Below are 57,671 nucleotides of genomic sequence, written 5' to 3'. Positions count from 1 at the left end.
GGTACGTGCGTACGTAGACAATGAGTTGATTAGACCGATGTTTGGACCTTCAGGCGTTTCGATTGGACATACGCGACCGTAGTGCGTTACGTGTACGTCACGTACTTCGAAGCCTGCACGCTCACGCGTAAGACCACCCGGACCTAATGCAGAAATACGACGCTTGTGCGTTACTTCTGATAGCGGGTTGTTTTGGTCCATAAACTGTGAAAGCTGTGATGAGCCAAAGAACTCTTTCACCGCCGCCGAGATAGGCTTAGCGTTGATAAGGTCTTGCGGCATGATCGCGTCAAGGTCACCTAAGCTCAAACGCTCACGTACAGCACGTTCAACACGTACTAGACCAACGCGGAATTGGTTTTCAGCCATTTCACCAACAGAACGAATACGACGGTTACCTAGGTGGTCGATGTCATCTACATCGCCTTTACCGTTACGGATGTCGATAAGCACTTTCATTACAGACACGATGTCTTCTTTAGAAAGTGTACCTGGACCTTCGTCTGAATCGTAACCTACACGGCTGTTGAACTTCATACGACCCACTGTTGATAGGTCATAACGCTCTTCGCTGAAGAATAGGTTTTCGAATAAAGCTTCTGCAGCTTCTTTCGTTGGTGGCTCACCAGGGCGCATCATACGGTAGATTTCAACTAACGCTTCTAGGCGGTTAGACGTTGAATCAATACGTACTGTGTCTGACATGTACGCACCGCTGTCTACATCGTTGATGTACAGAGTAGCAATTTGTGTGTGACCCGCTTTTACAAGCTCAGCCATAAGCTCAAGTGAAAGCTCATCGTTCGCGTTTGCGATCACTTCACCTGTCGACTCATCGAAGTAGTTCTTAGCTAGTACGCGGCCAATGATGTACTCGTGTGGTACTTCAAGTTGGTCGATACCTTGTTTTTCGATAGTCTTGATGTGACGTGCTGTTACACGACGACCTTTTTCAACAAGTACTTCACCGTCTTCGCTCTTGATATCAAAAACGGCAGTCTCACCACGTAGACGTGAAGGAACAAGCTCCATAAGAACTTTACCATCAGCCACTTCAAACGTAGTTGTTTCAAAGAATAGGTTTAAGATTTCTTCAGTTGAGAAATCAAGTGCACGTAGGATGATCGACGCAGGAAGTTTACGACGACGGTCAATACGTACATAAAGGTTATCTTTAGCGTCAAACTCAAAGTCGAGCCAAGAACCACGGTAAGGGATAACACGTGCATTATAAAGCACTTTACCCGACGAGTGGGTTTTACCACGGTCGTTATCAAAGAATACACCAGGTGAACGGTGTAGCTGAGAAACAATAACACGCTCAGTACCATTGATTACAAAAGTACCTGTGTCTGTCATGAGCGGAATTTCGCCCATGTAAACTTCTTGCTCTTTGATGTCTTTAACAGTGCCAGGTGCTTCTTTGTCCATAAGCACTAGACGAAGTTTCACGCGAAGTGGAGCAGAATATGTCACGCCGCGAATTTGACATTCTTTAACGTCGAATACTGGCTCACCAATACGATAACTTACGTATTGAAGCTCAGAATTGCCCGAGTAGCTTTTAATCGGGAAAACGGAACGGAAAGCAGCTTCCAAACCGAAATCACCGTCAGCGTCCGGCGTTAAGAATTTTTTAAACGATTCTAACTGCATTTGCAGTAAGAAAGGCACATCCAAAACCTGTGGACGTTTACCAAAATCCTTACGGATACGTTTCTTTTCAGAATAAGAGTAAGCCATGGGGTTCCTCAGCTTGCTGATCTTTGACCCTACCTGATCTAATGAGAACAGGACTTAGATTGACACTAATGCCAATTTATACAACATTTAGAGTTGTGCCTAAATGTCACTGCTATTGCCAATAAAAATCTATAAATCATTGATAATAATAGTGAAATTTAGAAATAGAATGCACTAAAGTGAATTTTCTCTCTATAGCGCAAAAGGGCCGGTGATTAAATAATCACCAGCCCTTGCCTGATTTCTCAGGCAGCGAACCTAGCGTATGCTAGATTACTTGATCTCAACTTCAGCACCAGCTTCTTCAAGATCTTTCTTAAGTGCTTCAGCTTCTTCCTTAGATACACCTTCTTTGATAGGTGCAGGAGCTGACTCAACAAGAGCCTTAGCTTCTTTAAGGCCAAGACCAGTTGCGCCACGTACAGCTTTGATTGCAGCAACTTTGTTACCGCCAGCAGCAGCTAGGATTACGTCGAACTCAGTCTTTTCTTCAGCAGCTTCAGCTGGACCAGCAGCAACAACAGCAGCAGCTGCAGTTACGCCGAATTTTTCTTCCATTGCTTCAACTAGTTCAACAACTTCCATTACTGACATTTCAGCAATAGCGTCAAGGATTTGGTCTTTAGTTACAGACATTGTAAATTTCCTAATATTCTCGAACCCTGAGGTTCATTAAATTCAATACACCGATAAAGAACAATAGCTTATAAATAAAAATTAAGCAGCTTGTTCTTGTTTCTGGTCGCGAACTGCAGCAAGAGTTTTTGCCAGCTTGCCCGCAGAAGCTTCTTTCATAGCGCTCATTAGACGTGCAACAGCTTCGTCGTATGTAGGTAGCTTAGCAAGCATATCTACATCAACTAGTGAACCGTCAAAAGCGGCCGTTTTAAGCTCAAACGCTTCGTGCTTCTTGGCGAAATCTTTGAAGATACGCGCAGCAGCACCAGGGTGCTCTGAAGAGAAAGCGATTAGGCTTGGGCCTACTAGTGATTCGGTTAGACACTCGTATTCAGTACCTTCAACAGCACGGCGAGCTAGCGTGTTACGAACAACTTTCATCCATACACCAGCTGCACGAGCTTCTTTACGAAGGCCTGTGATAGCGTCTACTGTTACACCACGAGAATCTGCAACAACTGCAGATAGAGCACCTTTGGCAGCTTCGTTGACTTCAGCAACAATTGCTTTTTTGTCTTGAAGGTTTAAAGCCATGGGTGTTACTCCTGGTTGTGAGGAACTTACATCCCTCAGTTTTACTCTACTCCACTTAACATTAAGCGGAGCTGCTTGTTACGGCGAGAGCCAGAAGATTAGGAAAATCTAGCTGGGATTCACACCGTCTACGTAGGAAATTAAGCCGTGAATCACTGCACCTACGGTCTTGGACGGAAGCTAAATTCGAAAATTTAGCTTCAACCCGAATTTTTTGCTTTGTTGAGATAATTTCTCAACAAAATGGCGCGAAATTATAGTACAAAAATCGCGCCACGTAAACTCCTAAATTACGCTACTTGCGTGCTTAGTGAGTTTTGGTCTACAGCAACACCTGCGCCCATTGTAGTAGAGATGCTTACTTTCTTGATGTAAGTACCTTTTGCTTGAGAAGGCTTAGCTTTCTTAAGCGCTACAATTAGAGACTCAAGGTTTTCTTGTAGTTGCTCAGCTGTGAAGTCCACTTTACCGATAGTAGTGTGGATGATGCCGTTCTTGTCGTTACGGTAACGAACCTGGCCAGCTTTTGCATTTTTAACTGCTTCTGCAACGTTAGGTGTTACAGTACCAGTTTTAGGGTTAGGCATAAGACCACGTGGACCTAGGATTTGACCTAGTTGACCAACAACGCGCATTGCATCTGGAGAAGCAACAACAACGTCAAAGTTCATTTCGCCTTTCTTAACTAGCTCAGCAAGGTCTTCCATACCAACGATGTCAGCACCCGCTTCTTTCGCTGCTTCTGCATTTGCACCAGCAGTGAATACAGCTACGCGAACGTCACGGCCAGTACCGTGAGGAAGCACAGTTGCGCCACGAACGTTTTGGTCTGATTTACGTGCGTCGATACCAAGGTTAACAGCAACGTCAACACTTTCAACGAACTTTGCAGTTGCAAGTTCTTTAAGAAGAGCAACAGCTTCGTTGATTTCGTAATCTTTAGTTACATCCACTTTCTCGCGGATAGTACGCATACGTTTAGTTAGTTTTGCCATTATCTTAGTCCTCTACGTTCAAGCCCATTGCACGCGCAGAACCTGCGATTGTGCGTACTGCAGCGTCCAAATCAGCTGCTGTAAGGTCTGGTTTCTTCATCTCAACGATTTCTTCTAGTTGAGCACGAGTAACAGTACCTACTTTCTCAGTGTTAGGACGGCCTGAACCAGACTTGATGCCCGCAGCTTTCTTAAGAAGGAAAGAAGCAGGAGGAGTCTTCATTTCAAACGTGAATGAACGATCGCTGTAAACAGAGATGATTACAGGAACAGGTGCACCTTTCTCTAGAGACTCTGTACGTGCGTTGAACGCTTTACAGAATTCCATGATGTTAACACCGTGTTGACCTAGAGCAGGACCTACTGGTGGACTAGGGTTAGCCATACCAGCAGCAACTTGTAGCTTGATTAAAGCTTCAACTTTTTTAGCCATGATTATACCTCGTTAGGTGGGTCTTAGCCTCGTGCGCGCGAGGACGCGTACTCAAACGGCTTCCCAATTAAAAATTTAATACTCTTTTCGCTCTCAAAGCACAGTGTAAACACCACGCCGAATGCAAAAAGGCCGCTGATTATAAGTTAATCAGCGGCCTTTTTCAATATAGTTTGTCGTTTAAATAGACAAATTATTTATCTTGTTCTACTTGGCCAAATTCTAGCTCAACTGGTGTTGAACGACCGAAGATAAGAACAGATACTTTTACGCGGCTTTTCTCGTAATCCACTTCTTCAACAACACCGTTGAAATCAGCGAATGGACCATCAACAACGCGAACCACTTCACCCGGCTCAAACAAGGTTGCTGGCTTAGGCGCTTCAGCATTTTCTTCAAGACGGTTAAGAATACGGTCAGCTTCTTTTTTGCTGATAGGTGCAGGGCGGTCAGATGTACCACCGATGAAGCCCATTACACGTGGCGTGCTGTTTACTAAGTGCCAGCTCGCATCATTCATGTCCATTTGCACAAGCACGTAACCAGGGAAGAATTTACGCTCTGATTTACGTTTTTGACCTGCGCGCATTTCAACTACTTCTTCAGTAGGCACTAGCACTTCACCGAAACTGTCTTCTAGACCTTGGATTTGAATGTGCTCTTTGATGGTTTGTGCTACACGCTTCTCAAAACCTGAGAATGCTTGAATCACATACCAACGTAATTTCTTTTCTTTGTTCTCTTCCGTCATGGGACTAGATCTCCAATCCAGTTAAAAAGCCTACTACTCGGAATAAAATTCCGTCTAATCCCCAAAGGATCAGCGCCATAATAACTGTAGCAATCATTACGATGAACGTCGTGTGCGTTGTTTCTTGGCGTGTTGGCCATACAACTTTACGAACTTCGATACGCGCTTCTTTAGCAAACGTGATAAAAGTACGACCTTTTTCCGTTGTCGCTAATACACCTAAAGCGATTGCGACTGCCGCAACTACGCCGATTGCTCGGATTAATACCGATTGTTCACCGTACATGGTGTTACCCACAACTGCTGCTGCTAGTAACGCAATGGCAAAGACCCACTTAACCATATCCATCGAGCTTGACGAGTTTTCTACATTTGCACTCATAATTCCTGACACCCTAAATACAGACACAACAACCCCGTCACTCGACAGGGTAAATCTATCCAAATCTAACCTTAAAAACGTGCTTTTAAAACAGATTTTTAGACTTAGACTTGCTAAATGAAAAGTGGCAGGGGCGGAGAGATTCGAACTCCCAACCGTCGGTTTTGGAGACCGCTGTTCTACCAATTGGAACTACGCCCCTGCAAAGTGGATGCCCATTATACTGACCAAACGCGCTAAAACAAGAGCAAAAGCTAGGCACAAACAAAATTAATTAGGCCATTTCACCCGTGTGAGGACCAAAGCTGAATGGGGGCTTCTTGCCCGAGCCAATCACTGAGCAACCAAATTTGCTCGAATTCATGGCCTTTAGGCACTGGCAGATGCGCACCTAGGTGAACAAAATCGTCATGCTGCCACAAGGTACTGGCGTTTCTGATCAGCAACCACACCCGATTACTGTCATATGTTTTCTTCGCTTTAGCTTCAAGTAAGCGCGATAAGGCTTGCTCGAGTTGTTCGCAGCTCGGATTTAACGCCAACTGCGCTAACTGACGCTGAATATCTAAACTCAATGGCCTGCCTAGCACTGCCATGGCTTCATGCTCATTGGCATACAAATGCGCTATTTCGATATCTAGGCGCTCATCATTCATATAACAACTAACATCGGGCTTTGCAGGTTCATTATGCCAAATGTGCCGCATGGGAATATGGTATTCACGCTCGTAGGCGCGCAGAAATAGCCGCGCAGCTTCGTGCTCAAGGCGTAACTTTTCTAGCTCGCTTTCACTCATATCGCTGCGTACAACTCGTCAAGCAAAGCAGAGGCGCCAAAACGGAAATTTACTGGTGTTACCCACGCGCCACCCATTTTTGCAACAGCAAGTTGCAGGTATTGCTGCGCTTGCGCAAGCGTTTTTACGCCGCCAGAGACCTTCACCCCCACCGCCTTACCGCTGAGCTGAATTTCATCGAGGATCACCTCAACAGCTTCTAAGGTAGCATTTACTGGTACTTTGCCGGTGCTTGTTTTGACAAAATCCGCGCCGCCTTTAATCGCAATACGGGCTGCTTTGGCAACCAAATCTAATGGCAATTCCCCACTTTCGATAATCACTTTGAGTTTTGCGTTATTTGCACACAGGGCTTTACTCTCTTGAACGTAACGTAGCGCTAGTGCTTCATCACCGTCTATCAAGGCCTTATACGGCAAGACTAAATCGACTTCATTCGCACCTTGTGATAGCGCCTCTTGCGTCTGTGCAAGCACCTGTTCTAAAGGTTGGGAGCCTGAGGGGAAGTTAGTCACCGTTGCCAGCGCAAGTGGCCAGTTAAAATGCGTATCCACGTATTTTCTCACGTATTCAAGCCACTGCGGGTACACACATATCGCAGCAGGGCGCGGCTGTGAGGCTGACAATTGCGCTAAAAAAGCATGGATATCTTGTTCACTATCTAGCTCATTTAAACGGGTATAATCTAAACAGGCCAATGCCAATTGAGCATCGTGGGACGCACTCATTAATCACTCTCCTTTACCGTGGTAAACCTATACTAACATCGTCACCATGCAGTTGAATGAGATTTAGATCAAGTACGCTTCTAACAACTAAATTTCATCTCAAGTTTTATAACCGGCTCGGTAAACCTATGCTTAAGACGCTATTTTTATTGGCTTAAGCCATTTTAAAAGTCAGCATATAACTTTTAGCTATATAAGCTTGGAACAAATTATTTTTTAACCGCTATTTTGCGCTTTATTCTTACCTCCTCTTAACGTAGTAATAGTCTTTACGCCTTTAACAAGGTCTAACAGGTGGTGACAGGTGCAATATTTACCCATATTCACAAAACTCGATAACAAGCCGGTACTGATTGTCGGTGGTGGCGATGTTGCGCTTCGCAAAGCCTCTGCTGTGCTCAAAGCACGCGCTAAATTGACGCTTGTTGCCCCCTCTTTTTGTGAGCAACTGCAAACGTTGCAACAACAAGGCGCAGTAACCTTAGTTGAGGCACCGTTTAGCGACAACCATGTTGAAGGCTTTATGCTCGTTATTGCTGCGACCGACAACGATGAGGTGAATGCGCAAGTTCATCAAGCGGCAGAACAACGCAATATTTTTGTAAATGTTGTCGATGACCAGCCAAAGTGCAGCTTTATTTTTCCGTCAATTGTTGACCGAAATCCGGTAACCATTGCGATATCAAGTGCGGGAACAGCGCCTGTACTTGCGAGGCGTTTACGCGAGAAACTAGAAACATTGATCCCTCACCACATAGGTCCATTGGCGGATCTGGTTGGTCGTTTTCGCAGCCAAGTAAAGTCTCGCTTTGCGCACTTTGCCGACCGCCGTCAATTTTGGGAGCGTGTGTTTGACTCGAATGTAGTCAGTGAAGTGCAAAAAGGTAACGAAGATGAGGCTTACCAGCAATTGCAGCAGATGCTCACAGACACACCGGCACCACAAGGCGAAGTATACGTGGTAGGCGCAGGCCCAGGCGACCCGGAACTATTAACACTAAAGGCATTGCAGTTGATGCAACAAGCAGACGTTGTAGTGTATGACTACCTAGTGTCTAATGAGATTATGGAATTAGTGCGCCGCGATGCCGACTTAATTTGTGTGGGTAAACGCGCAGGGGATCACAGTGTGGCACAAGAGCGCACCAATGAAATTCTAGTAGAACTTGCACAGCAAGGTAAAAAAGTGTGTCGTATCAAAGGTGGCGACCCGTTTATTTATGGCCGTGGCGGTGAAGAGGTTCAGGTACTTGCTGAGCATGGCGTGAGATATCAGATTGTGCCTGGTATTACAGCTGCTGCTGGCTGCAGTGCATACGCAGGTATACCTCTAACACACAGAGACCACGCGCAAAGTATTCAGTTTGTGACTGGCCACTGTAAAAAAGACGGCCAAGAGCTTGATTGGCAATCTTTAGCAAAACCAAATCAGACTTTGGCTATTTATATGGGTGTGGTAAAGTCACCTGATATAAAAGCGCAGCTAATAAAACATGGCCGCGCAACATCGACTCCAGTAGCCATTATCGAGAATGGTACGCGTAAGGAACAGCGCGTATTTACTGGAACGCTGCAACACCTTGATGAATTGATCCACCAACATAAAGTGCAATCACCGGCGTTGTTAATCGTTGGTGAGGTGGCATCTCTTCATCAGCAATTAGCTTGGTTCAGTACACAGCACCAAGTCAGTAGTTTTGCACAACCTATTACCGATGTTGCGTAGCGCCCTACGGAATTTATAAATTAAGAGTTTAGGCAGGAACAAGGCAATGGCTTTAACCCATCTTCAGCAACTTGAAGCTGAAAGTATCAAAATCATCCGTGAAGTAGCGGCTGAGTTTGACAATCCCGTGATGCTTTACTCCATTGGTAAAGACTCATCAGTATTACTTCACTTAGCGCGAAAAGCGTTTTTCCCAGCAAAGATACCTTTCCCTTTGCTGCACGTTGACACCAACTGGAAATTCCGCGAAATGATCGAATTTCGTGACCGCTTAGCTAAAGAGTATGGCTTTGACCTCATTGTGCATAAAAACCCTGAAGGGTTAGCGATGAATATCAGTCCATTCGTGCATGGTTCATCAAAGCATACAGATATCATGAAAACGCAAGGCTTGAAACAAGCGCTAAACCAATATGGTTTTGACGCTGCTTTTGGTGGCGCTCGTCGTGACGAAGAGAAATCGCGTGCAAAAGAACGCGTTTACTCGTTCCGTGACAAGCACCACAGATGGGATCCCAAAAACCAGCGCCCTGAACTTTGGAACACTTACAACAGTGAAGTAAACCAGGGTGAGAGCATTCGCGTGTTCCCGCTTTCAAACTGGACTGAGTTGGATATTTGGCAATATATCTATCAAGAAAATATTGAGATCGTTCCTTTGTATTTAGCAGAGAAGCGTCCTGTGGTTGAGCGTGATGGCACCTTAATCATGGTAGACGATGAGCGTATGCCGCTCAACGAAGGTGAGCAACCACAAATGAAGTCAGTACGCTTCCGTACTTTAGGTTGTTACCCGCTAACGGGTGCGGTTGAATCTACCGCAAACACACTGACAGGTATTATTGAAGAGATGTTGCTATCTACATCATCAGAGCGTGAAGGTCGAGTAATTGACCATGACTCATCAGGGTCAATGGAGAAGAAAAAACGTGAGGGGTATTTCTAAATGTCAGCTACAGCGAATGAAGTTAAAGAGTTAGGCATTGAAGCCTATCTATCGCGCCAACAAGACAAGAGCCTTCTGCGTTTATTAACCTGCGGTAGTGTTGATGACGGTAAGTCGACCCTCATCGGTCGTTTGTTGCATGACAGTCATCAGATTTATGAAGATCAGCTTGCAGCTTTACACAAAGACAACGAGAAAGTAGGTAATGCAGGCGAAGAGCTTGACCTAGCCCTTCTCGTTGATGGCTTACAGGCAGAGCGCGAGCAAGGCATCACTATTGATGTAGCCTATCGTTATTTCTCTACAGCGAAACGTAAATTTATTATCGCCGACACCCCTGGACACGAGCAGTACACTCGTAACATGGTTACTGGTGCGTCGACGAGCGATTTAGCTATCATACTGGTTGATGCTCGTTACGGTGTGCAAACGCAAACTAAGCGCCACAGTTTCATTTGTGATTCGCTAGGTATCGAACAATTTGTAGTTGCTATCAACAAAATGGACATCGTCGATTTTGATGAATCTGTGTACGAGAAGATTAAAGCGGACTATCTGAAGTTTGCTGAACAACTTAACGTACAAAATATCAAATTCGTACCTATGTCTGCGCTTAAAGGCGACAATGTAGTGTCTCGCTCAGAGCACACCCCCTATTACACTGACAAACCACTTCTAGAGTTACTTGAAGACTCACCAGCGGCGGCAACAAATAACGGTTTTGAACCTCGTCTGCCTGTGCAATATGTAGTGCGTCCAAACTTAGATTTCCGTGGTTTCCAAGGCACCATCACTTCAGGTGAATTTAAAGTGGGTGATGCAGTGAAGGTCCTACCTTCAGGCAAGACTTCTAGTATCAAAGAGTTGGTTACTTTTGACGGCAATCTAGATACCGCTGAAGCGGGCCAAGCAATCACCATGACATTAAACGATGAAATCGATATCAGTCGTGGTGATGTCATTGTGCCAAGCAACTCGAAGTCAGTATCAACAAATCAATTACAAGCAAAATTGGTTTGGATGCACGAAGAGCCATTAATTGTAGGTAAGACCTATAATTTGAAACTAGGCGCGAAGAAAACAGCAGCAGTCGTATCACGCATCGATCACACAATTGATGTGAATACACTTGAGCAAGGTCAAGCAGACAATCTACAGCTCAACGAAATTGCTATTGTTACTGTTGATCTCACAGAGCCAATGCTCGCTGATGTATATCGCGATAACAAAGAAACCGGTGCATTTATTTTGATCGACCGCCTATCCAACCTGACAGTTGGTGCTGGTATGGTTGAAGAAGTATTGGCGCAACGAGAAAATCAACAACATAGCCAGTTCAGTGACTTCGAGGTTGAGTTTAATGCACTAGTGCGTAAGCATTTCCCACACTGGCAGGCAATTGATATTAGTAAGTTAAAATAAGTACATGGATGTCGCATTATATGCAGCAATCATATTAGCGTTGTTTGCTGGTCTTGTGTTTACACACATACGTCCAGCAACGCTATTTTTTACTGCATTATTAGTGTGTTATGTTCTGGGGTATCTTGATACTCCAGAACTATTACACAATTTCACAAACACTGGACTCGTTGCTCTAGTGTTACTAATGCTGGTGTCACTCGCATTAGAAAGAACATCGATATTGCAAAGGTTAGCTAAAAGTATAGTCAGTCCTTCACTCACAAAAAGTATTGTCCGAGTAAGTACCGTTACTGCTGCAGCCTCTGCTTTTTTGAACAACACAGCCGTTGTTGCGGCTTTAGTTGGCCCGCTCACTCGCAATAAATACCACACCCCTTCCAAGCTGCTTATTCCACTGTCTTATGCGGCGATTTTAGGCGGTACGACGACACTCGTAGGCACGTCAACAAATTTAATTGTAAACAGTTTTACTCAAGAAGCTGCTGACTTGAGCTTGTCTATGTTTAGCTTCTTGCCAATAGGCATTGCCGTAACGCTCGCTGGTATTGTTGTATTAATCCTCAGCAATAAACTACTGCCAAACTACTCACGCTCTGCGAGTGAACATAAACAGTACCTACTAGAAGCAAAAGTAAACGACAATTCTCCATTGATCGGTAAAACGATTGAGAAGAATGGCCTGCGTGATCTGGATGACTTGTTTCTTGTTGAAATCGTTCGCGATAAGCGCTTAATTACACCTGTTCGCCCAGAAAACAAAATTCGCGCAGGCGACAAGCTTATTTTCACCGGCAATGTACAAAGCGTCAGTGCGCTGCAGAGGATTCCCGGACTCACACTATTTGCTGACAGCAATGGGCTTCTAAGTTCCAACTTACAAGAAGTTATCGTCACTCATACCTCAACACTTGTTGGGCGAACACTGAAAAGTACCGGCTTTCGCGCGAAATTTGATGCCGCGGTCGTTGCGATCCATCGCAATGGTGAACGCCTCTCGGGCAAGCTCGGAGAAGTCACCATTCGTCCAGGCGACCGCTTTATGCTTGCTGTCGGTCACGACTTTAATAACCGCAGCAATCTAGATAAAAACTTTTATTTCGTCAGTGAACATCAAGTAGACAAGGCGTATAACTTTCGTAATGAGCTCGCGCTTATTTCGGGTTTCGCTAGTGTTATAGCTTTAGCTGCAGCTAATATTATACCCTTGGTACAAGGTCTATTGATTTTTATCGCCTTGTTATTAGCGACGAACCTGCTTGATGGTCAAGAGCTAAAAAGACGCTTTCCATTTGAACTAGTTATTATCATTGCTTCAGCTTTGGGCCTCGCGAATGCTTTTGCAGGTTCTGGTGCAGAAATGCAATTGCAAACTTGGCTCGCAGACCAAAGTGCATTAACCCCGTTAACTGCACTCATCATCGTGTATATATTCACTGTGATCATGACTGAATTAATTACCAATAACGCGGCGGCAGCACTCATGTTTCCGCTCGCGTATGGCCTATCCAACTCGCTCAATGTTGATTTAATGCCTTTTGCAATGGCTGTTGCATATGGCGCAAGCGCTGCATTCATCAGCCCTTATAGCTATCAAACCAACATGATCGTAATGAACGCGGGTCAATATCGATTTTCCGACTTCGCACGCGTAGGTGTGCTGATGTCAGCCGTATATGCATGTGTGGTTATTAGTTTAATCACGTATGTTTTCCCATTTTAATCAGGGCTTCTGTAATGGACGAAAATATTGTTTGGCACCAACACGGTGTTAATAAGCAAAAAAGACAAACAGCAAACGGCCACAAGAGTTGTATTTTATGGTTCACGGGTTTTTCCGGCTCTGGCAAAAGTACTATCGCAGGCGCACTGGAAAACAAACTCCATGAGCTTGGACACAAAACCTACTTGCTAGACGGTGACAATGTACGTCATGGCTTGTGTGGTGACCTGAGTTTCTCAGACGAAGACCGTAAAGAAAACATCCGCCGAGTGGGCGAGGCTTCGAAGCTAATGGTGGATGCCGGTTTGTTAGTACTTACTGCCTTTATTTCCCCTTTTCAAGCTGAACGAACCATGGTCCGTAACTTGGTGGAAGAAGGTGAGTTTATTGAAGTGTATTTAGATACCCCTCTGGCCACATGTGAACAACGAGACCCTAAAGGCTTGTATAAGAAAGCTCGTGCTGGGGAAATTGCCCACTTCACAGGTATCGACTCTGACTATGAAGTACCTGTAAATCCAGAAATCATCATTAATACAGGTGAATTGAGTATCGAAGCATGTGTCGCTCAATTACTTGATTACCTAAAAGAAAAAGAAATCATAGGCTAACTCATGACATCAATTGAATTATTAGAACACGTGTTGACCCTCTCTCGCGATGCGGGGCAAGCAGCTATGACCATCTACAACAAGGATTTTGGTATCGAGTACAAGGACGATAAAAGTCCTGTTACCGACGCTGACTTAGCTGCTCATAAAGTCATCGTTGCAGGTCTAATGGAGTTAACACCTGATCTACCTATTCTGAGTGAAGAGAGCGCATCTATTAGCTGGGAAGAGCGTCAAAACTGGCAAAAGTACTGGTTAGTCGACCCGATTGACGGCACCAAAGAGTTCATCAAGAAAAACGGTGAGTTCACTATTAATATCGCTTTAATTGAAGACGGAGAGCCCGTGCTCGGTGTAGTCGATGCACCTGCGTTAGGTGTGAGTTATTTAGCCGCTAAAGACATCGGTGCTTTCAAACAAGAGGGCGAAGCACGTATTGAACTAAAAGTCACTGAGAAAGAGAACAAAGGTGTTATCCGCGTTGTAGGCAGCCGCTCTCACCCTTCTGAGCAGCTGGCAAGTTTCCTTGAACAATTTGACGAAGTCGACATGGTGCCCAAAGGCAGTTCGCTGAAACTATGCTTGGTGGCCGAAGGTGCCGCGGATATTTATCCACGTTTGGGCCCAACAAGTGAATGGGATACAGGTGCTGGCCACGCGGTTGCGACCATCGCTGGTGCGAAAGTCACCACGATTGACGGCGCCCCTTTGAAGTACAATCAAAAGGAAAGTTACCTCAATCCATTTTTTATCGTCAGTGCGCTAAGCTCATAACGCACTGACAAACAAAAAAAGCAGCTCTGGCTGCTTTTTTTGTACTTATTACTTAGATTTTAGATTGTCAGTGATATGCCTCGGCTTTTTGCCCAGTCCATCACACTTTGCTTTTCATAAGTGACTTCCTTAAACAACTTATGATGACAGTAACTCAAGCCCGGCTCGGCACTGCGATTGTGGTATAAAATTCGGCTGTGATTGTCATTAAACCGAGAAAGTAACTCGAAGTAGGCATCACGATTTTCTTGGTATTTCTTAATCGCTTCAGCGATAGCTACACGCACTTGCTCGGCACTGCAGTGATCTGCAAATTTATGGCTCAGAAGCTCTTCGAAAACAGCTTGTCTCGCACCCATGGTATCCCCCCGCTAAAATTTACAACTCGTGTTTTTAGCTTTGAATAGCAATTTCCACGCCAAACAACCTATGGCGCTGTATTGCTTGTTATACTTATTATTGTCCGATTTAGACTACCAGCAGACAAAAAAGTTTGCATTACAATGGCGCAAATTGACACATTTTAGTGCAATACCAATCCCTCAATGCATGTTTGAGTGGTTTGGGTATATAATGGCGCCCCATTACCGATGAGAGCTTACACACCATGCATGACGATTTTATTGAAGTTCAATTAGAGGAAGAGCCAATAGAGCTGTGCAAGCTATTAAAAGTGCTCGATCTCGCCGAAGGTGGTGGTCATGCAAAATTACTCATCGCGGATGGCTATATCGGCGTTAATGGCGAAGTATGCACGCAAAAGCGTAAGAAGCTTTATGCTGGCGACTCAGTCTATATTGATGGTGAAACCTTTCTGCTAAGCGCTGCTGACAACATGGTGCAACGTGAACAACGTAAGACCTCAAAACCAAGCAGCGACAAAGCCAAAGCACCAAAACCAGCGAATAAGCGAGCTGCTAAGCCAGCAAAAGCAGCTGCGCCTGCCGTGAAAAAGCCTAAAAAGAAAACCCCAACGCGAGATGAAAACACCGGTCGCAAACCGATTTCCTTTGGTTAATTATCCTTATTATTCATCCCACTAAACACAACCAAACACCTCACTGAATAAAATTTATCCGCGCTACAGGTTGAAAAAAGCGCCGTTCTCCCCAAGCTCTTATTAGTGGCTAAACGTTAGCCACTAGGATTGATGTGTTGGCCAAAGTCATGTTGGTATGGCGAATTGGCTGGCACGGATAATAAAAGGGGTTCGGAATGAAAAACAGCTTTAATACGCTAGAGCAATTAACCGTCAACGCTAAGCAATACCACATTCACTCGTTAGCCAGTTTAGGCGACAAAGCCAAACGGCTGCCTTTCTCATTAAAAATCTTATTAGAAAACTTATTGCGCCATGAAGACGGTGAAAACATCACCGTTGATGATATTCAGGCATTGCTGGACTGGGATCCAAAGGCAAAACCCAGTCAAGAAGTCGCCTTTACTCCGGCCCGAGTAGTGATGCAAGATTTTACCGGCGTACCTGCTATTGTTGATTTAGCCGCCATGCGCGACGCCATGGAAAAGCTCGGTGGCGATCCCAGTAAGATTAACCCACTGTCACCAGCTGAGTTGGTTATTGATCACTCCGTCCAAGTAGATAGCTATGGCCAAGACGGTGCCTTCGATCTCAATGCTAAGTTGGAATATGAGCGCAATAAAGAACGTTATGAATTCTTACGTTGGGGACAAACCGCCTTCGATAATTTAAAGGTTGTACCGCCTGCAACAGGCATTGTGCACCAAGTAAACTTGGAATACCTAGCCCGAGTTGTTTTTGAAAACGACGTCAACGGCCATACCTTTGCCTACCCAGATAGCCTAGTGGGCACGGACTCTCACACTACCATGATCAATGGCCTTGGTATTTTAGGCTGGGGTGTAGGTGGGATTGAAGCCGAAGCCGCCATGCTCGGCCAACCCATTAGTTTGCTGATTCCACAAGTGATCGGCTTTAAGCTCAAAGGCGCGCTACCTGAAGGTACGACGGCGACGGACCTAGTGTTAACCGTCACCCAAATGCTGCGTGAAAAAGGTGTCGTAGGTAAGTTCGTGGAATTTTATGGCGATGGTCTTGCTGACCTCCCCCTTGCTGATCGTGCCACCATTGCCAATATGGCACCGGAATATGGCGCGACCTGTGGCATCTTCCCAATTGATCAAGAAACGCTTGAATATTTGAAGCTCACAAACCGCAGTGACGAGCAAATCAAATTAATCGAGATGTATGCCAAACATCAAGGCATGTGGCGTGAGCAAGGTGATGAGCCGATGTACACGGACACGCTGGAGTTAGATTTAAGCCAAGTGGTCCCGAGTCTTGCTGGTCCTAAGCGTCCACAAGACCGTATTGCTCTTGATGAGGCGGGCAAAGTGATCAGTGATCATTTAACTCAATTCCAAGACGAGCGAGCCAAGCAAAAAGAAGCTGCTTCACAGCAAGAGTCACGCATTGTTTCAGAGGGCGGCCAAGCCGAACCTTCAGCCAATGAGCCACAAGTTACGGGTGTTGCTAAAGTTAATTTTAAAGGCGAAGAGTTTGAGCTCAATGATGGTGCTTGCGTTATTGCCGCAATCACAAGCTGCACCAATACGTCAAACCCCAGCGTTATTCTCGCAGCGGGGTTAGTCGCGAAAAAAGCGAACGAACTGGGTCTCAATGTTAAACCTTGGGTGAAAACATCCTTAGCGCCGGGCTCGCAAGTGGTTACCGATTACCTGCAAAAAGCCGAGCTGATGGATGATCTTGAAGCCCTTGGTTTTAATTTGGTGGGGTATGGCTGCACCACTTGCATCGGTAACTCCGGCCCACTACCCGATGAGATTCAAAAAGCCATCACCGATCATAAGTTGATTGTCAGCTCAATTCTCTCAGGTAACCGAAACTTCGAAGGCCGAATTCACCAAGATGTGAAAATGAACTTTCTAGCGTCTCCGCCTCTGGTGGTGGCCTATGCACTCGCAGGTCGAACTGACATTGACGTGTACAATGAACCACTCACTCAAGATAAAAATGGCAACGACGTTTTCCTCAAAGACATTTGGCCGAGTGTGAGCGAAGTCGCGGAACTGGTGAAATCAACCGTAACCAAGGAAATGTTCGCCAAGAGCTATGCGGATGTCTACAAGGGTGACGAACGCTGGCGTGGTATCGCCATTCCGCAAGCCAAGCGCTATGAATGGAACGACGACTCCACCTATATTCGCAAAGCGCCATTCTTTGATGACATGAGCAAGGAGCCGCCGGGTATCCCAACTATTTCTGGTGCTCGTTGCTTAGCGAAGCTTGGAGATTCTGTTACCACTGACCACATTTCTCCTGCGGGCTCGATCAAAGCGGATGCGCCAGCAGGCGAGTACTTGCTGTCACATGGTGTTTCCAAAGGCGAATTTAACTCCTACGGCTCTCGTCGTGGCAACCACGAGGTAATGATGCGCGGTACCTTTGCCAACGTGCGCCTGCGTAACCAACTGGCCCCTGGCACCGAGGGAGGCATTACTCGCACCCAGCCAGATGATGAGCTCGCTAGCATCTACGACGCAGCCATGCAGTATCAGCAACATAGTACTCCTTTAGTTGTTTTGGCGGGTGCTGAGTACGGGACTGGTTCTTCGCGTGACTGGGCGGCAAAAGGCTCGCTCTTATTGGGGATTAAAGCTGTTATCGCCAAAAGCTATGAGCGTATTCACCGCTCCAATCTCATTGGCATGGGCGTATTGCCACTGCAATTCAAAGAGGGTGAAGGCCATGAAGAGTTAGGGCTAACAGGCAAAGAAACCTTTGATATCAATGGTCTTGTGGATAAAGCATCTGAATTGGAAATCGTAGCCACTGACGAAGAAGGAAAGACCACCACCTTCAAGGTCGATGTACGTATCGATACCCCGAAAGAGTGGGACTACTACAAGCACGGCGGAATTTTACAATACGTTCTTCGTCAAATGATTGCCTGATTTGGCATTGATGCACCCACACCATACAAGCCACGGTTAACGTGGCTTTTTATTGTCCTTGATGCGCTTGTTCATGCTTCAATAGTTCATCATAGGTTAGCCAGTACTTAGGATCTTGCAGGGGGGTTTCTGGGGGCAACAATGGGTTGTGTAGTTCGATCACTTCACGGCCATGAAAGCGCACAAGCTTCAAAGCTTCTTGGTGAATTTCGTGACTTAGTAACATCTGTTTAAGCTCCCCTGAGCTCGCCATCTCCTTGAGTCCCTGTTCCAATCGCTCTGCCAGCAATTTGTTTTCTCGACCCACAAAAAAATAGGTAGCGGCGGGATAGTAAAGCAGCCATTTACCCTCCACCACTAAATTGTCGTCTTTGTTTACCCGTTCTAACTCACGCCCTACCTCTGTCACGCCTCTTGGAAAGTAATCAAAATTACTGCCTCCGAGAAGTGCATACATTTTGTCTCGCCAACTCACGCCATGCACTTGAAAGCCATTGGCCCTCAATATTTTAATATCAGGCCAATCATGCCCTTGTATCGCAAGTAGCTTTTTCAATTCGTAAGGATCGTCAATCTGAGCAAAACGTTGTTGTTCAGCTTTTCTAATCACAAAGACACGATAGCCAATAAGCCCCATCACGATTGGCACCCTCACTGGAAGAGCTCTATTTTCACGCTCGGTGGACGTCATTGCCCACATGACATCAATTTCTTTACTCGCCAACGCCCTGAGCTGACGACCTTGTAACATCGGCGTATGCAACGGCTGGAGCTCAAATGGCCCATATCTTTCTTCTGTTAATTCCAACACCCGCTCTAGCAAAGCAACAACATAGCTCTCATTGTCTGCATCGGTCGCATAAAATGGATCGATGTAACGCACTATCGTAGTTGCATGTGCAACATTGATAAAAAGACAGCTAAAAAGCACTAAGCAGCAGCGAATCATGGACTTATTTCTTTAATTTATGTGTATCAAGTGTAGGCTGCGCTACCCTATTCAGCCACTCAAATTTCGTCGCTGAAATAGGTAATTATCCAATTTAAATAAAGACTTAGACAGTGAGGCAGGAGAGGAACCTGTAAGTTCGGCGACCATCATACTTGGCGCTAGAACGGTCTCGTTTAATATGTATTTTGCAACAAGTCGTCTAACGACAGCCAATAGTTTGGAATGAGTGTGGGGGTTTGATCTGGCAACAATGGATTATCCAAATTAACCATAGTGCGGCTTTGCAAGTTGAGTATTTGCAATCCTTGATGATGGGAGGGGTGCGTTAACAGCATGCTTCTCAGCTCTCCTGACTCGAGCATTTTTGTCAGCCCAGCCTCCAAGCGCTGTGCAAGCTTCTCATTGTCCTTATGGACGAAAAAGTACATTGCAGCCGGATACTTTAGCAGCCACTTATCTTCTAAAATAAAGTGACCACCTTGGTTGAAAAAAGACAACTCTTGGCCGATTTCCAATATCCCTCTTGGAAAGTAATCGAACTGCTTCCCCCCCAACAACGAATACATACTGTTATGCCAGCTTACAGCTTCAACTAAAAAACCATTGGCCTTCATAATTTCAATGTCAGGCCAGTCATGACCTAATAAGGCTGTTTCTTTTTTTAGTTGCTCGGATGTACTGAGTGCGGCGAATTTGCTCTTATCTGATTCCTTGATCACCAACACGCGGTAACCAATTAGCCCCATTGTGAGAGGGATTCTTATTGCTCTGGCGCGATTTTCCCGCTCCCGCGAAGTCATCGACCACATCACATCTATTTGGTCATTCTCAAGTGACCGAAATTGCCGACCTTGCAACATGGGCACGTTAATAGGCTCTAGTTCAACTACTCCAAATTCAGCTTCAGCGAGCGCCAAAGAGCGTTTAAAAACTTGCAGATAATAGCTATTTTCAGGATCTTCATTACCAAAAAAGGGAGCAACATAACGCACGCTCTGGGCATGACAGAGGGAACAGCAGAACGCGAAAAGAAATAGATAGACTGGCTTCATGGACTATTTTACGGCTACGTTATTAGCTCTAAGTGTAGTGAGTAAACTAAGGGATTACCAATGACGCTAAAATCAGCGTTCTTATAGGTAACTTAAGTGACCTTGTAGCGATAGTTGTTCAACATACAATTTTTCTAATTCCCACGGGTGGCGTTTCCAGCCCTCAAAGCCAAACCCAACAATGTGAACGTGGTAACCCATAGACACAAAATGATTGATAGCAAGCGCACCCGAGCTAGGCCAGCGCGGCGTATGCTCCGGCTTGCCTAAACCTAAGAGATAGATGAGAAGGTTTTCTCGGCTACACCGTGATATACGCGATTTTGATTGCGCTTGAGCATATTTAACCAGCAAGCTGGCGCCATAATCTAGGTTGCTTTGTCGTCTGATAGCTTTATAGAACCCCTGACTGAATCGATTAGGTACAGGGTCAGTAATCATCACATGTTCTAACAGACAGGGGGCTATAACTGCAGCCTGATTCGCTAAGCGCTGAGCTTGCTTGCCCCGCCCTGTTAACCACAAGTCTGTGCATTTTGTACCGAGGTGTTTGGGCAATCCCGCGCAATGATTAAAACGAACAACTCGGTCAAAGCTGTCGACTTGCTCGGCGAGTTCTTTTTCAATGGGCGCGTTGCCAATGATCAAAACACGAGATGAAGAATGGCGCATGCAGGAAGGCAAGAGGACACTATCATAGTGCCAATGTTAAACGGTGTTGTTTATGAAAGGCAGATGACAAAAAGCCCCAGCAAGTGCCGGGGCTTTTTAGGTCCGAATAGACTTAATTAAAAATTAAGCTTTCTTTGGACGCTCAACAACGTCTACTAAAGTCCAAGACTTAGTCTTAGAGATAGGAGCACACTCACGAATAGTAACTGTGTCGCCTTCTAAAGCAGTGTTGTTTTCATCATGTACGTGCAACTTAGTAGTACGCTTCATGAATTTACCGTATACCGGGTGCTTCACGTAACGTGCCACAGCAACAGTGAAAGACTTGTCCATCTTGTCGCTGATTACACGGCCTTGTAGAGTACGGATCTTATCGCTCATTATGCACCTGCCTTCTGGTTAATAACCGTTTTAACACGCGCGATATCGCGACGTACTTTACGTAGCAAATGAGATTGAGCTAGCTGACCAGTGCTTGCTTGCATGCGCAGGTTAAACTGCTCACGAAGAAGCTCAATAAGTTCAGCGTTAAGCTCTTCTACGCTTTTATCTTTAAGTTCGCTAGCTTTCATTACATCACCGTCCGAGTTACAAAAGTGGTTTTGAATGGTAATTTACGAGACGCTAGGTTGAATGCTTCACGAGCAAGCTCTTCTGAAACACCTTCCATTTCGTAAAGTACTTTACCAGGCTGAATTTCAGCAACCCAGTATTCAACAGAACCTTTACCTTTACCCATACGAACTTCAAGCGGCTTGTTTGTGATTGGCTTGTCTGGGAATACACGGATCCAGATTTTACCTTGACGCTTGATGTGACGTGTCATAGCACGACGAGCTGCTTCGATTTGACGAGCTGTCATACGGCCACGGCCAGTAGCCTTAAGACCGAAAGCACCGAAGCTTACTTTGTTACCGTTTTGCGCAAGACCACGGTTGCGGCCTTTGTGCATCTTACGGAATTTTGTACGTTTTGGCTGTAACATTACTCGCTACTCCTACTTAGCACTTTTCTTGGCTTTCTTCGGGCCACGTTTAGCAGGCTTCTCTTGCTCTTGTACTAGTGGAAGACCACCAATAACTTCGCCTTTGAAGATCCATACTTTAACACCGATGATGCCGTAAGTGGTTGAAGCTTCAGAAGTTGCGTAATCGATATCAGCACGTAGAGTGTGTAGAGGTACACGACCTTCACGGTACCACTCAGAACGTGCGATTTCTGCGCCGCCTAGACGACCGCTTACTTCAACTTTGATACCTTTTGCACCAAGGCGCATTGCATTTTGTACCGAACGCTTCATAGCGCGACGGAACATAACACGACGCTCTAGCTGTGACGCAATACCGTCAGCTACTAGTTGTGCATCAAGTTCTGGCTTACGTACTTCCGCAATATTGATTTGCGCAGGTACACCAGCGATCTTTGTTACAGCTTGACGTAGCTTTTCAACGTCTTCGCCTTTTTTACCGATAACAACACCAGGACGAGCTGTGTGAATTGTTACACGGATAGATTTTGCTGGGCGCTCGATAACGATTTTAGCCACAGAAGCGTTCTTAAGTTCCTTAGTAAGGTAAGAACGTACTTTGTGATCGCCAAAAAGCTGCTCAGAGTAATCTTTTGTATTCGCGTACCAGGTAGAAACCCAAGGTTTAGAGATACCTAGGCGAATACCAGTAGGATGAACTTTTTGTCCCATTACTTATATCTCCTAGTTATCCGAAACCACAACAGTGATGTGGCTTGTACGCTTAAGGATGCGATCAGCGCGTCCTTTAGCACGAGGCATGATGCGTTTCATTGTAGGACCTTCGTCTACAAATACTTTCGCTACTACAAGCTCATCAATGTCAGCACCTTCGTTGTGCTCCGCATTCGCGATAGCAGACTCAAGTACTTTCTTAACTAATGCAGCCGCTTTCTTAGGGCTGTACGCCAGGATTTCTAGGGCGCGATCTACCGGTAGTCCACGGATTTGGTCTGCAACTAGACGTGCTTTTTGCGCCGAACCAGAGGCGAATTTGTGTTTAGCTAATGCTTCCATCATAACCTCCGATTAACGTTTCTTAGCTTTCTTATCAGCAGCGTGGCCGCGATAAGTACGTGTAGGTGCGAATTCACCCAGTTTGTGACCGATCATTTCGTCTGTGACAAACACAGGAACGTGCTGACGACCATTATGGACAGCGATGGTCAATCCGATCATGTTAGGTATGATCATTGAACGACGGCTCCAAGTTTTAATTGGCTTCTTGTCACCGCTTTCCAACGCTTTCTCTACCTTCTTCAGCAAGTGCAGGTCAATAAAAGGACCTTTCTTGAGAGAACGTGGCATGGCTATTCCTCAACTATTATTTAGTACGACGACGTACGATGAACTTATCAGTACGCTTGTTCTTACGAGTCTTGTAACCTTTGGTTGGTACGCCCCATGGAGATACAGGGTGACGACCACCAGAAGTACGACCTTCACCACCACCGTGCGGGTGATCTACCGGGTTCATGGCAACACCACGAACTGTCGGACGGATACCACGCCAGCGGTTTGCACCAGCTTTACCTAGTGAACGTAGCATGTGCTCAGCATTACCTACTTCACCTAGTGTTGCGCGACAGTCAGCTAGTACTTTACGAACTTCGCCTGAACGAAGACGTAGAGTCACGTATTGACCTTCACGTGCTAGGATTTGTACGTAAGCGCCTGCAGAACGTGCAATCTGTGCACCTTTGCCAGGCTTAAGCTCTACGTTGTGTACAGTCGAACCTACAGGCATATTGCGCATAGGTAAGGTGTTACCAGCTTTGATTGGTGCATCAACACCAGACTGGATTTGATCACCTGCTTTAAGACCCTTTGGAGCGATGATGTAACGACGCTCACCGTCTGCATAACAAACCAACGCGATGTTCGCGCTACGGTTTGGATCATACTCTAGACGCTCTACTTTAGCTGGAATGCCATCTTTAGTGCGTTTAAAGTCAATTACACGGTAATGATGCTTGTGACCACCACCGATATGACGAACCGTGATACGACCTTTGTTGTTACGACCACCGGTTTTAGAGTTCTTCTCTAGAAGCGGAGCGTATGGCTTACCCTTGTGTAGATCAGGGTTAACCACTTTAACGACGTGACGACGACCCGCAGAAGTTGGTTTACACTTTTGAAGTGCCATAATTCTAACTCCCCTTATTACTCGGCGCCGCCGACAAAGTCTAGCTCGCTACCTTCTTTAAGAGTAACGTAGGCTTTCTTCCAGTCGCTACGACGACCGAAACGCATACCAGTACGCTTTGTTTTACCCTTAACATTTAGTGTGCGAACACCAGTTACTTCTACTTCGAAAAGCTTTTCTACAGCTGCTTTAACGTCAGCTTTAGTTGCATCTTTAAGTACTTTGAAAACAATCGTGTTGTTATCTTCAGCAGATACAGTGCTCTTCTCAGAGATGTGTGGAGCAAGGATTACTTTTAAAAGACGTTCTTCACGGATCATGCTAGCGCCTCCTCAAGTTGCTTTACAGCACCCTTAGTCATAACAACCTTATCGAAAGCGATTAGGCTTACTGGGTCGATGCCAGCTACGTCACGTACGTCAACCTTGTATAGGTTGCGAGCAGCAAGGAATAGATTCTCTTCTACTTCTTCTGTCACGATTAGTACGTCTTTAAGCTCAAGCTCTTTAAGCTTAGCTACAAGTGCTTTAGTCTTAGGAGCTTCGATACCGAAGTTCTCAACTACAACTAAACGCTCTTGACGAACAAGCTCAGATAAGATGCTCTTGATCGCACCGCGATACATCTTACGGTTAACTTTTTGGCTGTGATCTTGCGGCTTAGCTGCAAAAGTCACACCACCGCTGCGCCAGATTGGGCTACGGATTGTACCAGCACGTGCACGGCCAGTACCTTTTTGACGCCATGGCTTCTTACCGCCACCGCTTACTTCAGAACGTGTCTTCTGAGCTTTAGTACCTTGACGAGCACCTGCTGCGTAAGCAACAACTACTTGGTGTACTAATGCTTCGTTAAACTCACGTCCAAAAGTAGCTTCGGAAACTTCAAGAGCGCCTGAAGCGTCTTTAATTGCTAATTCCATCACTAAATCTCCAGGACTTATGCTTTAACAGCTGGTTTAACGATAACGTCACCGCCGATAGCGCCAGGTACTGCACCTTTAACTAGAAGCAGGTTTCGCTCAGCGTCAACACGAACTAGTTCAAGGTTTTGAGTCGTTACACGCTCAGCACCCATGTGACCGGCCATTTTCTTACCTTTAAACACCTTACCAGGTGATTGGTTTTGACCGATTGAACCAGGAGCACGGTGAGACAATGAGTTACCGTGAGTCGCGTCTTGCATGCTGAAATTCCAGCGCTTAACACCACCTTGGAAACCTTTACCTTTAGAAGTACCAGTAACGTCAACTTTGCTCACTTCGTTGAATACTTCAACAGTGATTTCGTTACCAACTTCGAAGTCGCCTTCACCGCCATTTAGACGGAATTCCCACAGACCGCGACCCGCTTCAACGCCAGCTTTAGCGAAGTGACCCGCTGCTGGTTTGTTTACACGGCTAGCTTTTTTCTCGCCTGCGGTTACTTGAAGCGCGTTATAACCGTCTGTTGCGTCAGATTTGATCTGCGTAACACGGTTAGGAGTCGCTTCGATAACTGTCACAGGGATAGATACGCCATCTTCAGTGAAGATGCGAGTCATACCCACTTTACGACCGACTAGACCTAATGCCATTTTCCTAAAACCTCTCTAATCTTCCGATTAACCCAGGCTGATTTGAACATCAACACCAGCAGCAAGGTCTAGGCGCATAAGAGCGTCTACAGTCTTGTCTGTTGGTTCTACGATGTCGATCAGACGTTTGTGGGTGCGGATCTCGTATTGATCACGCGCGTCTTTGTTAACGTGCGGAGAAATCAATATCGTGAAACGTTCTTTGCGTGTAGGAAGTGGGATTGGACCACGAACCTGAGCACCTGTGCGTTTCGCTGTTTCCACAATTTCCGCCGTTGATTGGTCAATCAAACGGTGGTCAAAAGCTTTTAGGCGAATGCGAATGCGTTGATTTGACATTCTAAAACCTCAATAAAAAGAGCATTTAAAAAGAGCATAAAAAAACACCCGAAACTTACTTACTACTAAGAAGTCGGTTGTCCTTTCATTTTCTACCATTGAACTCCAAATCGGAGTTCCTGTTTATGCTTGAAATCCAAGCTATATCTATCTTTCAGAGTCCTTGGTGAGACACCTAAGGCAAAGAAAGTCTGCGTATTATAGAGATATTGGTGATAAATGCAACAGTTTTTTACGGAAGGACTTACAAAGTAAGGGGATACACTGAGCGAGGTACAACGGACAAGGGAGATGCATCAACAGTGTAAATCCTATTTACTCACCACCCTTGTCCACTGCAGCAGGGTGCCTAGTCCCAGGGATACGACTAAATACCGAGCTCGGTGCTGTTGTGACAGACTATGGTCGTAATTATCCAGACACATAACTGACATAACGCTTAAAGCTAGGTTACTTTATGAGCGCTCAAATTTTAACCCCCGAAATACGGGTTCTGCATGAGAGTTTTTAAAGTTGCTTTGGCTTCACACATAAAGAGTCAATGGTCAGTCCAGTTATAAGTTGGTATCATTTACGACCCTTTTTGTGTTTTCTTATCCATTACCAGCAAGGTAAATACACCTTGGTAATGTGCTTAAGTGAGTGATTCTGAATGAGAATAGTAAATCGCGGCATCGACTTTTTAGCGCGATGTTTAAATGCCATTTGTGTTAAATCCAAGGTATTGCCACACCAGCCCGTTGCTGACTTCCAACTTGATGTCACGGTGCCTACCTTTTATATCGGCCGTTTGAATTCGCGAACAGATATCGCCGCGCTGGCGAAAGTGTGCAGAAAGCTGGGCTTACCAGACCCAACACAAGAGCAAGAACTAGAGGGTGCTGAGCTACCTCGCTTTATTGGTATTCAAAATCCACCGCCTTTATTTGGTAATAAAAGCCGCCCAAGTTGTGCACTGAGCCAAGGTAAAGAAATCTTTGACTCTTTAGCACGTGCGCCAGAGCAAAAAATCCAAGTGGTGCCAGTGACCATCTTGTGGGGGCGTAATCCAGGTAAAGAAAAGCCGGGTTTGAGCACGCTTATTTCTCATTCACTCACGCCAAGCTGGTTCCGCAAGATTTTCGTGGTCCTGTTTTCTGGGCGCGATAACCTCATTCGCTTTAGCCAGCCGTTGGATTTAGCCAAGCTGGTTGAAGGACGCACAGATAAAGAAGAACTCCCGCATAAGCTAGTACGCGTTGCCCGCGTGCACTTCCGTCGTCAAAAACTGGCGGCAACGGGCCCGAAATTGCCATCACGCGAAGCGTTGTTCAATTCGCTATTGGCGTCGCCAACCATTAAAAAAGCCATTGCGGATGAAGCAAAATCGAAGGGATTAAGCCACGAAGAGGCGCGCCAAAATGCGCTCGACCTGCTAGATGAAATCGCCGCCAACTACTCCGACGCCATGGTGCGCGTTGCTGACCGCATTCTTACATGGCTGTGGAACAAACTGTATAACGGCATTGATGTGCGCTATGCCGACCAAGTGCGCGAGCTTACCGACAAAGGTCATGAGATCATTTATGTACCGTGTCACCGCAGCCACATGGACTACTTATTACTCACCTATGTGATTTACCATCAAGGTTTAGTGCCGCCCCACATTGCTGCAGGCATTAATCTCGATTTCTTCCCTGCTGGGCCGATATTCCGTCGCAGCGGCGCCTTCTTTATTCGTCGCTCCTTTAGTGGCAATAAACTATATTCAGCGGTATTCAAAGAGTACTTAAGCCAGTTATTCATCAAAGGCTATTCCGTGAAGTTCTACACGGAAGGCGGCCGCAGCCGCACAGGGCACTTGCTGCCGCCTAAGACAGGTATGCTGGCAATGACTTTACAAGCCATGCTGCGTGGTATCGACCGCCCTATTTCCATCGTCCCCGTGTACATTGGTTATGAGCATGTGATGGAAATTAACACCTACCTCAAAGAACTGGCGGGTGATAATAAGAAGAACGAATCTGTATTCGGTGTATTCAAAGCCATTAAAAACTTGAAGAACTATGGCCGCGGTAACCTCAACTTCGGCACACCTATTAATGTTAACCAGTTCCTCAATGAACATCAGCCTGATTGGCGTGACGCCATTCACCCAACCGACGCGCAAAAACCAGCATGGCTAGGCTCACAAGTGAGCAAGTTAGCTGATGAAATCATGGTCAACATTAACAGCGCGGCCGCGGTTAACTCGGTTAACCTATTAGCGACTATTTTACTTACCAATGATCAGTTTGCGCTAAGTAAAGTGCAGCTGCTTGAGCAAATGCGCTTTTACCTACGCATGCTAGAAGATGCGCCATTAAGTGAGCACGTGACCTTGCCAGAGCAAAGCGCAGAAGAACTGCTTGAGCATGCGCTAACACTGAACAAGTTCGATGTAATGAACGACCAGTTCGGCGACATCATCGCCATCACCGAAAAAGAGCGCACCTTGTTCAACTATTATCGCAATAACGTGCTGCACCTGTTTGCGGTGCCAAGCGTCGTTGCCCAGCAGCTGTTCAAAAACCACCGCATCACACGCAGCGAGTGTAAGGCGCAGATTAAACGCCTTTACCCATTGTTTGCCAAAGAGTGGTTTTTGCTGGAATTAAGCGATGACTACATCGACAACATTCTTGCTAGCTTTGCCGAACAAGGCCTGATCCGTGCAGACGGCGAACAGCTTGAGGTGCTCAAAGAAGGCGACAACCAAGCTACGCTAGAAATGTTGGGTAAAGTGGTGCACCACACCTTGCTACGCTACGCCCTGGTCATTGGTTTGCTGAGTGAAGACAAAAAGCTCAGCCCATCAGAGCTGGAGAAAGAAAGTACCGCAGTGGCCCAGCGCCTAGGCACCTTACATGGCATTAAGAGCCCAGAGTTCTTCGACAAGAAAGTACTCGCCGCGTTTATCGCTAACCTCCGTGAAGAGAAACTGATTGAGAAATGTGATGACAACACGCTAGTGCACAGCGAGGCGCTGCATATTGTTAATGAGGATTTGCATCAGTTGCTGCCAGCACGTATTTGGCAGTCTATTAGTGATACAGTGGCGGCCACGCGATAAGTCGCGTTTGCCTTTGAAGGTTGTCGGGCCGCCGACTATGGTGGTTTGTAGGTCGGTGCTTTGCGCCGACTGCGATGTTAGTTTTGAAACAGCTTGTCGGTCCGCCGACTTCGGGTCAGAGGAAATGCGCGCCCATTTCCTCTAACAACTCCTAGGGCGCCCCAACATTGCATTCATTCCTCAACGCGATACTCGAAATGAACGTAACCAACATGCACAGCACATCCATATACTGGGCATGTTTTCGCCCGCAATCCCAGCGGGCGATTACTCTTCTCGCATCACGTTTCGGATGCAATGTAAGGGGAATTATTACCGCAACAGCTGAGCCTAAATTTCCTCTTGGCTTGTATTTACAGCTTTACGAATACGCTTAGCGATTAAAATCGGAATGGTTTGATACACCATAAAAAAGCCAAAGCCAATAAAGAATGCACTAACTGCGATCCAGTTGATGAGACTATATAGGCTAGTGCCACCGAGATTTAATGGAATAGAAAATACAACGAACCCGAATATCGAAACGATTACACCAAAAAACATATTGTAGTAAAACGCAATGTTATCAAATGCGCTAATTTCTACGCGGAGTTTTCCATCTTTAACAACGAGTTGATCATTCGCTCTTTTGAATTGTTTGAATGTAATTTCACCTCTCAACTTATCGTGATATTCAAATAAAAGATTGCGCTTAAATTTATCGATACGGATTTTATGAGTTTGGTAGAAATATTCAGATTGAAGTTCATCTTCAAGATGGGATTTTAGATTGTCGCTCAGGCAATCGTCAGAAATTGCATCTTTCAAAAACGCTAATCGTTTTTTCTTTTGTGTATCAATAACTGAAATAATTTTCTCTATGTTAACGATAATAGCGAAAACAACAACTATCGAGGCTAGCCAATATTGCCCACTAGCTATGTAATTCAGAGCCTTATCAATCACGAGTCATCTCCATGTTTACTTCCGCAGAATCTATGGGGTCAAGTCTTGAAGTGTGCATTTGCACAAAGTAATACCTGACCCCATTTTGCATTTCGCTAAGTTAACTATTACGAATTTCTCGAAGCGCTCGCCGAACATCCGTTTCTGCGTCATCTAGCTCTCGTAACGCACGATCTATGTCATGTTGCGTATAACCCGCGCTCCGCCTAGCACTCTGTAGAGAAGAAGCAGCATCTTCTATTGCATTTAACACACGTTTCAAACGTCGCTCTAAATCCATTATTATCTCCGAGTTCCACACTTAATTACTTAATTTGTATATCCATGAGTCCTTCATATATATCACGCCACCTTTCAGGAATATCGTCATATGTACTCCCCCACTTGTTAGTCTCTATAAATGCACGATATGGCTTATCAGACGAAGGTGGTGGATAATCAAGAATATCCTCCATACACCTTTCCAGAACAAATAAGTTACTATCATTATCCAAAGCAGCACGAATGGGCTCATTGTGAACAACTGCACCTTTAACTCCTGAATCAGAGTCATGCATTACCACAGGTTCAATTCCTACAGCCTTAAGGTAAAGAATTAGAGATTTTAACACTGGCTTCCCACGCCCTTTAATTACCTCGCAGTTTCCAATGACCTTGTCATGTATAGGTTTAGGCAAGCGCTTTGTTGTTTCTCTAATGACGATATCTTCAGTATCTCCCTCAACTAAAATCGTCCGGTTACTAAAAAATGCTCTTGCTACATAATCATCAATCTTCAATATCATTTTTACATATGATTTATCATCACCTTGTAACTGATTAAATGCTTTAGAAACTGAAAAATTAGTTGTTGTACTGCCAACTCGCTCTTTAGTAAACCTAATTAGATTTTGCCTAGGCTTTTTCGACAAATCGATCATGTAAGGTGAATGAGTTGAAGCCACAATCTGCGAGTTCGAGCTAACTAAATCATAAATAGTATTACGCATTTGATTTGCAGCAGAGGGGTGGAGAAAAATTTCAGGTTCCTCGAAGCCAATAATTAATCCTCGCTCATTTTCAATTCCTCTTTGCTCTTCCCATATTTTTCTGAAGCGCAGTAGGCTAAAAACGGCTGAGCGAATCATCCCTGTACCCTGGCTCTCTACAGGTGTTTTTATATTACTTTCCATCTCAATAGTAAATTGAGGTACGAGGACATCATCAGGGTTAGTTAAATTCGCATTGACATGTACACTAGATTCAGGGAACACAGTACACATAACATCATTGAGCTGTTCTAGCATTTGCCCAAAGTCTGAATCTTTATCTTGGGGATCAAGCTCTGTAGCTAAACTATTAAGATAAATTTGAGCTTGCTCATAATTTTGCGAATTATCTCGAACTTCTTTGAATAGTTCTTTGAGGGTTTTTTGTAAAGTGCCGCTAGGTTTAGATAGCTCATACTCTCCAGCTTCTGCAGGAATCAATAAATATCTGGGTAAACGACTAAGGACATTGCCTGGTATACCACCAGGGTTTTTAAAAAACGTTTCGTTCTCAGTTAGATCCCAAATTTCATCAATGTAATCTAATTTTTCTTTTAGCTTAGATGAAATAGTACCTGAACTTTTATCAAATGCCTCCAAAACTATATTCTCTGAAATACCAAGTTGAATGAGATCTTCTATCTTTTTAACTGATGAAAAATCTTCTTTTAGAACGCGCTCATAAGCTTTTAGAAATTGAACAGGTGGCTTTCCAGGCTCCCACTCTTTCTTATATATTATTGAAACCCCTGACTCATCAACACTTTCATCAATTGCATAGGTATATGTTCTCCCTTTAAATCCTCGCCATTGTTTAGACTCTTCACTAACATTTCTGAACTCAGCCGTCATTACGACCTTTTCCGTAGCTATTGTGCTACCTCCTGAATCTTCGTCCTTTTCAGAGTAAAAATCTTCGATGGCAATTTGTTTGTTACTTAAAAGGTGAGCGATTGCTTTCAGCAGCGAGCTTTTACCACAGTTGTTTTGACCAATTAAAAAAGTTGCCTCATTAAACTCAACGTCTACATCAACTAGCCTTTTAAACCCTTGAACCCTTAATTTATGAAGGTACATACACCATCCTTGTTGGTTTGCAGTGAAGATCAAGAAAAATCTATCAATTATTGGGGCGCGTTTTTAGTTAAGGAAGTTACCTATGAACTAAAAACCAGATCTAATTTTATTAAGAAACAACAATAAGTTATCAAGTTTTTTGATTACAAGCTATTACAGCAAAGTTTAGCCAAATCAAGTCACACCAATCTGGCAGGTTTCCCCTTCCCCGTTTTGATTCGCGCAGGAGAAATCGGCTTTTGTTGTGGAGTGTGTTGTTGATAGCGAGGCACGACGCCGAGCTAGATTTACCAGTACATGGATGTGCTGTTAAATCGCATCAACGACTAAGCGGAGCGTTTAACAAAAACCTGAGTTCGGAAGCAATTGCGAGTCACGGGCGCCCTAGGAGTTGTTAGAGGAAATGGGCGCGCATTTCCTCTGACCCGAGGTCGGCGGTCCGACATTAATTTACTTTGAAGACCTGAGTTAGAGGAGTGCAAGCAATTCGTCCCTGAAGCTGTATTCCTGTTCGTGACGAAGTTACGGCATTCATGCCTCCACCTCCTCGCGCTGCGAAGCGGTGCTTCGGTCCCTCGTCGCCCACCGCGACAAGATCTATCATACTAGCGCTATTGTCGGCGCAGAGCACCGACCTACAAAAACCGCCACAGTCGGCGGCTCGACTAGAGCCATTACCTTTCGCGCATGACACCTTCTTGAATGGTGGAAGCGACCAACTCCCCTGCACGGTTAAAGAACTGTCCGCGCACTAGGCCACGGCCGCCGCTGGCACTTGGACTGTCCACACTATAGAGCATCCATTCATCCATGCGGAATGGGCGATGGAACCACATGGCGTGGTCGATAGTAGCGACCTGCATTTTCGGGTGCATAAACGATTTGCCGTGCGGCTGCAGTGCGGTTGGTAAAAACTCAAAGTCAGACGCGTAGGCCAACAGGTAATTGTGAATGCGTTGGTCATCAGGCATCTCACCATTAGCCTTAAACCAGATGTGCTTTACTGGCTCTGCAACTTGCGGATTAAATGGATTTTGAAAGTTCACAGGGCGCATATCAATGGGCTTTTCGCTAATAAATTTATTACGAATTGGCTCGGGAATTTGGTGCGCATGCTCTTGGTAGAACTCCAATGCTGAGCGTAACCCCTCGGGTGCAGGCACATCCGGCATTGGTGTTTGGTGCTCCAACCCTTGGGACTCGCCCGAGAATGACGCTGTCATGTAGAAAATCGGTTTACCGTATTGAATTGCACTGACGCGACGCGTGCTGAGGCTTTTGCCATCGCGAATATTTTCAACATCATACACAATCGGTCTTGAGGCATCGCCCGGGCGTAAAAAGTACGAGTGCAATGAGTGAACGACACGCCCTTCAGGCAAGGTTTCCTTTGCGGCTGAAAGCGCTTGACCCATTACTTGGCCACCAAATACGGCTTTAAAGCCGAGGTCTTGGCTGGCACCACGATACAAACCGAGTTCGATTTCTTCTAACTTTAAAAGCGACAGTAAATTATCTAATGCTTGGCTCATTGTGTCCTCATTACCACATTGCAGCTAATACAATGATAATACTATACAATAGCCTTGTTCACATAGTTCAGAGCAGGATAGACAATGGCTTATTGGTTATTAAAAACAGAACCCGACGCGTTTTCATTGGCCGACTTGCAAGCAGCGCCAAACAGCACCACAGTGTGGGACGGCGTGCGTAATTATCAAGCGCGTAATTTTATTCGCGATGGTATGCAGGTGGGCGACAAAGCCTTTATCTATCACTCCAGTTGTAAAGTGCCTGCGATCGTTGGTGTTGCTACGATTTCTAAAGGGCCTTTTGCAGATCCTGCACAATACGATGCCAGCAGCGATTACTATGATCCAAAAGCAACAGCTGATGCGCCGCGTTGGTTTAGTGTGGATGTAAAATACGCCGAGACATTTGCCAAGCCTATTACCTTGCAGCAGATAAAGGCTGACCCAGCAATTGTCGAGCTTGCACTGAAAAAGTCTGGTCGACTCTCGGTGATGCCTGTCACCAATGAAGAGTGGCAATACCTGTACGGCATTGCCAGCAAGTAAGAAAATACGACGGAAATTAATCGCCGTCGATGAAATCGCCTATGCCGCCAAGGATAGAACCTTCACCTTGGCGTGAACCACCTGCTCGGGGCGCATGTTCAAGTACACGGTCCGCTAAGCGCGAGAATGGTAAGCTTTGGATCCACACGGTGCCGTGGCCACGAAGCGTGGTCAGGAATAAACCTTCACCGCCAAAGAACATAGAACGCAGCCCTTTGACCCGTTCAATATCAAACTCGATACCGCCAGTGAAGCCCACCACACAACCTGTGTCTAAGCGCAGTGTTTCACCGTTGAGCTGCTTCTCTACCACAGTGCCGCCTGCATGTGCGAACGCCATGCCGTCACCTTCCAAGCGCTGTAAAATAAATCCTTCACCGCCGAAGAAGCCCGCGCCTAATTTACGTTGAAAAGCAATATTAACTTCCGTTCCCAAAGCTGCACACAAAAACGAGTCTTTTTGTAGGAATACTTGCTCGCCCAATTGCGCCATGTTTAACGGCACTATGGTACCGGGGAAAGGTGCCGCAAAGGCAACGCGTTTCTTACCCATGCCCTGATTGGTAAAGTGCGTCATAAACAGTGATTCACCCGTAATCATGCGCTTACCTGCACTGAATAGCTTACTCATAAAGCCTTGATTAACCTGTGAACCATCTCCCATTTTGGCTTCAAATTGAATGCCATCTTCTAGGTAGTTCATTGCCCCAGCTTCGGCTATCACCGCTTCACCTGGGTCTAATTCCACTTCCACCATCTGCATTGAATGGCCGATAATTTCATAATCCACTTCATGACATCGCATTGTGCTGTCTCCTTTTTCTTGATGTTCCTAGCATGACGCAAATTCGATTTCAACGCACCGCATAAAATGTAAGCAGCTTTTTCAGGATAAAAATGTGCCACTTAGTGGCAGCACTTACCGTCTCGTTGAATGGGTGGGCACTTTACTGTGCCAAAAGAGCAGTAAACACAACAGTCGCCGGGCAGCGGCTTTAACAAAGTGTGGCACGATATGCATTCGTAATAGTACTGACAAGCATCGGTAGGCATGGTTTCTTGCTTTTCAGCCCCACATTCAGGGCAAGTAAGAATAGATTCGAGTATAACCTTATTCATTGATACCTCTAACTCACATTTATTCGCTTATGTCATAGCATGATGGCGTCTAGCTCTTCAATCTTAGTCACGACCGTGGGCTGACGTTTGGATGAGTATAAATCGATCATCTGATAATAAAAAAACACCCAGCTATGCCTTGGACTAGCTGGGTGTTTGGTTGTGCAATTTAGGAAAAGGCGTAAGCCAAATTGGAACTAAAACTGCATTTCAGGAACCTGATCGGGGCATACAAGTTTGCCCTGTGTTTTTTCTTTGATTTCTTCCACACTCACACCCGGCGCACGCTCAAGTAGGTGGAAGGCACCGTCTTTTATTTCTAGCAATGCGAGATCGGTGATCACCTTGTTTATACAACCTACGCCCGTCAGTGGTAGTGAGCATTGGGTCAGCAATTTTGAGTCACCGTGCTTACTCGCATGAGTCATGGTGCAAATAATGTTCTTCGCACCTGCCACCAAATCCATGGCGCCGCCCATGCCTTTGACGAGCTTACCGGGGATCATCCAGCTGGCGATATTGCCGTTTTGGTCCACTTCAAAGGCGCCTAATACGGTAAGGTCAACGTGACCACCACGGATCATGGCAAAGCTCTCTGCTGAGCTAAAAATCGCTGCACCTGTGCGTGCTGTCACGGTTTCTTTGCCTGCGTTAATCATGTCAGCGTCTACTTCTGCCTCGGTTGGGTATTCACCCATTCCCAGCAAACCGTTTTCAGATTGCAACATCACATCGATGCCTTGCGGCACATAGTTAGCTACCAAAGTAGGAATACCAATGCCTAGGTTAACGTAGTAACCATCATGTAATTCTTGCGCTACGCGCTGAGCCATTTGCTCTCGTGTAAGTGCCATGATTTATGCTCCTCGCACTGTGCGTTTTTCAATGCGCTTTTCAAATTGCCCTTTGATGACGCGCTGCACATAAATACCCGGGGTATGAATTTGGCTGGGCTCAAGCTCACCCGGTTCAACAATCTCTTCCGCTTCAACCACGGTGATCTTGCCTGCCGTAGCCGCCATGGGGTTGAAGTTCATCGCTGTGTGGCGATACACACAATTTCCAAAGCGGTCAGCTTTCCATGCTTTAACAATGGCAAAGTCACCAACAATGCTTGGCTCAAGCACATAATCACGACCGTCAAATTGCTTAATGTCTTTACCTTCGGCAACCACAGTACCCACACCTGTCGCGGTGTAAAACGCAGGAATACCCGCGCCACCAGCACGCATTTTTTCCGCCAAGGTGCCTTGTGGGGTGAGTTCCACTTCCAACTCACCATTCAACAACTGCTGTTCAAATAGCGCGTTCTCACCCACGTAAGACGCCACCATTTTTTTGATTTGCTTGTCTTCAAGCAAGATACCCAAACCAAAGCCATCTACGCCACAGTTGTTTGACACTACTGTGAGACCTGTGGTGCCTTTGTGTTTAATTTCTTTGATCAGGCCCTCAGGGATGCCACATAGACCAAACCCACCGGCAATCACGGTCATGTTATCCTCTAACCCCGCCAGCGCCTCTTCGTAGCTGCTTACTACTTTATTAAAACCTGCCATGTTCTCTCCTATTGCGCAGTCCAACCGCCATCAAGGGCGATGGCTTGAGCGGTGATGTTGCGCGCGGCATCCGCCATTAAAAAGTCAACAGTGTGTGCGATTTCATCCAAACCAATAAAGGCTTTTTTCGGCATCGGGGCGAGCATAATGGTGTCGATAACTTGCTGCTCAGAAATACCATGTTGCTTAGCTTGGCTGGCAATTTGCGCCTCCACCAAGGGAGTTTTCACGTACGCTGGACAAATAGTGTTTACGGTAATATCAACATCACCGGTTTCTAACGCCAACACTTTGCCAAGACCAATCAAGCCATGCTTGGCTGACACGTAAGCCGACTTATATTTCGAAGCCACCTGCGCATGAATAGAACCAATATTGATGATGCGGCCAAAGTTCTGCTCGCGCATCGCAGGAAGTACCGCTTTGGTGAGCATGGCAGGGCCATTGAGCAGCACGTCTTGCAGTAGCTGCCATTTATCCAAAGGGTACTCATCCAAACGCTCAACGTGTTGAATACCCGCATTGTTAATAAGCACATCAATGGTTGGTTGGCTTGCCACAAATTCGCCTAGCGAGGCTAGGTCGGCCACATTCAATGCGAACCCTTGAGCACGAATGCCTTGCTCTTTAAGGATGGCGGCTTCGCTGGCTGCACGCTCGCCATCAAGATCGGTTAATAAGATCTCATGACCTTGCTTGCCAAGGTGCTCAGCCACGTAGCGACCAATGCCACTGGCTGCGCCGGTAATTAAAATACGCTTACTCATGTTTACTCCGCTAAAAACTCTGCAATGACGGGCGCTTTAGTTTGAATTGAGAAGATGCCGTCAAGATGACCCCAAATACCTTGGATTTCCTCGATTTTTACGTTCTTTCCTTGCTCTTTAAGTAGCTTTGCAAACTCGTGAACTGGACCAGGACGAAGCAGTAAATCATTACTTGCTGGCATCAATAGAATGTCCGCTTTAATTTTTTGTGCCGCATCGGCTAAATCTTCTTGCATGCCTGCGCTGTATAGCTGAGATGCACGCACAAGATATAAGATGTGGTTAGCGTCTTGTGTTTGTGCACGAGCTAGCGCGCGCTGCTTAAGCACTTGGTTAATTGCAGGAAGCGTACGAATGTCTTTCTTCGCGCCTTCATCCTGTACTTTGAAGTCCGGGAAACTGGCCTTGTAGATTTCAGGGTGCATCGCGTCTTGGGTGATGTTCAACATGGTAGCAGTCACACCTGCTAGTGGGCGCTCACCTTCGTAGTAGTTACCATTGTTCCAGTTTGCGTCTAAACGAATCGGCATCGCCCATTTTTCTAGTGCTGGCACTGTCCACGCATCCATTTTCGCTGCGCCAATTACATGCACTAAGCGCTCAACCATATCTGGGTAACGCACTGACCACTCCAATGCTTGGAATGAGCCCATTGACGCACCAATCACCGCATGCAGCTTGTCGATACCAAGGCTATCAAGTAAACGTTTTTGCACTTCAACGAAGTCGCCAATGGTCACTACAGGAAAGTCCAATCCGTATGGCTTGCCCGTTTTAGGGTTAATAGATGCAGGACCTGTGGTGATCACGTTTTTGTCATGCCAGTTAGCGTTCACTAAGGTGTCTGAACTGATCACATAATACTTATTGGTATCAATGGCTTTGCCCGGGCCAATGATTGCATCCCAGTAACCAGGCTGGGCATCATCCGCGCTGTACTTACCTGCTGCGTGCGACGTGCCTGAGAAGAAATGCGTAATTAAAATCACGTTGTCTTTGGCGTCGTTAAGTTTGCCATAGCTCTCCCACCCCACTTGCACTTGGGGCAAGGTCACACCGGATTCTGTGGTGTAGTTTTCAAAAGCAAAACGTTGTTTTTCCACCAGCATGGGCTCGCTTTGAGCACACGCCCACTGGCTAACAACAATTAAGACAACACTAAAAACTCGTAACATAGACATGTTGTTCATTCCTTAAAATAAGATAAATAGGGCTAGCGCTAGCGCCACACCAATAAGCGGCACGACAGCGGTTAATGCAGCCATTGACCAATAAGCACGCTGGTGTGTTTCTTTACAGATTGCACGAATCGTGGTGACCACGTAACCGTTATGCGGCAAGGTGTCTAATGCGCCGGAGCTGATTGCCACTACACGGTGTAATTGTTCTGGATTCACACCCGCATCAAGGTAGTGTGGTGCAACCAATGGCAGGGCAATTGCTTGGCCGCCTGAAGCCGAACCAGTTAAACCGGCTATCACACTTACTGCAACCGCAGCACCGAGTAATTCGTTGCCCGGCATATTAGTCATCACTTGCACAGCCACTTGGAATGCTTCGGTATTCTTGGCGACCGCACCAAAGCCGACCACCGCACTGGTATTACCGATAGCCACCAACGCGCCAGTTGTGCCTTCGTTAATAGCGCCAGCTAGATTATGGAAATGCTTGAAGTTGATGACCAATAGCGTAAGAACGCCACCTAATAGCGCCACAATCAACGCACTTTGCTGAAATACATCATGCAAAGTGAAAGATAAAAGCAGTACCACCAACAATGGAATAACACCGGTAATTGGGTGCGGGTAATCACGCTCTGGAATTTCTGGGTCGTCTTCACGTGCTTCGAAACACTCGCCGTTAGCAACCGCTTTGGTGATCATCTTCTTCAGCCACCAGTAACCTGCAATCGCCATAAACACTGCAACAAACAAACTCACTTCCCACGCTGCGTAAGGTGAAGTGCCTAAGTATTTAATCGGGATCCAGTTTTGAATTTCTGGTGAACCTGCAGAGGTCATGGTGAAGGTTACAGAGCCAAAGGCCAGCGTTGCAGGAATAAAGCGACGCGGTAAGTTGGCATCTTTAAACAAGCTCAGCGCCATGGGATATACAGAAAACGCGACGATAAACACGCTTACACCGCCGTAGGTCAGCACCGCACACGCAATCACCACCGCCAGAACCGCGTGTTTCATGCCCAGCTTGTTAACGATGGTACGCGCCACACTGTCTGCTGCACCACTGTCTTCCATGAATTTTCCGAACAAGGAACCGAGTAAGAACATGAAGAACCACGCGCTGAGGAAGCCGGCAAAGCCATTCATGTAGGTACTTACAAAGTCTAGTGTCACTCCTTCCCCCGGAAACAATGCCATATTGCCACTGAGCGCAACTAGCAACGCACACGCGGGAGCGGCGATAAATAAATTAACACCGCGCAGAGTGAGGATAATGAGTAGTACTAGGCCGCCAACGAGGCCAAACATACTGAGCATAGAGTGCTCCTTGAATTATTATTTTTTTAGTTAACAGGGCTAGCATAGCAGCTGTTTCTGTTAACAACACATGCAACCAGTCTGGCTGTGGTTGGCGTTAAAATACATAGTACTAAGGTTATAGAACCGCGCAAAACCCCGTATTTAAAGGCTTTCAGAGGCGATAGTACTAAGGTACTAACCCCCTCACTGTGTTTTTGCCCTAAAGTCACAATTAATTAATGTTTTTAAAACAAACCCATACCGTGACACCCTATCGAGACAATCTCTGTGATAGCGTACTCGGATAATGAAAATAACAGGGGATACAGGATGAACACACTAACCTTACGCCGCTCTAGTCTAGCCTTAGCGATTGGTGCGGCACTCACAAGTGCACTTGCAAGCTCAACAGCATTCGCTGAAGAGGCGGTAAAAAAAGCAGAACTAGAGCGTATTGAAGTCACCGCTCGTAAAACCGTAGAAAATTTGCAAGAAGTACCGGTTGCCGTTACCTCAATTGGTGAAGCGCAACTACAAGAAAACGGCATCTCAGTAATGACTGAAGTGCAACAATTTTCACCTAACACTACGCTACAAGCGAGCCGCGGTACCAACTCAACAATCACGGCGTTTATCCGTGGTGTAGGCCAGCAAGACCCGCTATGGGGTTATGAGCCAGGTGTCGGTATCTACATTGATGATGTATACGTAGCGCGCCCTCAAGGTGCGGTGCTTGACCTTCTTGATGTACAACAAATTGAAGTACTTCGTGGCCCACAAGGTACGCTTTACGGTAAAAACACTATCGGTGGTGCGATTAAATACGTTACTAAAGAAATGACGGGTGACACCACCTTCAATGTCGAAGGTACCGTAGGCAGCTATAACCAACGTGATTTAAAAATCACAGGTCAAATCCCACTGATTGATGAACAACTTTACGTGGGTTACGGCTTCGCGACGCTTAACCGTGATGGTTTTGGTGATTTCATTACGTCTGATTTAGACAACCAAGACCGCGAAAACTACAACAAAGAGCTTACAGCTGCACGCGTTACCCTTGAGTACCGCCCAACAGACAACCTGTTTTTCCGCCTAGGTTGGGATAAAACAGATGATGACTCAAACTCAAAAGGCGGTTATCGCTTACTACCGAGTGAATTGACTGACGCCCCCGTGCCAGACAGCGTCTATGACTCATACACCAGTATGCCAACTTGGAACAAAGTTGAACTAGAAGGGCTTAGTTTTACTGCGCGTTGGGATGTGAGCGACAGCACATCAATTAAATACGTTGGTGCACAACGTGAGAGCTATTCACCTACGAATATAGACTTTGACAATACATCTCTGAGAATTTTCGATGTCCCCGCGATTTATGATGATGAGCAAGATACCCATGAATTACAGTTAAACCATCAAGGTGACGGATATAAAGTTGTATCAGGTCTTTACTATTACGATGGCGAATCATGTGGCGTATTCGACGCGATTTTAGAAGTGGGTGCGCAGCTTGATAAACTAGGCGTTGGCGTCCCCCTTCCTAGTTTCACCCGCGAAATCAGCGGCTGTAGCAACTCAAGCAGTAAAGCGGCATATATTCAGGGCAGCGTAGACCTCAGTGAAAAATGGTCTATGACCTTGGGGGCACGCTACACCAAAGATAAAAAAGAAGCCTATGTAAACAACACGGCCTTACTAGCTACCATCTACCCAGAATCAGGTTGGATACCAGGCTATGAACGCCCGGACTTTGAAGAGAACCGAGTACTTGATGACGAGCAGGATTGGTCACGCTTCACACCTCGCGTGGGGGTTGAATACCAACACAGCAATGACCTGATGTTCTTCGCAAGTTACGCGCAGGGCTTCAAGTCAGGTACCTTTAACCCGCGTGCCGCAACCGCAGAACCGGCCGCGAACCCTGAGATTGTTGACTCATTTGAATTGGGTATGAAGAGCGAGTGGAACGATAACCTGCGTGCCAACGTGACCTTGTTCTCACTAGATCATGACGACAGACAGTATATTTCGGTGTTACCGGGCGAAGATTCAACTGTACTCAACCAACGACTTGGTAACATAGGTAAATCATCAGCAAACGGTGTCGAGGTAGAGCTTAACTATGTGGCTACCGACGCATTGAGCTTTGATGCATCCTTAGGTTACATCGATTCAGACTTCGAAGAAGTAATCGATTATGACAGCGCCGGCGTGGCATTTGATAAGTCGGACCGATTCACCATTTCAAATACGCCAGAGCTAACCTTCAACCTAGGTGCGACTTATCGCTTATACACTGACCACGGTGATTGGGTATTCAACGGTAACTACTACTACCGTGGCGACTATGTACTGTTTGAAGAAGACAGCCTGTTAACCCAAGACAGCTATGGCCTGCTTAACTTCAGTGCTAACTGGTACAGCACAGACGGTAACTGGCGTGTGGGCGTGCATGCGAAGAACTTAACGGATGAAGAATACATGATTGGTGGCTACCAGTTCGTAACCCCTGATCCTTCAGATCCGAGCGATGTAAGTAAATACACACCGGGCCTAGGTGGTGATAATACGCTGATTGGTTACTACGGTGACCCGCGCACTATCTCACTCACGGTTGGTTACAGCTTCTAACTAGAACGGGAACAAAGGTGGCTTGGCTTCCCCCCGCCATTACGGGCCACCTTTTCTCCTCCTTTACACCGGTTTTTGTGCAACTCAACGCAGACCCTTGCCGCACAAAGCAAAATCCCCTATAACGTGGAGCTAGGAGTTTAATTAGGATGCCAAGTGTGCAAGCAATCATTGCCGACGATCACCCGCTATTCAGAAGTGCCTTAAAACAAGCAGCAGCGCAAGCGATGGCCGATGAACCCATTTTAGAGGCCAGTGATCTGGAAGAACTCTTCAGCGCACTTGAACAACACCCCGAAATTGAATTGGTCTTTCTTGATTTAACCATTCCCGGAGCAAAAGGCTTAGAGGGACTTGCGCGCCTGCGGAACCAACACCCAGACATTCTGGTGATCATGGTCTCTGCCAATGAGCACCCCAGCATTATTGAACAGTCGATGGCACTCGGTGCCAGTGCCTATATTCCAAAATCGTCTTCTTTGGATGTGATCAGTGAAGCGATTGCCCAAGTCATTGAAGGTGAAAACTGGTTGCCACCACAAACCGACATCTGCACTGACGATGACAGTGAACAAGCACAGTTTGCCCGCAACCTAGAAAAACTCACACCACAGCAATATCGCGTTTTGAGTATGATTGCCGATGGCATGCTCAATAAACAAATTGCCTATGCTATGTCGATTCAAGAAACCACCATTAAACAGCATGTATCAGCAATTTTGAAAAAGCTTAACGTGTATAACCGCACTCAAGCGGGCATTTTATTTAACCAGATGGCCACCGTTGCTGAAAGCGAACAAAGCTAACTTCTTCATATAAGTAATACTGTTAACTGCATTTTCACCCCCTGTTTGCAGGCGCACACGCGTGCCTTAATTTCGCTCATCAAAAAAAGCCAAAATGACTCATGACCTTTACCGTTCATTATAATATAATAGGAATCATTCTCGTTATCAGTTAACTTTCACTGCGATTGTCATCATCGACAGCGCAACCGGAGATAAACGTCGTTATGGGCAAAAAGAAATTAACGAACCGTTTTTGGTTTCAACTGCACGGCTGGTTTTCTCTGCCTGTCTGGGTATTGTTTTGTTTTATCTGTATCACGGGCACGCTGGCTGTACTGAGTCATGAACTGACTTGGCTCACCAATGAACACGCACGCGCAGTTAACCCTAATAACGTGCCGCAAAAAAGCATAGACGAATTAGTGGCCCGCTTTGAAACTCACTATCCTAGCGCCCACGTTACCTCGATAATTAGCCGCGAACCTTACCTCGTGAAAGTGATTAATTTCACCGATACCGACAAGCCTATTGCACAAGCCTACGTGAACCAATACACAGGCGAAATACAGCAAATCGTTACAGACATGACTTTTATCGATTTTATGCGCGCACTGCATGGCTGGTTACTTTTCCCATGGCAACAGGGTTACAGCATTGGCTATTACTTGGTAAGCCTGATGTCGATTTTAGTATTGGGTGCCTTGGTGACTGGCTTGATGGTGTATAAGAAGTTTTGGCAATCTTTCACTCGCCCTAAATTACGCACTGGCCAAGGTAGCCGAACCACCTTGAGTGACTTGCACAAACTCGGCGGCGTTTGGTCTATCTGGTTTTTAGCGGTGATGGGCATTACCGGCGTGTGGTATTTAACTCAGGCCATTTTGTGGCACACAGAAACCGAATTTGAACCACATCCAGAGCCCATCGCAATTGCTGATGTGCCCCTGAATAATACTGAATCAGTGCGCCATTATGTGGACTTAAAGCAGGCGTTAGCAGTGGCCAAACTCACTTACCCAGAGTTCGAACCCAGCTTTATTGCGATGCCTGAACATCATCGTGACACATACAAATTAGCGGGCAGTGGTGGTGAGGTATTCTATGACCAGTACAGCTACATGGTTGCCGTTAACCCATGGAATGCTGACGTTGAGGATTCGTTTTCACCACAAAGCATGGGCACGTTACAAACATTTATGCACATTGCTGACCCGTTACACTTTGGCACCTTAGGTGGTATTTGGACCAAAATTATTTGGTTTATCTTTGGTCTAATTCTCAGCGGTATGTCTATCACCGGCTTCTATATGTGGTATTTGCGCGTAATTAAAAAACCTACGCGCAACAAAGCAATAAGCACCACCGAAACCACTTTACAGGAGACTTTGTCATGAGTCGTAAAAAAGTCACTGTCGTTAAAAAATACAAGTATGTGATTAACGCCTTAGTACTGATTTTACCTATGATTTATTTGTATCAATCATTGAATCCGGTGTTCCCACCTGTACTTGAAACCAAGACTTTAGGTGAGTACAGCATCACGCCAATGCCTTACACGGAAACTGCGCCTTACCAACACGACGGCGTGTATGTAAAAGACTTCTTATTGATGTTTGAAAAAGGCGATGTTGCCAATATTCGCCAAGCGTATCTGAATATCGCAGCGCAACCTCTGCCACTGAACAAGCTAGAACATGAAGAAATGGGAATTCTTCATGGCACGCCTCATGGCCAGCATGTGCATGCGCTGACGAGTGAATCTTTGCGCGCCAGCGACAAAATTTGGCTTACGCTGCAGCAACGGGATGGCAGTGTCGAAACCATCAGCTGGGATATACCTGAAAACCTACTGCCTTAACTTTTATAATCCTCATTAAACGGAGCTTACACAGTTAAGCTCCTCTTCTGCTCTCAATCACTAGTGACAAAAGACGCTTGTCTACATCGTAAACAATACGTTAATCTGAGCTGTACTAAAAACATACACAACACTCAATAAACGGAATTAGATCATGACGTTATGGATAAAACTTTGCTTCCCGCTCGCCCTGGTGTGCCTAAGCGGCTGCGCATCGTATGTTGCTGATGAAATTACTCGCCCAAAGGAAATGTCTTCAATAGCAATGTTTTCTGACATCGCCAACATCACAGCGCTGTGTGGTGAAACTGGCGAATGTATCAACGCTGTTGAGTTGGCTCACCCAATAGATACATCCGTATTTTCATTGTCTTTAAACGGTAAAGTGAACAACAACCATAGTATTTGGCGATACAAATTCCGAAATTCTGAAGATTATTATGCTAAAAATGCCGATAACAATCTTATTGTGTTGTTCCCTGGTTACGGGCAAAGTGTAAACACACTATTTGTAATGCAAAAATGGCTCCACGTCACAACGGGCGCCAAAGTGTTTGTTGTCCAAAGTGCAAATAGAGCGGAGCACTTTCAATTTGGGCTCGATAGTGTCTCTCCCATCGTTTCCCTGATTAACCGTGAACAGCCAAAGAATGTAAAACTGATCGGCTTTTCAATGGGGGCCGTGGCTGCACATGCCGTTGCACAGCAAGTAGAGAATGCCGAGCTGCACCTTGTGGCCCCAATGACTAACTTTGAGCAATCGACTTTGGGGGTGTGGGACGTTTGGACAAGAGACTCGTTATACAAATTCTTTGTTTCACACGAGACGTTAAAAGACGCTGTTAGGCTCGTGCATGAAAGAGCACAGTTCTCAGCACAAGACATTGATATCACACGCGCTGCACCGAGCTCATCAACGCCTGCTCATATTTATATTTCATCCAGCGATTCAGTCACGCCCGCACAAAATTGGCAGGGCATTGAATCCAACGCTTGGCTGTTTCACGAATATACAGGGTTGAATCACCTTGAGATGGTCACCCTGTTACAAAAAGATTTGTTTTTGGCTTTCGCTGCAAACCTACTAGGTAAAGAAGCGGATGCCGCTGACATCGCTACCTTTGGCCTCATGTGTGACGCAAATGATGAAGCCTGTATGAGCCAAGAGTTATAACCCTTGGCTCACTTTTATTACCGTTATTTTGGTTTTAAGCGCTTGAGCATACGCTTGAGCGCTGGCGTTTTAAGAGGCTTATAAAGCAGTGGATAGCCACAATCACTCACACGCTCACGAATGGCCTCATCGTGATTGGCGGTATTGATCATAATCGCCATATCCCCGATTCCCAGCGCTTCGATAACCTCCAGACCTGTTACGCCATCATCGAGCTGATAGTCTGCAATCAGAATATCAGCCAAGCCCTTTGCTTTGAGCTCCCGCAATTCGCTTTCATTGCGGGCAATGTCAATTTGGCAGCCCCAATTCTTAAGCACCTGCGACAGCGCTGAAAGAACATTTTCATCGTTATCCAATAACCAAATATGAATACCCGCCAGCTGATTATCCGCGTTACGCTGCTCGATTGGCGCAACCACATCAGCGACCGTTTGCTCAAAATATGGCAGTGTGAGGGTAAATTGTGTGCCTTTACCCAGTTGCGACCCCAAGGTCATGGTGATGTCGAGTACATTACAAATACGCTGACTAATGGCTAATCCCAATCCGAGCCCCTGCGCCTGCTCTTTGCCGTGCAACTGCTTAAACTCTTCAAATATCAGCTCTTGATCTTGCTTAGCAATTCCTGCTCCAGTGTCTTCAACCATAATAGACAGTTGATTGTCATGGCACTCACACAGCACGCGAATTTCACCCTGTTCAGTGTAGCGAATAGCATTGCTCAGCAAGTTGCTCAAAACACGTTTGAGCAGGGCTTTGTCTGTTTTGAGCATCACTTCACAGCCTTGCATCTTAAAAGCGAGGCCTTTTTCTTGCGCAAGGGCGCCATATTCGCTGGCTAATGGTTCTAACAAGCTCGCGAGTGCAAAGTCGCTGCAATTAACTTTGAATGAACCTGATTCCAGCTTCGTCAGCTGCAAAATACTGGAGAGCAAGTCTTCTGCACTGGCCAGTGAATTGCGAATGTTATTCGCTAACTCGGCTAACTCAGTGCCTTGTGCCTTTTCACTCATCAATGAGCAAAATAGACTCGCCGCATTGAATGGCTGCAGTAGGTCGTGGCTGGCGGCAGCGAAAAAGCGTGTTTTACTTTCTGTCGCGAATTCTGCTTGGCGTTTAGCAGCAGCAAGAGCATGGTTGGTGGTAACCAGCTCTGAGGTGCGCGCCGCAATTTTCTCTTCAAGGTTCATATTGGCTTGTTCGAGTTCGCGTTGCTGGCGTACAAAGTCGGTGATATCCGTATAAGTCGTTACGAAACCGCCGCCAGGGAGCGGATTGCCTTGCATTTCAAACACCCGTCCATCGTTGTGCTCACGGCGATATTTATACGCCGTTCCGCGGCGCAAGTGTTCAATACGCTTGTTCACTTCCACATCGATATCTTGGTGCTCGAACAAACCTCGCTGCGCGTTCAAACGAATTAATTCTGCCACGGGCCGGCCCACTGCAAGCACATCTTGCGGGTAGCCAAACATCTCTTGATAACCTTGGTTCCATGCCACCAATTTGAGGTCGCTGTCCACTACACTGATGCCTTGCTCGATGTTTTCAATAGTCGCTTGCAACAAGTCGCGGTTAAAGCGCAGAACTTGCGAGGCTTCATCGACAAACTCAGCGACTTGCTCGAACGGTTGGCGCTTTTCATCTTTGGCAACATCGAGAATCAAACGTGCGGATGCACCGCCAATGAGTGCTGACATTTCGCGTTCAACGCGCTCTTCGACACTCACCGGCGCTTGCTCTTTCCAGCGGTTTCGAGCAACGGGAAAGTACTTCTCCACCAGTTCAGTCGCGCGCTCTGGCTCACTAAATCGTTGTAGCAGTAGCGCAAGATCTTGATAACTCAGTGCAATGTTAGTGTCGCGCTCCACCACATTGCGCAAAATAAACTTGTTGCTTTGTAAACGCTCAGCCAACTGCGCCGAACTAAAAAATGGCACGGCTAAATAAACTAGGGTGTTCATGCCTAACGACAACAGTACCGCTTGTGTGAGTGGATCTAACCCCAAAGAAAACAAGTCTGTAGGCGCTAACCAAGCAATATCCCAAGGCCCCTGATTAAGCCATATTGCATCACCTCCCAATAAGGTCGGTAACAGCAGGGTGTAGAACCAAAGCGCTGAGCCACTGAGAATGCCCAATTGTGCTCCACGGCATGACGCTTTTGACCACCACAAACCAATGATCATCGCTGGTGCAAATTGCGCAACCAGCGTAAAAGACATCAATCCCATATTGGCGAGCGTATTGCCCTCTGCAAGAATGCGGTGACTGGCATAACTCAGCAGCAAGATAGCGACGATTACGGCACGACGCGCCTGCAGTAACTTGAATTTAGACAAACCGCGGTGCGACGAGCTTAGCTGCGAGCGGCGCAACAAAAACTGGTTAATAAAGTCATTAGTGATCATGATCGACAACACTATAGTCGATACAATCACCATACTGGTAGCTGCTGAAAAGCCCCCAAGGAACGCCAATAGCGACATAGCCGGCGCATCAGCGGCTATGGGTAACGCCAATACAAAGGTGTCGTAACCCACATCCTGACCTTGGAAATACACCAGGCCCGCATAAGCAATTGGCAGGATGAATAAGTTAATAAGAATTAAATAGAGCGGAAACAACCAACGTGCAGTTGCCAGTTGTTTCTCGTTGTCGTGCTCAATAAACGCTGTGTGGAATTGCCGTGGTAAACATAGGGTCGCCAACAAGCCTAACAACACATGCACCCAGTACACATAAGTTGGGCTTGCAGTGGCCTGCACTTGCGCTGCGATTTCAGGTTGTTGCGCCGCTAAAAAGATTTCTTTGGGAGAGTCGAAGACACCAAAACAAATAAACAAACCAACGGCAATAAACGCCAGCAGTTTGACCACAGATTCAAACGCGATGGAGGTCATCAAACCCGGGTTGTGCTCACTGGGACGAACCCTGCGTGCACCGAATAAAATGGCGAATAATGCTAACGTGAGAGTGATGTAAAAGGTGCTGTCTTGCCAAAAATAATCACTTTGTCCTCGCTGCATATCGGTCAACATCGTGATACTGGCACTCGTCGCATTTAGCTGCAGCGCAATATATGGAACAATTGCAATTACCGAAATAAATGACACCAACCCGGATAAGCGTGAAGACTGCCCATATCGAGTAGCAAGAAAGTCCGCGAGTGAGGTTAATTGTTGCTGTCGACAGACTTGCGCGATCCGCGTGTAAATTTGCCAACCAAAGATAAACAATAAGATGGTGCCCGCATAGGTCGGTGCCAACCACCACCCGTTATTCGCGGCCTGAGCAGTGGTACCGTAAAATGCCCACGACGTGCAATACACCCCCAAGGACAAACCATATACCCAACCACTTGAGCGATTTTTACTGAATTTATCGGCATACCATGCGACTGCAAACAAGACCCCAAGATAAGCCAAGGCGATTAGACTTATCACTCCAATTGAGAACATAAGCACACGATTTATTGTTATTTTCCTGTTAGCATAACGTGTGGTGAATACAAATACACCACTGACTTTAGTGTTACCCCGCACGGGTACTCCGTCACACGGATGTTAAAGAGCAATAAAAATGATAAAAAAAACACTCTTATGCTTCGCAGCATTGTTTGCGTTTATATGTCACGCTGCGGTTGCGAGCTATCAAATTGTGCCCACGCCTGCTTGGGTTAAACCTGTTGAACTTGCTCCACTTGATCAAGAATCAGTGCCTTTGGAGCAACTATCTGAAGGAACCTACTACCGTCTTTTGGAAGACCAGTTCAAGGTTGATGACAAAGAAAAGACGGCACATTTTATTCGCTATGTGATGTTGGCCACTAACCAAACCGGTGTTGAAGGCATGTCGCAATTAAACTTGAGCTTCGACCCAAGCTACCAGCATATTCAACTGCATCACTTACGTATTATTCGCGATGGCGAAGTCATTGATAAACTGCCGACAGCACAGATGCAGGTGATACAGCGTGAGCAAGAAGCCGAGCAACTTATTTATGACGGCAGTCAAACGCTTAATATTATCTTGGACGATATTCGCCCCGGTGATTCCCTTGATTATGCCTTTACTCGCGTAGGCAGAAACCCAATCTACCAAGGCATTTTTGGCTATAGTGCGGAATTTGATTGGAGCGTTCCAGTTGGCGAGCAGACTCTGCGCGTACTGTGGAATAAAGAGACACCTTTATATATTAACCAACTTAACGGTGAGTTGCCGGTTGAAACTAAGCAAACCGATGCCGGTACTGAATATACTTTTTATGCTCGTGAATTACCGACCAAGCGCTACGACTCGCAAACGCCGTCTTGGTATGACCCTTATCACTTTGTATTTTTGAGCCAAGTTAACTCGTGGCAACAAGTGGTTGAGTGGGCATTGCCGATGTATGAAAAAGCCCTGTCAAAAAGCGATGATATCCGCGCTATTGCCGAACAAATAAAACGTGATAACGGCACCCTTGAACAACAAATTGGCGCCGCTCTCAAATATACCCAAGATGAAATTCGCTACCTTGGTCTAGAAATGGGCAGCAACTCGCATCAGCCTACGTCAGCGGATGAAACCTTACGTTTACGCTATGGCGACTGCAAAGACAAAACAGTGTTGTTAATGAGTATATTGGAGGCTTTAGGGGTGGAGTCTCACCCAGCTCTGGTCAATACCGACGTCAATAAACGCTTACTTAATTTAGCTCCCGCCACAAATCGCTTTGATCACGTTTTAGTGACGCTTGAGCACCAAGGTGAGCGCTACTGGTTGGACCCAACCAACAGCTATCAAACCGGTTCTCTTAGTAACCTAAGTGAGCCAGATTTTGGCTACGCCCTGGTAGTTAAAGACGGTGAAACTGACCTTACTAGCATGTTCAAAGAAGAGCCTGTTATTCATCGCTCTATCGTTGAACGATATACCCTGCCGGTTGGCGAACAAACCCAAGCGAGTTTTAGTGTGCAATCAACATTTGCAGACTCAGACGCAATAGACAAACGAACAGAGCTTGCCAACAGAGGTCTGCAACAAGCCCAAGAACAGTACACGCAATATTACCAAGATTACTTTGCAGGTGTCGCACACACGCAACTTCCTACCGTAGAAGAAGTGCCTGAAAAGGGTCAAATAGTTATCAATGAATTCTACACAATCGATGACTTTTGGACGCTAAAAGATGGGCGCTCCTACGCCTATTTCTACGCCGATGATATTCGCGATGCGGCATATGAGCCTGACGTTAAAAATCGTGTGAGTCCTTTGTATCTGCGCTACCCATATAATGTTGATTATGTAGTGGAAGTTGAGCTCAACGAACGAAATTGGAATTTTAACAACAGCACAAACCGGATAGACAACGACTTTTTCACACTCGACTCGTCAGTACATTTCGAGGGTAAACAGCTCACTCTGACTTACCAATATCGCGGTAAAACAGATCACGTGCCAACCGATCGCATCGCACAGTATCTAGAGGCACGCAAAGCGCTTCAGGACGCAACCGACTATGGTATTCGCCAAGGAAGCGCCCCCACCCAAGAAGAGCTCGATGAAGATGTCATTGTGGGCTATGCCGTGATTGCATACTTTGTTATCGCACTGTGCGTACTCACTGCCTTTATTACTTTATGGCGCGTTGAGTCGGGCAAGCGTCCTACCTTTGCCGAGCAACGCTATTTTCCTGTTTCAGCCGCTAAGTTTTACCTGTATTCAGTGTTGAGCTTTAACGTATTTCCGTTTTATTGGTGTTATCGAAACTGGCGCTGGATCAAAGAGCGCCAAGATGAGTCCATGATGCCTATCGCACGTGGGATCTTTGGCTGGTTGTGGTTCTACCCTCTATTTAGTCGTTTCTATGACGACAGCGAGGAGCTAGGCACTAGAAAACATCTACCTGCAAAGTGGGTAGCCGCTATCTTGGCAATCTTGGTAATTGCGGCTCAACTTTCAGAGCAAATCGGTGTCAATTTTGCTATCTCACTGTTATTGCTGCCTCTGCCTTGGCTACCTTTAGTTAACTACACCGCTTATTTGAATCGCCGCACTGACGCTATTCAATACCATAGTTACTGGCGCCCGCGCCAAATCATGCTTGTGATTGTCTTTTTACCTTTGTTATTGTTTTCTTCTGCACAAGAGCTGGGACTTACCCCTCATGAGGCGGTCATTTCTGGTGACAAGGTATGGCAACATGATAAACGCTTCATGATCCGCAAAGGCTTGTTAAATCAAAACGAGAAAATTATCTATTTCTATTCCGACGCCACGTGGAATATCAGAGAAGATGGCAATGGTATTACCGAAAACGGCGTATTCAGCTACTACCGTGAAGATGGAGAACTATTTACCGAACACGCCAACTACGAAGATATAAGCGACATAAAACCCACATTCGACAGCAGTGAATCGGGTTACACCTTGGTCGATATAGAGCGCACCGATGGCACGACCTTCAGGTTAATCCTATCGGCAGTAGAGGAAGGCGATCATACTTTCGTACAAGAAATGAAGCGCCGCTGGCGAGAGCAGCGTTAACAAACTGGTTTCAGGTGCGGTTAGCCTTGTGCGCCGTACCTGATAATTGCTCGGGGTACTTCGCCATAGTTGGGGGAAACATTTGCTGCACCTTAAGCAAAGTTTCCTCTATATCTTCAACAGGAATCGCTGGCATTACAATGAACTGTTTTGTGCTGTAGTCCAATGCCATAGGCACAACTGGCACATTAGCCGCCTTGGCAATGTGTAAAAAGCCACTTTTCCATTGTGGCGTGTATTTGCGTGTGCCTTCAGGAGCTAAGCCAAGGATAAGGCTATCTGAGTTATCAAATAGCTCTTTTACCTGCCCAACCACACCATGCGATGAGCGCCTATCCACGGGTATGCCACCCCACTTACGCAGTAAAATACTCAGAGGCCAAATGAAGATACTGTGCTTACCGAGATAACGAATGCGTACTTGCAGGTGCATTTTCACCGCGATGGCGATAATAAAATCCCAATTAGACGTGTGTGGCGCAACAGCTGCAACGAACTTTCCCTGCTCAGGGAAGTCACCTACCACTTGCCAGCCTAACCAATTTAACACCTTCGTGCCCAGCCATTGGCCGAATCGACTGTGAGTACGAGGGATGTGTTCTGGGATTATCAGCTTAGCCATAAATTAACAGGGGCATAGTGGGTAATCTTGTTAGATTGGCGCTAAGTACCTGTTTAGTCAAATATATAATGCGTATGACTGGTTAGTTAGTTCGATGAGCTCAGCTAAATAACAACGCTATGAGCAAATGTGAATGTCCACCTAAAACTGGAGATACTTCAAATTGTTGCGACATTCACAATTACATGGAGACATTAGAACTTGCTACAACGCCAGCAATGAAGTAATCACTATCGGTTGTGTCGTGTAAAATTAATGAAAACATATAATTTAGACGACGGAATCAATTTCAAGCCGACATTCACATTTACTCACCACTAGGTAAAAATTTGCTTTAACCATACCTAAGTAAATATACTTTTTATAAATCAGCTTTTTAGTCACTTGATGATAGTGTGGAGACTCCAATAGCTCCACATTTAACAGTGTCACCTTAAATAGATAAAATCCTCAATTTTGAGCGACAGAGCCATTTTCTAGCAGACATTCAAATTTGCTCGTATAAGGCGACATTCACTGACAGGGCACGTTGAAATCGATGTGATAATGTTCGTCATGGCGCACCCAAGCACGCTTAGCTGAGAACTGAATGTTAGTTTTGAGATACTCGCCATATTTGGTTTTTAGTAGAGAAGGCTGTAATTTAGGATCGAATATCACACGCCAAATCCTCACTCCTGAGATTTCCGCTGCTTTATCGAGTTCAACAATATGTGCAGCCATCGCATCATAGTCGATGCGGTAGTTCTCAAACTTACCGTTTTCATCAAACTCGATATTGTAACCAAACTTATTTAAAGGGCTTGTGGGCAAATGCACCGATTTACCATCGGCATCGACGACAGGCACCATAAAATCGACGGACAAGCCATTTCGATGTGTTTTATGGGGCTTAAATTCACCACCGTCTTCAAAGCCCGTTTCAGCGTACTTAAAGACTTTTTCTGGCTGTGAAATCTCAAGGGCTGAGTAAGCGCCTACTACGATTTGATGCACAGTTGAGTGCACGTAGGTCCTGCCAGCCAGCCGCGCAATATTGCTGTACCCTACAAAATTAGCGCCACTACTTGGCAATTGCACACCATTGTCTAAACGACCATTTGCAGTTGTGCCGTAGCATATGCTGCTAGAGGCGAGAGAAATTGAGGGTAAAAATACCAAGAGTGCGAGGATAAACTTCATATATTTAAGCCAGTTAATGGTAATTGTAATTAACCATGGCACAGGAATTTTGTATCAATGATGAACATTGAAAATCCGCTTAGACATTACTTTGCCAGAACCTCGCTCTCAGTAGCGTAGAAAATTGCGATATTCTCTTTGTCGCTACGCAGTTCTCCGCGCATATCTTTAAGCTCGTTTGGTGCAAGCTTAACCTGGATTGTGTGGGTTTTAAGTTTGGGAGCCTTGTGGCTAGCCATCGAACTGTCTGAACGAAAGTGGATATATACTGTTACGGTGAATGTGTTGTCAGTGGTATTTTCTATCGAAAAGAGGTATTCGCATAGGCCTGCATCACAAGCAAAACTCTTTTCCCTTATTTGCACGTCTTTGGTCACGTCATTAACGTACTTACCACCGATCAGTAGAACCGCTGTAAATATCAACCCTGAAAATAGCCTGTTCATCCTTGTCCACCTAACGAATGTTCTATCACATAAAATTTCTAACTGGCCGCAAACCGCTATTCAATTCAGGAGCGATTTTTGCGCACCAAATTCGGTACCTTAGCATTGAGTATACTTATGAGCTCTTCTTCCATATATTCGTAGTCATCAGGGATCCCGAGGGAAATCACTTTCTTTTGATCTAATGCGGCACCAAATTTATTAGACAGCTTCTTCTTATGCACCTTTTCCATAACAAAGATGTAATCTGCCCATTCAATGTCTTCAAGGCTCACATACACCTCTGCGTCATTGCTGATACCCGCCGAATATACTTCCCACCCTTCAATGCCACTGAAAATCGCTTCAGCAGTTGGGCTTCTTAATTTATTTTTGCTACAGAGAAACAGGATTTTGGTCATTGTTGAGTTATCTTGTTGAATCGGGGTTTATCTTAGCATGGGTGGATAATGTTGAGATCCTGTCGGGTTGAAACCTGACCTACAGGTATCGATTTCCCCGTTTAAATTCGCGCTGGAGAAATCGGATTTTGCTGCGGCGCGTGGTTAAGACAGCGAGGCACGACGCCGAGCGAGATTTATCGGCACAGGGAAGTGCCGTTAAATCGTGTCGCTGCCTAAGCGGAGCGTTTAGCAAAAACCTGAGTTCGGAAGCATTGGCGAATTACGGGTTCGCGGAGTTTCCAAAGAGCTCACAACAAAATAAAAGTGTCTCAGAACACCGATGTATCAGCCCAATTCCCCGTGCATTTGCGCTGAGCATGTTGGTGCTGATAGCACAACGAGGCATGGATGCCGAGTTAAGCGAATCGAGACAGGATGTCGAGTGTCGCTGGGTGCGTTAGCAGCGCCAGCACGCGCAGGCAATAGCAAATGCTTCGGGGTACGGGGGGATTCCAAAGGGGGAATCGTATCATCCTCCCTTTGGTTGCCGTCGCCAACGCGACAAGAACTCACTGTGCAAAGCTGTGGGGAGATTTAATTGAAAAGGTTAGTAGCGTCGCTTAAAAGGCTGTGTGGGGAGATACAGGGGTTGTCAGGCTGAAACCTGACCTACAATTAACGGCCGTGAAGGCGCCCGTACTCAACAAATAGGCACAAAAAAGGCCGCTAAAAGCGGCCTTTTTTCTCGAGAGTAGCTATTACTCTACGATTGATGCTACAACACCAGCACCAACTGTACGGCCACCTTCACGGATTGCGAAACGTAGACCTTCGTCCATCGCGATTGGGCAGATTAGCTCTACTACCATCTTGATGTTGTCACCAGGCATTACCATTTCTACGCCTTCTGGTAACTGGATGTCACCAGTTACGTCAGTTGTACGGAAGTAGAACTGTGGACGGTAACCTTTGAAGAATGGAGTGTGACGACCACCTTCATCTTTTGATAGTACGTATACTTCTGCTTCGAACTTCGTGTGAGGAGTGATTGAACCAGGCTTCGCTAGTACTTGACCACGCTCTACTTCGTCACGCTTAGTACCACGTAGAAGCGCACCGATGTTCTCACCCGCACGACCTTCGTCTAGAAGCTTACGGAACATCTCAACACCTGTACAAGTTGTCTTCGTTGTATCTTTGATACCTACGATTTCAACTTCGTCATTCACGTTGATGATACCAGCTTCAACACGACCTGTTACTACTGTACCACGGCCTTGGATTGAGAATACGTCTTCGATAGGCATGATGAATGGCTTATCGATGTCACGCTCTGGCTCTGGGATGTATGTGTCTAGCGCGTCTGCTAGTTCAACAATCTTGTCTTCCCACTCTTTCTCGCCTTCTAGTGCTTTAAGAGCTGAACCTTGGATTAGTGGTAGGTCATCACCTGGGAAGTCGTACTCAGAAAGAAGTTCACGAACTTCCATCTCTACTAGCTCTAGTAGTTCTTCGTCGTCAACCATGTCACATTTGTTCATGAATACGATGATGTAAGGTACACCAACCTGACGTGAAAGAAGGATGTGCTCACGAGTCTGTGGCATAGGACCGTCAGTCGCAGCTACTACTAGGATCGCGCCGTCCATCTGTGCAGCACCAGTGATCATGTTTTTAACATAGTCAGCGTGTCCAGGACAGTCTACGTGTGCGTAGTGACGAGTTGGAGTGTCGTACTCAACGTGTGAAGTTGAGATTGTGATACCACGCTCGCGCTCTTCAGGAGCGTTATCGATCGATGCGAAATCTTTAGCTGTACCACCGTATACTTTTGCAAGTACGTTAGTGATCGCTGCAGTTAGAGTTGTTTTACCGTGGTCAACGTGGCCGATTGTACCTACGTTTACGTGCGGTTTTACGCGTTCAAACTTTTCTTTTGCCAT

56 protein-coding genes and 1 tRNA gene (1 of these 57 running past the window's edge) are annotated in these 57,671 nt (G+C 45.9%); 16 read left to right on the top strand and 41 right to left on the bottom strand.

The features are described from left to right. From rpoB to deoC, 10 genes are all read right to left on the bottom strand, one after another. Positions 1-1,743 carry the start of a DNA-directed RNA polymerase subunit beta gene (gene rpoB, locus V1358_RS10445; RefSeq protein ID WP_347391335.1) on the bottom strand. The gene continues 2,283 nt to the left of window position 1, outside the view, so the window shows 1,743 of its 4,026 coding nt (coding positions 1-1,743); it begins with the start codon at positions 1,741-1,743; its stop codon lies off the left edge, out of view. Between the two features lie 273 nt (positions 1,744-2,016). Next, on the bottom strand, positions 2,017-2,379 hold the full coding sequence (gene rplL, locus V1358_RS10440; protein ID WP_070982798.1) for a 50S ribosomal protein L7/L12: 363 nt from the start codon (positions 2,377-2,379) through the stop codon (positions 2,017-2,019). A gap of 81 nt (positions 2,380-2,460) precedes the next feature. After that, the gene (gene rplJ / locus V1358_RS10435; protein WP_105199932.1) at positions 2,461-2,955 is read right to left on the bottom strand and encodes a 50S ribosomal protein L10; all 495 of its coding nucleotides are present in this window, start codon (positions 2,953-2,955) and stop codon (positions 2,461-2,463) included. A 290-nt stretch (positions 2,956-3,245) separates the two neighbouring features. Continuing rightward, entirely contained in the window at positions 3,246-3,950 is a 705-nt protein-coding gene (gene rplA / locus V1358_RS10430) for a 50S ribosomal protein L1 (RefSeq protein ID WP_347391336.1), read from the bottom strand. Between the two features lie 4 nt (positions 3,951-3,954). Further along, complete coding sequence (gene rplK, locus V1358_RS10425) at positions 3,955-4,383, bottom strand: 50S ribosomal protein L11 (RefSeq protein ID WP_347391337.1); 429 nt, start codon at positions 4,381-4,383, stop codon at positions 3,955-3,957. Positions 4,384-4,576: 193 nt separating this feature from the next. After that, complete coding sequence (gene nusG, locus V1358_RS10420; RefSeq protein WP_347391338.1) at positions 4,577-5,134, bottom strand: transcription termination/antitermination protein NusG; 558 nt, start codon at positions 5,132-5,134, stop codon at positions 4,577-4,579. 4 nt (positions 5,135-5,138) lie between these two features. Continuing rightward, on the bottom strand, positions 5,139-5,516 hold the full coding sequence (secE, locus tag V1358_RS10415; RefSeq protein ID WP_347393518.1) for a preprotein translocase subunit SecE: 378 nt from the start codon (positions 5,514-5,516) through the stop codon (positions 5,139-5,141). A gap of 125 nt (positions 5,517-5,641) precedes the next feature. After that, positions 5,642-5,718, bottom strand: a tRNA-Trp gene (locus tag V1358_RS10410). Positions 5,719-5,800: 82 nt separating this feature from the next. After that, positions 5,801-6,313: a hypothetical protein gene (locus V1358_RS10405; protein WP_347393517.1), complete on the bottom strand. Its 513-nt coding sequence runs from the start codon at positions 6,311-6,313 to the stop codon at positions 5,801-5,803. After that, positions 6,310-7,041, bottom strand: a complete 732-nt coding sequence (gene deoC, locus V1358_RS10400; protein WP_347391341.1) for a deoxyribose-phosphate aldolase — start codon at positions 7,039-7,041, stop codon at positions 6,310-6,312. Before deoC ends, V1358_RS10405 begins: the two co-directional genes overlap by 4 nt. A gap of 304 nt (positions 7,042-7,345) precedes the next feature. On the opposite strand from deoC, the gene cysG reads away from it, so the two are divergent. From cysG to cysQ, 6 genes are read left to right on the top strand one after another with little or no spacing between them, the layout of a single operon-like run. Next, on the top strand, positions 7,346-8,767 hold the full coding sequence (gene cysG, locus V1358_RS10395) for a siroheme synthase CysG (protein ID WP_347393516.1): 1,422 nt from the start codon (positions 7,346-7,348) through the stop codon (positions 8,765-8,767). A 46-nt stretch (positions 8,768-8,813) separates the two neighbouring features. Beyond that, complete coding sequence (gene cysD, locus V1358_RS10390) at positions 8,814-9,713, top strand: sulfate adenylyltransferase subunit CysD (RefSeq protein WP_347393515.1); 900 nt, start codon at positions 8,814-8,816, stop codon at positions 9,711-9,713. Beyond that, positions 9,714-11,135 carry a sulfate adenylyltransferase subunit CysN gene (cysN, locus tag V1358_RS10385; protein ID WP_347393514.1) on the top strand — a complete coding sequence of 474 codons (1,422 nt, stop codon included), beginning with the start codon at positions 9,714-9,716 and terminating at the stop codon, positions 11,133-11,135. 4 nt (positions 11,136-11,139) lie between these two features. Further along, on the top strand, positions 11,140-12,858 hold the full coding sequence (locus V1358_RS10380) for an SLC13 family permease (protein ID WP_347393513.1): 1,719 nt from the start codon (positions 11,140-11,142) through the stop codon (positions 12,856-12,858). 14 nt (positions 12,859-12,872) lie between these two features. Further along, complete coding sequence (cysC, locus tag V1358_RS10375) at positions 12,873-13,469, top strand: adenylyl-sulfate kinase (RefSeq protein ID WP_347393512.1); 597 nt, start codon at positions 12,873-12,875, stop codon at positions 13,467-13,469. Between the two features lie 3 nt (positions 13,470-13,472). Further along, entirely contained in the window at positions 13,473-14,243 is a 771-nt protein-coding gene (cysQ, locus tag V1358_RS10370) for a 3'(2'),5'-bisphosphate nucleotidase CysQ (RefSeq protein ID WP_347393511.1), read from the top strand. A gap of 59 nt (positions 14,244-14,302) precedes the next feature. Here cysQ and V1358_RS10365 read toward each other — a convergent pair whose 3' ends face one another. Then, positions 14,303-14,602, bottom strand: coding sequence for a hypothetical protein (locus V1358_RS10365; protein ID WP_347391348.1), 300 nt, complete (start codon positions 14,600-14,602; stop codon positions 14,303-14,305). Between the two features lie 248 nt (positions 14,603-14,850). On the opposite strand from V1358_RS10365, the gene V1358_RS10360 reads away from it, so the two are divergent. Then, the gene (locus V1358_RS10360; protein ID WP_347391349.1) at positions 14,851-15,261 is read left to right on the top strand and encodes an RNA-binding S4 domain-containing protein; all 411 of its coding nucleotides are present in this window, start codon (positions 14,851-14,853) and stop codon (positions 15,259-15,261) included. Between the two features lie 197 nt (positions 15,262-15,458). After that, positions 15,459-18,197 (top strand): aconitate hydratase AcnA, encoded by a 2,739-nt coding sequence (acnA, locus tag V1358_RS10355; protein ID WP_347393510.1) that lies wholly within the window; start codon positions 15,459-15,461, stop codon positions 18,195-18,197. A gap of 49 nt (positions 18,198-18,246) precedes the next feature. Here the strand turns inward: acnA and V1358_RS10350 are convergent, their stop codons facing one another. The 14 genes from V1358_RS10350 to rpsJ form a co-directional block, all read right to left on the bottom strand. After that, positions 18,247-19,080, bottom strand: a complete 834-nt coding sequence (locus tag V1358_RS10350; RefSeq protein ID WP_347391351.1) for a transporter substrate-binding domain-containing protein — start codon at positions 19,078-19,080, stop codon at positions 18,247-18,249. A 242-nt stretch (positions 19,081-19,322) separates the two neighbouring features. After that, positions 19,323-20,201, bottom strand: a complete 879-nt coding sequence (locus tag V1358_RS10345) for a transporter substrate-binding domain-containing protein (protein ID WP_347393509.1) — start codon at positions 20,199-20,201, stop codon at positions 19,323-19,325. Between the two features lie 81 nt (positions 20,202-20,282). After that, positions 20,283-20,873 carry a glycosyltransferase family 29 protein gene (locus V1358_RS10340; protein ID WP_347393508.1) on the bottom strand — a complete coding sequence of 197 codons (591 nt, stop codon included), beginning with the start codon at positions 20,871-20,873 and terminating at the stop codon, positions 20,283-20,285. A 123-nt stretch (positions 20,874-20,996) separates the two neighbouring features. Continuing rightward, a complete protein-coding gene (gene rpsQ / locus V1358_RS10335; RefSeq protein ID WP_347391354.1) occupies positions 20,997-21,254 on the bottom strand; it encodes a 30S ribosomal protein S17 in 258 nt (85 codons plus the stop codon). Next, the gene (rpmC, locus tag V1358_RS10330; RefSeq protein WP_105189377.1) at positions 21,254-21,445 is read right to left on the bottom strand and encodes a 50S ribosomal protein L29; all 192 of its coding nucleotides are present in this window, start codon (positions 21,443-21,445) and stop codon (positions 21,254-21,256) included. The genes rpsQ and rpmC overlap by 1 nt, the downstream gene beginning before the upstream one ends. After that, positions 21,445-21,858, bottom strand: coding sequence for a 50S ribosomal protein L16 (gene rplP, locus V1358_RS10325; RefSeq protein ID WP_347391355.1), 414 nt, complete (start codon positions 21,856-21,858; stop codon positions 21,445-21,447). Before rplP ends, rpmC begins: the two co-directional genes overlap by 1 nt. A 12-nt stretch (positions 21,859-21,870) precedes the next feature. Beyond that, positions 21,871-22,572 (bottom strand): 30S ribosomal protein S3, encoded by a 702-nt coding sequence (gene rpsC / locus V1358_RS10320; RefSeq protein ID WP_347391356.1) that lies wholly within the window; start codon positions 22,570-22,572, stop codon positions 21,871-21,873. Positions 22,573-22,584: 12 nt separating this feature from the next. Next, positions 22,585-22,917, bottom strand: coding sequence for a 50S ribosomal protein L22 (gene rplV / locus V1358_RS10315; protein ID WP_105189398.1), 333 nt, complete (start codon positions 22,915-22,917; stop codon positions 22,585-22,587). 12 nt (positions 22,918-22,929) lie between these two features. After that, the gene (gene rpsS, locus V1358_RS10310; RefSeq protein ID WP_010367084.1) at positions 22,930-23,208 is read right to left on the bottom strand and encodes a 30S ribosomal protein S19; all 279 of its coding nucleotides are present in this window, start codon (positions 23,206-23,208) and stop codon (positions 22,930-22,932) included. Positions 23,209-23,224: 16 nt separating this feature from the next. Beyond that, entirely contained in the window at positions 23,225-24,049 is an 825-nt protein-coding gene (gene rplB, locus V1358_RS10305; RefSeq protein WP_105189379.1) for a 50S ribosomal protein L2, read from the bottom strand. 17 nt (positions 24,050-24,066) lie between these two features. Further along, complete coding sequence (gene rplW, locus V1358_RS10300; protein ID WP_105199951.1) at positions 24,067-24,369, bottom strand: 50S ribosomal protein L23; 303 nt, start codon at positions 24,367-24,369, stop codon at positions 24,067-24,069. Further along, positions 24,366-24,971, bottom strand: a complete 606-nt coding sequence (gene rplD / locus V1358_RS10295) for a 50S ribosomal protein L4 (protein ID WP_105189381.1) — start codon at positions 24,969-24,971, stop codon at positions 24,366-24,368. The genes rplW and rplD overlap by 4 nt, the downstream gene beginning before the upstream one ends. 17 nt (positions 24,972-24,988) lie before the next feature. Then, the gene (gene rplC, locus V1358_RS10290; protein WP_105189382.1) at positions 24,989-25,624 is read right to left on the bottom strand and encodes a 50S ribosomal protein L3; all 636 of its coding nucleotides are present in this window, start codon (positions 25,622-25,624) and stop codon (positions 24,989-24,991) included. 27 nt (positions 25,625-25,651) lie between these two features. Continuing rightward, entirely contained in the window at positions 25,652-25,963 is a 312-nt protein-coding gene (rpsJ, locus tag V1358_RS10285) for a 30S ribosomal protein S10 (RefSeq protein WP_347391357.1), read from the bottom strand. A gap of 652 nt (positions 25,964-26,615) precedes the next feature. Here rpsJ and plsB point away from each other — a divergent pair. After that, complete coding sequence (gene plsB / locus V1358_RS10280; RefSeq protein WP_347393507.1) at positions 26,616-29,054, top strand: glycerol-3-phosphate 1-O-acyltransferase PlsB; 2,439 nt, start codon at positions 26,616-26,618, stop codon at positions 29,052-29,054. A gap of 330 nt (positions 29,055-29,384) precedes the next feature. On the opposite strand, the gene V1358_RS10275 is transcribed toward plsB, so the two are convergent. From V1358_RS10275 to tesB, 3 genes are all read right to left on the bottom strand, one after another. Beyond that, positions 29,385-29,999, bottom strand: coding sequence for a hypothetical protein (locus V1358_RS10275; protein WP_347393506.1), 615 nt, complete (start codon positions 29,997-29,999; stop codon positions 29,385-29,387). 305 nt (positions 30,000-30,304) lie between these two features. Then, on the bottom strand, positions 30,305-32,104 hold the full coding sequence (locus V1358_RS10270; protein WP_347393505.1) for an ATP-dependent nuclease: 1,800 nt from the start codon (positions 32,102-32,104) through the stop codon (positions 30,305-30,307). A gap of 674 nt (positions 32,105-32,778) precedes the next feature. Further along, positions 32,779-33,636 (bottom strand): acyl-CoA thioesterase II, encoded by an 858-nt coding sequence (gene tesB, locus V1358_RS10265; protein ID WP_347391363.1) that lies wholly within the window; start codon positions 33,634-33,636, stop codon positions 32,779-32,781. Between the two features lie 84 nt (positions 33,637-33,720). Between tesB and V1358_RS10260 the strand changes: the two genes are divergently transcribed. Beyond that, a complete protein-coding gene (locus tag V1358_RS10260) occupies positions 33,721-34,182 on the top strand; it encodes an EVE domain-containing protein (protein WP_347393504.1) in 462 nt (153 codons plus the stop codon). A gap of 16 nt (positions 34,183-34,198) precedes the next feature. On the opposite strand, the gene V1358_RS10255 is transcribed toward V1358_RS10260, so the two are convergent. The 7 genes from V1358_RS10255 to V1358_RS10225 all read right to left on the bottom strand — a co-directional run bounded on the left by V1358_RS10255 (position 34,199) and on the right by V1358_RS10225 (position 40,125). After that, positions 34,199-34,987 (bottom strand): TIGR00266 family protein, encoded by a 789-nt coding sequence (locus V1358_RS10255; protein WP_347391365.1) that lies wholly within the window; start codon positions 34,985-34,987, stop codon positions 34,199-34,201. Between the two features lie 101 nt (positions 34,988-35,088). After that, entirely contained in the window at positions 35,089-35,301 is a 213-nt protein-coding gene (locus tag V1358_RS10250; protein WP_347393503.1) for a GDCCVxC domain-containing (seleno)protein, read from the bottom strand. 197 nt (positions 35,302-35,498) lie between these two features. After that, a complete protein-coding gene (locus V1358_RS10245) occupies positions 35,499-36,155 on the bottom strand; it encodes a CoA transferase subunit B (RefSeq protein WP_347393502.1) in 657 nt (218 codons plus the stop codon). Between the two features lie 3 nt (positions 36,156-36,158). Continuing rightward, positions 36,159-36,860 carry a CoA transferase subunit A gene (locus V1358_RS10240; protein ID WP_347393501.1) on the bottom strand — a complete coding sequence of 234 codons (702 nt, stop codon included), beginning with the start codon at positions 36,858-36,860 and terminating at the stop codon, positions 36,159-36,161. 8 nt (positions 36,861-36,868) lie between these two features. Next, positions 36,869-37,627, bottom strand: a complete 759-nt coding sequence (locus tag V1358_RS10235; protein ID WP_347391369.1) for a 3-hydroxybutyrate dehydrogenase — start codon at positions 37,625-37,627, stop codon at positions 36,869-36,871. Positions 37,628-37,629: 2 nt separating this feature from the next. Further along, positions 37,630-38,802, bottom strand: a complete 1,173-nt coding sequence (locus V1358_RS10230) for an E22 family MetX-like putative esterase (protein WP_440589890.1) — start codon at positions 38,800-38,802, stop codon at positions 37,630-37,632. Between the two features lie 18 nt (positions 38,803-38,820). Further along, positions 38,821-40,125, bottom strand: coding sequence for a GntP family permease (locus V1358_RS10225; protein ID WP_347391371.1), 1,305 nt, complete (start codon positions 40,123-40,125; stop codon positions 38,821-38,823). A 312-nt stretch (positions 40,126-40,437) separates the two neighbouring features. On the opposite strand from V1358_RS10225, the gene V1358_RS10220 reads away from it, so the two are divergent. The 5 genes from V1358_RS10220 (at position 40,438) to V1358_RS10200 (ending at position 46,561) form a co-directional block, all read left to right on the top strand. Further along, positions 40,438-42,741 carry a TonB-dependent receptor gene (locus V1358_RS10220; RefSeq protein WP_347393499.1) on the top strand — a complete coding sequence of 768 codons (2,304 nt, stop codon included), beginning with the start codon at positions 40,438-40,440 and terminating at the stop codon, positions 42,739-42,741. A gap of 149 nt (positions 42,742-42,890) precedes the next feature. Beyond that, positions 42,891-43,547 (top strand): response regulator, encoded by a 657-nt coding sequence (locus tag V1358_RS10215; protein WP_347391373.1) that lies wholly within the window; start codon positions 42,891-42,893, stop codon positions 43,545-43,547. A gap of 206 nt (positions 43,548-43,753) precedes the next feature. Continuing rightward, positions 43,754-44,923 (top strand): PepSY-associated TM helix domain-containing protein, encoded by a 1,170-nt coding sequence (locus tag V1358_RS10210; RefSeq protein ID WP_347393498.1) that lies wholly within the window; start codon positions 43,754-43,756, stop codon positions 44,921-44,923. After that, complete coding sequence (locus V1358_RS10205; RefSeq protein ID WP_347393497.1) at positions 44,920-45,387, top strand: PA2404 family protein; 468 nt, start codon at positions 44,920-44,922, stop codon at positions 45,385-45,387. The genes V1358_RS10210 and V1358_RS10205 overlap by 4 nt, the downstream gene beginning before the upstream one ends. 154 nt (positions 45,388-45,541) lie before the next feature. Then, a complete protein-coding gene (locus tag V1358_RS10200) occupies positions 45,542-46,561 on the top strand; it encodes a hypothetical protein (protein ID WP_347393496.1) in 1,020 nt (339 codons plus the stop codon). Between the two features lie 23 nt (positions 46,562-46,584). Here the strand turns inward: V1358_RS10200 and V1358_RS10195 are convergent, their stop codons facing one another. Further along, positions 46,585-50,025 carry a PAS domain-containing hybrid sensor histidine kinase/response regulator gene (locus V1358_RS10195; protein WP_347391377.1) on the bottom strand — a complete coding sequence of 1,147 codons (3,441 nt, stop codon included), beginning with the start codon at positions 50,023-50,025 and terminating at the stop codon, positions 46,585-46,587. A gap of 121 nt (positions 50,026-50,146) precedes the next feature. Here V1358_RS10195 and V1358_RS10190 point away from each other — a divergent pair, with 121 nt between their 5' ends. Next, the gene (locus tag V1358_RS10190; protein WP_347393495.1) at positions 50,147-53,095 is read left to right on the top strand and encodes a DUF3857 domain-containing transglutaminase family protein; all 2,949 of its coding nucleotides are present in this window, start codon (positions 50,147-50,149) and stop codon (positions 53,093-53,095) included. A gap of 10 nt (positions 53,096-53,105) precedes the next feature. Here V1358_RS10190 and V1358_RS10185 read toward each other — a convergent pair whose 3' ends face one another. The 5 genes from V1358_RS10185 to tuf form a co-directional block, all read right to left on the bottom strand. Next, complete coding sequence (locus V1358_RS10185; RefSeq protein WP_347393494.1) at positions 53,106-53,717, bottom strand: 1-acyl-sn-glycerol-3-phosphate acyltransferase; 612 nt, start codon at positions 53,715-53,717, stop codon at positions 53,106-53,108. A 513-nt stretch (positions 53,718-54,230) separates the two neighbouring features. After that, positions 54,231-54,899 (bottom strand): penicillin-insensitive murein endopeptidase, encoded by a 669-nt coding sequence (locus V1358_RS10180; RefSeq protein ID WP_347393493.1) that lies wholly within the window; start codon positions 54,897-54,899, stop codon positions 54,231-54,233. 86 nt (positions 54,900-54,985) lie between these two features. Beyond that, complete coding sequence (locus V1358_RS10175) at positions 54,986-55,345, bottom strand: hypothetical protein (RefSeq protein ID WP_347393492.1); 360 nt, start codon at positions 55,343-55,345, stop codon at positions 54,986-54,988. A 65-nt stretch (positions 55,346-55,410) separates the two neighbouring features. After that, positions 55,411-55,746: a low molecular weight protein tyrosine phosphatase family protein gene (locus tag V1358_RS10170; protein WP_347393491.1), complete on the bottom strand. Its 336-nt coding sequence runs from the start codon at positions 55,744-55,746 to the stop codon at positions 55,411-55,413. Between the two features lie 740 nt (positions 55,747-56,486). After that, positions 56,487-57,671, bottom strand: a complete 1,185-nt coding sequence (tuf, locus tag V1358_RS10165) for an elongation factor Tu (RefSeq protein WP_347391331.1) — start codon at positions 57,669-57,671, stop codon at positions 56,487-56,489.

This window comes from Pseudoalteromonas pernae (assembly GCF_039831865.1).
GTDB lineage: Bacteria > Pseudomonadota > Gammaproteobacteria > Enterobacterales > Alteromonadaceae > Pseudoalteromonas > Pseudoalteromonas pernae.
The sequence above is the reverse complement of the archived record's forward strand: the minus strand, read 5'-3'. Positions and strand labels throughout refer to the sequence as shown.

Coding starts and splice junctions, on each gene's coding strand:
- plsB (WP_347393507.1), top strand. CDS start 26,616: ATGAGAATAGTAAATCGCGGCATCGACTTTTTAGCGCGATGTTTAAAT.
- cysN (WP_347393514.1), top strand. CDS start 9,714: ATGTCAGCTACAGCGAATGAAGTTAAAGAGTTAGGCATTGAAGCCTAT.
- cysC (WP_347393512.1), top strand. CDS start 12,873: ATGGACGAAAATATTGTTTGGCACCAACACGGTGTTAATAAGCAAAAA.
- V1358_RS10255 (WP_347391365.1), bottom strand. CDS start 34,987: ATGCGATGTCATGAAGTGGATTATGAAATTATCGGCCATTCAATGCAG.
- cysD (WP_347393515.1), top strand. CDS start 8,814: ATGGCTTTAACCCATCTTCAGCAACTTGAAGCTGAAAGTATCAAAATC.
- V1358_RS10240 (WP_347393501.1), bottom strand. CDS start 36,860: ATGGCAGGTTTTAATAAAGTAGTAAGCAGCTACGAAGAGGCGCTGGCG.
- nusG (WP_347391338.1), bottom strand. CDS start 5,134: ATGACGGAAGAGAACAAAGAAAAGAAATTACGTTGGTATGTGATTCAA.
- V1358_RS10235 (WP_347391369.1), bottom strand. CDS start 37,627: ATGAGTAAGCGTATTTTAATTACCGGCGCAGCCAGTGGCATTGGTCGC.
- acnA (WP_347393510.1), top strand. CDS start 15,459: ATGAAAAACAGCTTTAATACGCTAGAGCAATTAACCGTCAACGCTAAG.
- rpsC (WP_347391356.1), bottom strand. CDS start 22,572: ATGGGACAAAAAGTTCATCCTACTGGTATTCGCCTAGGTATCTCTAAA.
- V1358_RS10270 (WP_347393505.1), bottom strand. CDS start 32,104: ATGTACCTTCATAAATTAAGGGTTCAAGGGTTTAAAAGGCTAGTTGAT.
- tuf (WP_347391331.1), bottom strand. CDS start 57,671: ATGGCAAAAGAAAAGTTTGAACGCGTAAAACCGCACGTAAACGTAGGT.
- deoC (WP_347391341.1), bottom strand. CDS start 7,041: ATGAGTGCGTCCCACGATGCTCAATTGGCATTGGCCTGTTTAGATTAT.
- V1358_RS10360 (WP_347391349.1), top strand. CDS start 14,851: ATGCATGACGATTTTATTGAAGTTCAATTAGAGGAAGAGCCAATAGAG.
- V1358_RS10205 (WP_347393497.1), top strand. CDS start 44,920: ATGAGTCGTAAAAAAGTCACTGTCGTTAAAAAATACAAGTATGTGATT.
- V1358_RS10215 (WP_347391373.1), top strand. CDS start 42,891: ATGCCAAGTGTGCAAGCAATCATTGCCGACGATCACCCGCTATTCAGA.
- V1358_RS10170 (WP_347393491.1), bottom strand. CDS start 55,746: ATGACCAAAATCCTGTTTCTCTGTAGCAAAAATAAATTAAGAAGCCCA.
- V1358_RS10185 (WP_347393494.1), bottom strand. CDS start 53,717: ATGGCTAAGCTGATAATCCCAGAACACATCCCTCGTACTCACAGTCGA.
- V1358_RS10200 (WP_347393496.1), top strand. CDS start 45,542: ATGACGTTATGGATAAAACTTTGCTTCCCGCTCGCCCTGGTGTGCCTA.
- V1358_RS10260 (WP_347393504.1), top strand. CDS start 33,721: ATGGCTTATTGGTTATTAAAAACAGAACCCGACGCGTTTTCATTGGCC.
- cysQ (WP_347393511.1), top strand. CDS start 13,473: ATGACATCAATTGAATTATTAGAACACGTGTTGACCCTCTCTCGCGAT.
- V1358_RS10175 (WP_347393492.1), bottom strand. CDS start 55,345: ATGAACAGGCTATTTTCAGGGTTGATATTTACAGCGGTTCTACTGATC.
- V1358_RS10180 (WP_347393493.1), bottom strand. CDS start 54,899: ATGAAGTTTATCCTCGCACTCTTGGTATTTTTACCCTCAATTTCTCTC.
- V1358_RS10225 (WP_347391371.1), bottom strand. CDS start 40,125: ATGCTCAGTATGTTTGGCCTCGTTGGCGGCCTAGTACTACTCATTATC.
- rplC (WP_105189382.1), bottom strand. CDS start 25,624: ATGGCATTAGGTCTAGTCGGTCGTAAAGTGGGTATGACTCGCATCTTC.
- V1358_RS10210 (WP_347393498.1), top strand. CDS start 43,754: ATGGGCAAAAAGAAATTAACGAACCGTTTTTGGTTTCAACTGCACGGC.
- tesB (WP_347391363.1), bottom strand. CDS start 33,636: ATGAGCCAAGCATTAGATAATTTACTGTCGCTTTTAAAGTTAGAAGAA.
- rplP (WP_347391355.1), bottom strand. CDS start 21,858: ATGTTACAGCCAAAACGTACAAAATTCCGTAAGATGCACAAAGGCCGC.
- rplK (WP_347391337.1), bottom strand. CDS start 4,383: ATGGCTAAAAAAGTTGAAGCTTTAATCAAGCTACAAGTTGCTGCTGGT.
- V1358_RS10250 (WP_347393503.1), bottom strand. CDS start 35,301: ATGAATAAGGTTATACTCGAATCTATTCTTACTTGCCCTGAATGTGGG.
- rpsQ (WP_347391354.1), bottom strand. CDS start 21,254: ATGAGCGATAAGATCCGTACTCTACAAGGCCGTGTAATCAGCGACAAG.
- rplL (WP_070982798.1), bottom strand. CDS start 2,379: ATGTCTGTAACTAAAGACCAAATCCTTGACGCTATTGCTGAAATGTCA.
- rpsJ (WP_347391357.1), bottom strand. CDS start 25,963: ATGTCAAATCAACGCATTCGCATTCGCCTAAAAGCTTTTGACCACCGT.
- V1358_RS10245 (WP_347393502.1), bottom strand. CDS start 36,155: ATGGCACTTACACGAGAGCAAATGGCTCAGCGCGTAGCGCAAGAATTA.
- V1358_RS10190 (WP_347393495.1), top strand. CDS start 50,147: ATGATAAAAAAAACACTCTTATGCTTCGCAGCATTGTTTGCGTTTATA.
- V1358_RS10365 (WP_347391348.1), bottom strand. CDS start 14,602: ATGGGTGCGAGACAAGCTGTTTTCGAAGAGCTTCTGAGCCATAAATTT.
- rplB (WP_105189379.1), bottom strand. CDS start 24,049: ATGGCACTTCAAAAGTGTAAACCAACTTCTGCGGGTCGTCGTCACGTC.
- rpsS (WP_010367084.1), bottom strand. CDS start 23,208: ATGCCACGTTCTCTCAAGAAAGGTCCTTTTATTGACCTGCACTTGCTG.
- V1358_RS10230 (WP_440589890.1), bottom strand. CDS start 38,802: ATGTTACGAGTTTTTAGTGTTGTCTTAATTGTTGTTAGCCAGTGGGCG.
- V1358_RS10340 (WP_347393508.1), bottom strand. CDS start 20,873: ATGCGCCATTCTTCATCTCGTGTTTTGATCATTGGCAACGCGCCCATT.
- rplV (WP_105189398.1), bottom strand. CDS start 22,917: ATGGAAGCATTAGCTAAACACAAATTCGCCTCTGGTTCGGCGCAAAAA.
- secE (WP_347393518.1), bottom strand. CDS start 5,516: ATGAGTGCAAATGTAGAAAACTCGTCAAGCTCGATGGATATGGTTAAG.
- rplD (WP_105189381.1), bottom strand. CDS start 24,971: ATGGAATTAGCAATTAAAGACGCTTCAGGCGCTCTTGAAGTTTCCGAA.
- rplJ (WP_105199932.1), bottom strand. CDS start 2,955: ATGGCTTTAAACCTTCAAGACAAAAAAGCAATTGTTGCTGAAGTCAAC.
- V1358_RS10345 (WP_347393509.1), bottom strand. CDS start 20,201: ATGAAGCCAGTCTATCTATTTCTTTTCGCGTTCTGCTGTTCCCTCTGT.
- V1358_RS10405 (WP_347393517.1), bottom strand. CDS start 6,313: ATGAGTGAAAGCGAGCTAGAAAAGTTACGCCTTGAGCACGAAGCTGCG.
- V1358_RS10220 (WP_347393499.1), top strand. CDS start 40,438: ATGAACACACTAACCTTACGCCGCTCTAGTCTAGCCTTAGCGATTGGT.
- rplA (WP_347391336.1), bottom strand. CDS start 3,950: ATGGCAAAACTAACTAAACGTATGCGTACTATCCGCGAGAAAGTGGAT.
- V1358_RS10380 (WP_347393513.1), top strand. CDS start 11,140: ATGGATGTCGCATTATATGCAGCAATCATATTAGCGTTGTTTGCTGGT.
- rplW (WP_105199951.1), bottom strand. CDS start 24,369: ATGATCCGTGAAGAACGTCTTTTAAAAGTAATCCTTGCTCCACACATC.
- rpmC (WP_105189377.1), bottom strand. CDS start 21,445: ATGAAAGCTAGCGAACTTAAAGATAAAAGCGTAGAAGAGCTTAACGCT.
- V1358_RS10195 (WP_347391377.1), bottom strand. CDS start 50,025: ATGTTCTCAATTGGAGTGATAAGTCTAATCGCCTTGGCTTATCTTGGG.